Origin of the sequence: Actinopolyspora mortivallis (assembly GCF_003001495.1) — a bacterium.
GTDB lineage: Bacteria > Actinomycetota > Actinomycetes > Mycobacteriales > Pseudonocardiaceae > Actinopolyspora > Actinopolyspora mortivallis_A.
Genome location: NZ_PVSR01000009.1, coordinates 57,672 through 99,859, shown reverse-complemented (window position 1 = coordinate 99,859; position 42,188 = coordinate 57,672). Strand labels below are relative to the sequence as shown.

Below are 42,188 nucleotides of genomic sequence, written 5' to 3'. Positions count from 1 at the left end.
GCCCCAGCCTCCCCCCGCCGCCGGCCGGTGGTTGGGCGGCGGGGGGAGGCTGGGGCCCGACCGGGCCCTCCGTGGGCGCCGGACGTTCCGGGTGCTCGGCGGAGCCGCTCTGTTCACCTCGGGGCTGCCGTTTCGGAAGCGGAGGCGGCATCTGCCCCGGAGGGGGAGTGGCGACGGCGGCGTCCGCCGCCTCCTCGGGCTCCTCGGGTCCGGGCGTGGTGGAAGACGCCGTCGCTGCGTCGTCCTCGGAAGGATCGGCGGAGCGGGCCGCGTCCCCGCGGCCGGAGGAGTCCGGTTCCTCCGGGCGGGCCTCGGTCGCGGTGAACAGGAAGTTCCCTCCGCTGTCCGGGCCGGTGACCGTGTCCTCCCCCGTCCCGGGACGGAGGTCCTCCTCGGGGGGAAGCGGGTTCGGCTCGGGCGCTCCGTCCCCGGTGGACGGCGCGACGTCCTGCGCCGGCTCCTCGGACGGCTCCGTGTCCGCGGCGGCCTCCGGCTCCGTCCGTGCGGAGGGAAGTTCGGCACCCGGGGCGTCCGGGGCGGTGGTTTCCTCCGCCCCCGTCAGGAGCAGACTCCCCAGCAGGTAGGCGCAGGCCTGGTCGGGGCGGGTGAAGCTCAGGGTCTCGTCATCACCGGGAGCGGTGACGATCCAGTCGGTCCCCTCCTGGAACAGCGACCAGACCTCCTCGGAGCGGACGCCGAGGTCGTACTCGGAGGCGGGTACCCCGAGCTCGCCGAGCCTGTCGCGCAGCTGTGCGAAGATCAGTTCGGAGTCCTCCTCGGGTTCGTCCCTGCGCCCGTGGCGGGAGGCGGCTCCCACCTCACCGGAGGACCGTGGTTCGTCCTGCGGAGCGGACTGCCCGGTGACGGGCGGCTCGGACGGCGAGCTCTCCGTGCTCTCCTCGGGGAGGGCGGGATCCGCCACGGTGTCGTCCACGGTGGACTCCTCCGTGGGCGCCGGTTCGTGGATCTCCTCGGGAGGCTGGGACTCGAGCGGGGGTTCGTCGAACCGGGAGGGGGGTGGTTCCGCCGCGGCGGCCATGGTCGTCGTGACCGCTTCGGCGTGCTCGTCCTCGGGCCCACCGGCGGCCTCACGGAAGGACTCGGGGACCCCCTCGGCACGTTCGGCCGCCTCGGCCGCGCGGGCCGTCTCCGTGGCCGCCTCGATCACCTCGGGGTCCAGGTCGGCGACGGCGAATCCCGCCGCACGCACGTGCTGGACGAGCTCGGGCTGCGGCGGCATCCCGTACTGGGCCAGGTAGTAGGGCACCGCGGCGGGCCAGACCCAGGTCCCGTCGCTGTGCCAGGTGTTCGGAACGGCGTCCGGACGGTTGGGGTCCAGTTTGTCCGCGAGCCCGTTCTCGGTGCTCAGCACCACCGGCGCGCTCTCCAGGTAGCGCCGGAGGGGTTCGCTCTCCTGGGGGGACAGGGGAGGACGTCCCCGAACCAGCGGACGTCCCCCCTCGTCGACGTCGTCGAACACCCGTGCCGTGGTCAGCCTGGGGTGGACCGGGGGTTCCTCGGCGAAGACGGGCTCCGCCGGGGTGGAGTGGTCGGTGTCGCCGTCGTTCGCGGGCTGCTGCTCGTTCTCCGGTCCGGAGTCGGGACGCATCTCCCCCAGACGTGCGTTCATCCATTCCGGGATGTGGTCCGTGGAACGCGGGTAGCGGCGCAGTTCCTCGGCGTAGGCCTCGGCGGGCGGCGGCTGCTGCCACCGGGGCTCCTCGTCGAAGTTGATGTCGATGCGGTAGCTCGACGGACGCTCCACGGTGTACAGCGCGCTGAGCCAGGTGCCCACGTCGGGCCGGTACATGCCCTCCCGGAGGTGTTCGAAGATCTCGTTCAGTTCCTCCGGAGGTTCCCAGGGCCGACTGTCGCCGTCCTGCAGGGTCACTTCCGCGAGCAGATCGCGGTAGTCGCCGGTGGCGCGGTACTCCACGGCGACCTGCTGCCAGTCCTCGGGCGCCTCCTGTAGCAGCAGGACCCCGATCCTGCGTGCTATCTGTTCCTGCTCTTCCGGGCTTATCGCTGTCGGGCGCGACATGGGTGTCATCCTCCCCCTCTCAACCGGGCCCTCCGACTCCACCCCACGTCGACGTTACTCGATCGACAGCCGAGCACCTCGCCCGGCTTTGGGGTTTCCGCTGGTCGAAACGAGCGCGGCGCGTCCTTCGCGGGTGGCCGGCGGCGGGCGGGGCGCGGCCTCGTCCTCCGGTCGGACCGGGAAGAACCCCTCCGGACGACACCGCGCCGTGCGGCGGAGCCGCGAGGGTGCTGGCGGATTGCTCACATCGAGGGGGTGGCCGGGGTGGAGGAGTCGTTACGGTCGTTCCGTGAGTACCGGAGCAGTCACCCGCACCCTCGGCCGTGCCTCCGAGCTGGTGCCCCGGTCGTTCGGGATCGCGGGCTCCGCCGTGGTGGGCTTCCTGCTGGCCCTGCAGTCGCGGGTGAACGGGGCGCTGGGAACGCGACTGGGCGATCCGCTGGCCGCCTCGGTGGTCTCCTTCGGCGGCGGGCTGCTCGCGTTGCTCGTGGTGGTGGCGGCCAGCCCGCGGGCACGTCGGGGTTTCGTCCGACTCGGACGGGCCGTGCGCTCCGGAACCGGCATCCGGGCCTGGCAGTGTGTGGGCGGGGTCTGCGGCGCCTTCCTCGTGTTCAGCCAGAGTATCGCCGCGAGTCTGCTGGGGGTCGCGCTGTTCACCGTCGGCGCCGTGAGCGGGCAGGTGGCCAGCGGGCTGGTCGTGGACCGGTTGGGACTCGGTTCGGGGGTGACCCGCTCCCTGACCGTGCTGCGGGTCACCGGGGCGGTGCTGGCCCTGGTGGCGATCGTGGTCGCCGTATCCGCCCGGTTGGGTGAGTCCCGGGCGAGCCTGCTGGTGGTGCTGCCGCTGCTCGCGGGAACGGGGGTGGCCTGGCAGCAGGCCATGAACGGGCTGGTCAAGCAGACGGCGGACTCGGCGGTCTCGGCCGCCACGCTGAACTTCGCCACCGGGACGGTGGCGCTGGTGCTGGCCTTCGGCGGCGAGATCCTGCTGCGCGGTTTCCCCACCGAGTGGCCGACGGTCCCGTGGCTATACGTCGGTGGGTTGCTCGGCATCTTCGTGGTGGGCGGATCGGCGGTCCTGGTGCACTACACGGGCGTGTTGCTGCTGAGCATGGGGATCGTCTCCGGGCAGCTGATCGGGGCGCTGCTGCTGGACCTGGTGCTTCCGGTGGCGGGTTCCCACGTGAACCCGGGCACCGTGGCGGGGATCTGCCTGGCGCTGCTGGCGGTCGGCGTCGCCTCCTCGGACACAGGGGCGAAAGTTCCCGCCCGCGCGCGATCTGCGAGGATGACCAACCGTGAGCGCCACGATTCTTGACGGTAAGGCCACCAAGAACGCCATCTACGACGAGCTGCGGCCTCGGGTGGCCGCGCTCGCCGAGCAGGGTCGTACCCCGGGGTTGGCGACGGTGCTGGTGGGGGACGACCCCGCCTCGCACTCCTACGTGCGCGGCAAGCACAACGACTGCGCGCGCGTCGGGATCGAGTCGATCCGCAAGGAGCTGCCCGCCGACATCGGCCAGGCCGAGCTCGAAGGAGTGATCGACGAGCTCAACGCCGATCCGGCCTGTACCGGCTACATCGTTCAGCTGCCGATTCCCGACCACCTGGACACCGGATCCCTGTTGCAGCGGGTCGACGTGCGCAAGGACGCCGACGGACTCAACCCGGTCAGTCTCGGCAGGTTGGTGCTGGGCGAACCCGCCCCGCTGCCGTGCACGCCGCGCGGGATCGTCGAGCTGCTGCGCCGCTACGGGGTCGAACTGAACGGCGCGCACGTCGCGGTTCTCGGCAGGGGCATCACCGTGGGCAGGCCGTTGGGGCTGCTGCTCACCAGGCGCAGCGAGAACGCGACGGTCACGTTGTGCCACACCGGCACCAAGGACGTCGCGGCGGAGCTGTCCCGGGCCGACGTCGTGGTGGCCGCCGCGGGCAAGCCGAACCTGGTCACTCCCGACATGATCAAACCGGGGGCGGCCGTGCTGGACGTGGGCGTCACCCGCGGTGAGTCCGGCCCGCTCGGGGACGTGCATCCGGACGTCGCCGAGGTGGCCGGTTTCCTCTCGCCGAACCCGGGCGGGGTCGGCCCGATGACCCGCGCGATGCTGCTCACCAACGTGGTGGAGGCCGCCGAGCGTTCCGTGCGGTGAACACCGGCGTTCCCTCCCCGTCGGGTGCGGATCCGTCGGGGTCCGCACCGCGCGGGTCGCGCGCGAAGACGGCAGTCACGTTCCACGGTCTCGGAAGAGGGGCGATGTTCGGGTTCGGTGGCGGGCGTGCCCCGGTGCACCTGTGGTTCGCGCTGGTGGTGCTGGTGGCGCTGTCCGGGATGGTGTGGGTGGCCATGTCGCACTGGCGGGAGGGGGCCGCGTTGCTGGGGGGCGCCTTCCTGCTGGCCGCCGTGCTGCGCGTGGTGGTTGACCCGGAGCGGGTGGGGCTGTTGGCCATCCGGAGCCGTTGGGTGGACGTGGTGCTCTACGGCGCTCTGGGGCTGGTGATCGTGGCGGTGGCCGTGACCATCAAGGGTGGGCCGTTGAGCGCCTGAGCGGCTCGTGTTCGTCGTGTCAGTGCTTCGTCGCTGTTTTGTCAGCACGTCCTGCTGGACTGTTCCCGAACCTGTCGGGAAACAGAACAGCACGGGACGGCCTATGAGTTCGGGAACGGAATCCCTCTGGAGCGGGTCGGAACTCGACCTCGACGGGTATCTGACCCGGATCGGACACCAGCGACGTGACCCCTCGACCGCGACGCTGCGGGCACTGCACCGTGCTCACGTCACCGCGATCCCGTTCGAGAACCTCGACATCGTCGCGGGCAGACCCGTCGGGCTCGACCTCGCGAGCGTGCAGGACAAGCTGGTGCGGCGTCGCCGGGGCGGCTACTGCTACGAGCACGTCGTCCTGTTCGCGGCCGCGCTCGAACGGCTGGGATTCGGCGTCACGGGGCTGCACGGAAGGGTCACCTCGGACGCGCTGCGGCTGCTCGGCCTGCGTTCGTCGACCGCGCGGAGACGCGGCCCCGTTCGGGTCGTCGACCGCCCGGCCACGCACGCGCTGCTGCGTGTCACCACGGCCGACGACGAGACCCCCTGTCTGTGTGACGTCGGGTTCGGCGGCGGGCCGTTGTATCCGATCGAGCTGGTCGCGGGCGGGAAGTGGGACCAGCAGGGGTGGCAGTTCGCGCTCGAACGCGAGGTCGGCGAGACCGGGGTCGGGATCTGGTGGCTGCGCCAGCACGCTCCCGAGGGCTGGTTGGACCGCTACGCCTTCACCCTGAATCCGCAGTACCCCGTCGACTACGGGGTCGGGCACCACTTTCTGAGCACCCACTCCTCGTCGGTGTTCCGGCGGAGACCGTTCGCGCAGCGTTTCCACCCGGACCGCCACGAGGTGCTGCACGGCACGAGCCGCTTCACCGCACACGCCGACGGCACTTCGCACGAGACGACGCTGCGGTCGGACGAGGTGCCGGGGGTGCTGCGCGCGGAGTTCGGGATCGACGTGGATCCCGACGTCGATGTGCCGGGACTCGACTGATCACTCGGTCCCGGGGTCCCGCCTCGTGATGGGAGGGCCATGTTTCTGGAGCGGAATCCGCAGGAGGAGTTCACCGACGTCCGACGGTGGTTCGAGGAGTACCTGGAGGAGCACGACGAACGTCTCGGCCGTGCCGGGGCCGTGTGCCCGTTCGTGCGGCCCGCGCTGCGCAACGACTGCGTCCGCTTCGAGCTCGCCGAGGCGGACGGGCCCGTGGAGCTGTCCGAGCTGACCTCGCTGATGGAGGGCCAGATCGAGCGGTTCGAGAAGGTGGACTGGCCCGAGGGCAAGGTCGACATCAGCGCCCTGGTGACGGTGCTGCGTGGCGTCCCCGAGGAGCGGGCGGTGCTGCTGGACGACGCCCAGCGCGCGGTGAAGGGCACGGCCGTGCGCCACGGGCTGATGATCGGCCAGTTCCACCCGCGCTGCCCCGACTCCTCGGCCCGGAACCCGGAGATCGCGGTCTCCCGCGCGCCGGAGCCGGTGTTCGTGGTCCGCCGGATGGCCTTCCACGACATCCTGTTCCTGCACGACGCCCCCGAGTTGTTCGCCGAGTATGACCGGCGGTTCGGGCACTACTACCACGAGCGGGCGGAGAGCAGGATCGATCCGCGTTTCGCCCAGCTGCACCGACTCGCCCGCGGCGAAGGGTCCAAGAGCCCCTACATCGACTACGAGCACGTCGACACCCTGCTGTCGTTGCAGACGCCGCGAACGGGGAAACCGGCCGAGATGACGTTCTACGTGCTCGGGCAGGTCAAGGAGCTGTTGTTCAAGCTGGTCCACGAGGAGACCCGCTGGGCTCGGCTGCGTCTGGTGGAACGGCGCCTGGACGACGCGATCGTCCACCTGAACCGCATCGTCGCGGAGTTCGGGCTGCTGCGCCGTGCCTGGGACGTCCTGGACACCCTCTCGCCCGGGGATTTCGCGGAATTCCGCGACCAACTCGGGACCGCATCCGGCGTGGACTCCTACATGTTCCGGGTGATGGAGTTCGCCCTGGGCAAGAAGTCCGAGGCCATGGCCGAGCGCCACCGCGGGGTTCCCGGGGTCGAGGAACAGGTCCACCGCGCCCTGCGCGAGAGCAGCCTGTACGACGAGGCGGTGCGCGTGGTCTCCGAGCGGTTCGCCCCCTCGACCGGTGGGGGCCGGATCGAGTCGGAGGAGAGTGACGGGGACCGGAGCCTGGTCGACCTCTGGGCTGAGGTCTACCGCTCGACGGTTCGGTCGGACGAGTCGTTCCGCCTGGCCGAAGCCCTGGTCGGGGTGGCCGAGGAGTACGCCCGCTGGTGCTACACGCACCTGCTGACCGTGGAACGGCTCATCGGCACCAAACCGGGCACCGGCGGCACGGAAGGAGTCTCCTGGCTGCGCGCCTCGGCGGATTACCGCTTGTTCCCCGAGCTGTGGCAGGCGCGCACTGTCCTCTAGCGAGATCCCGGTCGGTGGGATCGGGCCAATGCCGCGGAAACACGGATTTTCGAGGGGTGTCATGACAACGGCCAACGACATCGGGACACGCGTCCTCGACGAGTACGAGAGCAGAACACGGGGTTCGCTCGCCGCGTTCCGGAAGGCGCGCGAGTATCTGCCCGGCGGGGACACCCGCACGATGACCAGTTACGACCCGCATCCGGTGTACTTCGACGAGGGACGCGGAGTTCGACTGCGCGATGTGGACGGAAACTGGTACACGGACTTCCTGGCCAACTACGGCGCGCTGGTGCACGGGCACAACCACCCCGCTCTGCTCGAAGCCGTGCACCAGCGGGTCGAACTCGGCACCGCACCGGGCGGGCCGACGCTCTCGCAGGTCGAACACGCGCGGAGACTGTGCGAGCGGGTCCCCTCCCTGGACACGGTACGTTACTGCAACTCCGGTACCGAGGCGACGATGTGGGCGCTGCGGGCGGCCCGGGCCTTCACCGGCAGGGACCTCGTCGTGAAGATCAGCGGTGGCTACCACGGTACGCACGACTGGAGCCAGGTGGACGCCTTCGTCGCCAACGGCAGGCTGTTCCCGCAGCACGACCCCGAGCTCGCGCCCGCGACCGTGAGCCACGGGGTCCCGGAACAGGTACTGGACTCGGTGTTGTCCGTGCCCTACAACGACCTCGACACCGCGCGCCGGGTGTTGTCCGAGTGGGCCGAGCGGGTGGCCGCCGTGATCGTGGAGCCGATGCTCGGCGTCGGGGGAGGGATACCGGCGGATCCCGAGTTCCTCCGCGGACTGCGGGAGGTCACCGAGCGGACGGGGACCCTGCTGGTCTTCGACGAGTGCGCCACCTTCCGGGTCGGCCCGTGGCAGGTGTGGCACGACGTCCGCCCGGACATGACGACCTTCAGCAAGATCATCGGAGGTGGCCTGCCGATCGGGGTGTTCGGAGGGCGCGCGGACGTCATGGAGATCTTCGACCCCAGCGGGCCCGATCCCGTGTTCCACGCGAGCGCGTTCGGCGCCAACAGCCTCTCGCTGGCGGCGGGGATCGCCGCGTTGGACAACTTCGGACCGGCGGACATCGAGCGTCTCAACAGGATGGGGGAACGCTTCCGCAGTGGACTCGACCGCGTGGCGGCGGACGCGGGAGTCGCCGGGGACGCCGTCGGTTGTGGTTCGATCAGCTACTTCCACTTCGGTTCCGGCGAGATCCACGACGCCGCCGACGTCGCGGCCAGGCGGGCATACCGGGCGGACCTGCGCCGTCTGTTGCACCTGGAGCTGCTCAACAGGGGGTTCGTCACGGGACGGCACGGGATCATGTGCCTGAGCGTGCCCACCGAACCATCCGATGTGGACAAGTTCACCGACGCGTTCGGCGGGGCGCTGCGCGCGCTGCGTCCCCACATCGCGCGGCACCACCCCGAACTGCTCGACCGTGCCCACGGAGGGACGCCATGAGCCGCCTTCCCGAACCGCACTCGGTGCGGGAACTGGCGAGGGAGTTCGCCCACGGCCGGTCCGCGGCGGAGTACGCCGGCAACGCCCTCGACCGGTGCCGCGCGCACCGGTCGCTGAACGCCTTCGTCTCCCTCGACACCGACCGCGTGCTGTGGAGGGCCCGCGCGGCCGACGAGACACGCCCGGACGATCCCGCCTCCGCGGGAGCCCTGCACGGGGTTCCGATCGCGGTCAAGGACAACATCGACGTGGCCGGTGAGACCACCACGGCGGGCACGCCCGCGCTGCGCGGGAACCTCGCCCACACCGACGCCGGGGTGTGCGCACGGTTGCGCCGGGCGGGGGCCGTGCTGTTCGGGAAGACGAACATGCACGAGCTCGCCTACGGCGTCACCGGCGAGAACCGGCTGTACGGGGCGGTGGGCAACCCGGTGGCGGGCGGACACCTCGCCGGTGGCAGCAGCAGCGGCACGGCGGCGGCCGTGGCGGCCTCGCTCGTGCCCGCCGGGTTGGGAACCGACACCGGAGGCTCCGTCCGCATCCCGGCCTCGTGCTGCGGAGTGACGGGGTTCCGTCCCACCACGGGGCGGTATCCGACGGCCGGGGTGCTGCGCGTCTCGCACACGCGTGACACCGTCGGCATCCTCGCCGGAAACGTCGGCGACCTGCTCGTGCTGGACCGGGTGTTGTCCGGTGAGGCCGACGGGACGGGCGAGCCCGAACGGTTGCCCACGCGACTCGTCGTGCCCTCCCGCCCCGGGCTCGGTGACGTGGACGCCGAGGTGGCCTCCGTCGTGGCCCGGGCGGTGCGGACCCTGCGCGAGCACGGCTGGACCGTGGTCGAGGCGGACTTCCCGCGCACCGTTCCGGAGCTGATCGAGCGGGCGAGCTTCCCCATCGCGCTGGGTGAGACACCGGCGTGTTTCCGGCAGTACCTGGAGACCGTGCGCGAGCCGACGACACTGGACGGTCTGGTGTCGTCGGTGGCCGACCCCGATGTTCGCGACATCCTGCTGCCACTGTGCCGGGAGGACCCCGAGCGGGACGAGAGGCGTCGACGCGCCGTGGCCGAACTGCGGCCCGCCCTCGCCGCCGCTGCCGCCGAGCACCTGCTCGCCCACGGGGCCGCGGCCTGCCTGGTCCCCACGACCGTGCTGCCCGCGCCCCGGGTCGGGACCCGCACGCGGGTGCGCCTCAACGGGCGCACCGTGTCCACGTTCCCGACCTACGTGCGCAACACGAATCTGGCCAGCATCGTGGGGTGGCCGTCGGTCAGCATCCCCCCCGGGAGGACGGAACGGGGACTTCCCGTGGGACTCCAGCTCGACGCCCCGGCGGGGACCGACCGCGCGTTGCTGGCGTTGGCCCGGGACTGCGCCCGCGTCCTGGCGGGCACCGACACCGCCTCCGACTCCCGGCCGTCGGTGGCCGGGACCGACACTGCCCGGTGAGGTGGGACCGTGCGGAATCCGTCCGAGGTTTTCGGGGACGACCGGCTGCCCGGTCTGCTGGAGGAGGCCGAACTCGTGCGCCGCTACCGCGACAGCGGCGGGGACACCGACCGGCTGATCTACCTGAGTCTGGGGGAGAACTGGTCCGGGCCCCCGGCGGGGCTCGAGGACGCGCTCCGGGAGGGGGTCCCGCGTTACGCGCACGGCTACGTCCTCTCGCCCTACGGGTTGCCCGCCCTGCGGGAGCGGCTGAGCAACCGCATCGCGGCCGAGCACGACCTCCCCCGACGGCCCGGTGCCCACACCGACTACGACGTGGCGGTCAGCCAGAACGGCACCCGGGACGCCATGTCCGACTTCGGCAGGATGCTGCGGCAGGCCACGGCGGCGGGCGCGTCCCCACCGGCCGTGCTGGTCCCGGAGCCCGGCTGGGACTACGCGGGGGTGTTCGAACCCCTCGGGTTCACGGTGCTGCGGTACCCGGTGTCCGAAAGCGAGGGCTACCGCCCGGACGTCGAGACGATCCGCCGTGTGCTGCACGGGCGGCGGCGGGCGGATCCGCGCGGCACGAGCCTGCTCGTGCTCAACCCCCAGCACAACCCGACCGCGGCGAACTGGGACGCGGACACGGTGCGGGCGATGCTGCGGGCCGTGGAGGAGACCGGCTCGGCCGTGCTGCTCGACGACGCGTACTTCGCCGTGCACGAGCCGGACACCGAGCCGACGAACGCGCTCGGGGAACTGCTCACCGAGGCGGGCCGTACCGAGCGGGGGAGCCGTTTCCCGTGGCTGGCCGTGCGCACCCTGGGCAAGCAGTTCCACTGCAACGGGTGGGGCGTCGGGGCGATGACCGCCCACCCGGAGACGCTGGCGGCCCTGGCGCGGTACCGCCACCAGCACGCCTTCGTCTCGTCCGTGCCGCTCCAGGCGGCCATGGCGGCCTGGCTGGACGATCCCGCCTCGGAGAGGTGTCTCGACCGGATCCGGGAGGAGTACGCGACCAGGCGTGCCCGCGTGGCAGAGCGCCTCGTCGGGGAACTCGGCTACGCCGGGCACCCCGGTTTCCCCGGCTCGTGCACCTCCTACGTGCGGCTGCGGGTGCCCGCCTGGCTGGCCGGAGATCCGGAACCGGCGCGCACCTACCGGCGTCGCTGTCTGGACGAGGCCGGGGTGCTGCTGGGGGAGGGGAGCATGACCTCCGGTTCCTCCGGGGCGGATGGGGTGCTCGGGCACGTCCGGATCTACCTCGGCGTCCCGGCGCGGGAGCTGGACCTGGCGCTCGACCGGATCGGTCGGGCGGGGCTGGGGTGGAACCGCCGGTGAGATCCACGTCCCGCCGGCTTCGAGCTCCCCCGCGTTCGGCGTATCCGGGGCCGGGGACCGTGCTCAGTCCCACCAGAAGGTCCACTGCCTGCGCCCCCGGATCTCCTCGGCGTAGGCCGAGATGCTTCCGGTGTCCTGCATGACCCGGTCGGGGGCGAAGGTCCAGTGCTCGGCGGCGACGGCGGCGGCGTGCTCGCCGCGGATGGGCGGTGCCGCCACGCTGAGGTCCAGCCTGTCGGGGCCCAGCCGCAGCACCCGCACCCCGAAGCGGTCCTCCCAGCTGCGCAGCATCGCCGACAGTCCCGCGCAACGGGAGACGTGGTTCGTCGCCCCGGACCAGCCGAGCACGGTGAGCACGTCGGCCCCGCGCCGTACCGGCACCAGCCCCAGGCGGGTCTGCTCGTCGAGCAGCCGCTGGGTCAGCTGGTTGGCGAGCACGGTCGCGTCGGCCAGCAGGTCCCCCGGCGGGGCCGGGCCGGGACAGGAGTAGCCGAAGGGGGCGAGGCTGTCGGGGTCGTAGGCCGGTCCGAGTTCGGAGTCCACCTGGCACAGACCGGTCCAGATCCGGTCCATGACCTGTTCGGGCCGCCACCTGTCGACGTGCTCGAGCGGTTCCGGGGTGACCACCCCGACGGTGCAGCGCTCGCCGTACGTTTCGGTGTCGTCGACCAGCAGCAGCGGCCACAACCCGGTGGACTCGCTGTCGGCGCGCAGCGTCGCCAGCAGCTGGGCCGAGGGGGGTTCCTTGCTGATCCAGCACAGCGGGCCGGGCTCGTGGTGGCCGTCGATCCTGGTGGACTGTTCGGTGAGCAGTTCACCGGCGGGCAGCTCGACACGGCCCGCGAAGCCGATCCGCAGCATGGCGAACGGGTCCGTCGCCGCCGGGCCCTTCCGGTCTTCCCACGCCACTGCACCGCCTCCTCACCAAGCGGCCACACACGCCGCGAGCGGCGGGTCGGGTCATCGCTTTGGCGATCAGTGTGCCATTCCGGGGTGGGAAAGTCCGCACGTAGGACGGGGCGTACCGGCGGTCTCGTGCCTCGCCACACGCCCGTGAGCGTGAATGTCACTCGGACGGCCGAGGCCGATCACCGCCGAACCGGCCTCGACTCCGGTGTGTTCGAGGGGTCATGCCCCTGCCGGGTGTCCTTCGACCTCGCAGTCGCCTCCCGGGAAGACGAGCCGTTCGTGCCCGTCGTCGAAACGCACCAGGTAGGGCGGCTGCCCGTTCTCCCCACGAACCTCCAGGATCACCCCCGTGCGGTCCGGCTGTTCGACCGTGCGGCTGTGTACGTGCAGGCGTTCTCCCGTCGTGGCCTTCATGAGTCGTCACCTCCAAACGGGCCGTAGCCCCCAGGATAAGTGACCGCGGCCACATCGCGCAGTCGTCGGACCGGGCGAGGACGTCTCTCCTCCGGTCCGCCGACCTCCGCCCGCGTGGTAATGAAAACGCTTCACCTCGAGATGGAGGCAGTTGGTCGTGTCTGGGATGTGAACTTCTCTTCGTGTCGACGATGTCGAGGGGGAAGCCTTGCTTCGAAGTTTTTTCGTAAAAATCATCATTTGCTCTGTTTTCGTCGACAAGCTGGTGGGGATTTCAATACAGTTCGTGTTTAACCCGTTTCGGGAGAGCTGTCGTCCTCGATCATGTGCATGACGTGTTTGACTCTGGTGAATTCGTCTATTCCGTAGAGTGAAAGATCCTTTCCGAATCCCGATTGCTTGAATCCGCCGTGAGGCATCTCGCTGGGGAGGGGCAAGTGTGTGTTGATCCAGACGCAACCGTAATCCAGGTTGGAGGAAACTCGCATAGCGGTGCTGTGGTCGTGAGTGTGCACGGAAGCGGCTAAACCGTAGTCGGCGGAGTTGACCAAGGATACGACATCCTGTTCCGACGTGAATCGTTCCACGGTAGCCACAGGACCGAACAACTCCGTGTGTACGACGGAGTCACTACTGGTGACTCCGGTGACAAGCGTCGGAGGGAAGAAGAGACCGGGGCGGTCGATCCGCTGTCCGCCGACGGCGACCTCGGCGTGTTCGGGAAGTTCTTCGAGAGTTCGGATTATTCTGCCGAGCTGGCCCTTACTGTTGAGAGGCCCATAGGAAGCTGTGTTCTCGTCCTCAGGGCCGGCGTTTACCATGCATGCCACCTGTCGACTCAGTTCCGCAACGAACTCATCGTGCACATCGGAAGCGACAAGAACCCGTGAGGCGGCGGTACAGTCCTGTCCCCCGTTGAAATAGGCGGCCTGTGCTATTCGCCTAGCGGCATGTGGCAGATCCGCATCGGGGAACACGATCGCCGGAGACTTCCCTCCCAAACCGAGATGCAGCCGTTTGACACTTGTCAACGCCGAGTTCGCGATAGCCAGTCCTGATGCCGTGGACGCGGTGGCCGAAACATGTTGGGCAGCTGTGTGACGCGTTATGTCCGCTGTCGCTTCTCTGTCACCACAGAGCACGTTGATTGTTCCCCGGGGAAGAACGTCCGAGACAAGTTCCGCGAGTAAAAGTACGCTCATCGGGGTGTTATGAGAAGGCTTCAGAACAATGGTATTGCCGGCGGCCAACGCCGGAGCAAGTTTCCATACGGCCATGAGGAGCGGGTAGTTGAACGGAACCATCTGGACACACACGCCCAGCGGCTCACGGCGTACGTAAGAAGTGTACTTCGTCATGTACTCACCAGCTGCTGGAGCCAGAGCCGTCCGGATTGTTCCGGAGAAAAAACGAAGTACGTCTACTGCGACATCGACTTCTTCCTCATGGACGAAACCTTGAGGTTTTCCCGTGTTTTCTGATTCGACGGAAGAAATGAGTTCCGCGTTTTCCTCGATTTTGTCTGCTATACTGAGAACAGCGTGTTGGCGCTGTGCCGCAGTATGACCCGACCACCTAGGAAACGCTGCTTTGGCGGCGGCGAAGGCTGCTTCGACATCCTCGGAATCAGATCGTGCGACTTTGGCTAGTTCTTTTTCGGTTCGTGGGTCTATTATTGGCGAGTATTCTCCTTTCGAGGGGGTGCGTCGTTCACCGTCGATGAAGTTCATATAGTGTTCCATTCTTCCCTCTTTCTAGATGATAATACGTCCGTTCCCGTCATGGTGCAGATTTTTCATCTTCCAAGAGTGTTCTCGGGTCGGTTCGAGGACTTGTTCTCCACGATAGAGTACGCGAATACCGTCTCCGTATCTTCCGTATTCCCCTGGAGTGTCCCAGGCTGGTTCTCCGTTATCACGATTCGCTGGAACCACGAGTTCTCCCTCTATGAGTTTGGTCAAGCAGGAAGCCTGACGTAGAATATGGTGTCCGGTGAACCCCTGGTGTGCGAGTGCCAGTATCTTGTAAGCAAGCCACAAACCACCTGCGGTGTCGCCGAGATAGTAAGGTTGATAGGGAGCGTGTTCCATTGTTGACCGAGCCTGTGCGACGGCATCGAAGGATCTTTCATCGAATTCGTCTCGCATGGAAACCCACGGGACTCCCAGACGCCTCGATTCGTTTTCCGGATCTACCTCCCATTTTTTCCATGCTCCGACTCGAAAATTGTCGATGACCATGTCGAATTCGCCCGATGGAACGTTGGTGATGTCATGGGCATGGGCTTGTACTATTTTCTTTCTATGATTGATCCAGGACCATAGTTCTTCCCCTCGGTGCAGGTTCAGAACAGGATCCTCCTTTTCGTTCGGGTTGACCCATTTGGTAACTTCGTATCCTTGTTCTGACAAAATCATTCCCGCATAGGCTGGGAGGATGTATGATCCCAGTTCGAGGACGCGATTCATGTCTTATCCTTCCTGTGTGATTGTGTGTGAAGCACGTTCGATGTCCCTGGCCAACTCTTCAGCCAAATCCGATGTCATATCCGATCGTACGACGATTCTCCCGAAGGAGCGGTTTGTTGATTTTTCGTGTTTGTACACCGGCATGTGCCAGCCTTTGTTTCTGAGCGATTCCGCCAGTTCGGAAGTAGCTTTACTGTTCGATGAACTTTCTGCGAAGGATACGACCGGTAGGTCGGTTCCGTCATTGACCGTCCGAAGTCCTGGAACATCGGAAATTTGCCGCGCCAGATGCTTGGCTATGTCACGTGAGCGCATGTGTGTGGCTCGGTATCCAGAACGCCCTAGAAGGAGAAGATGAAGATATTGCTCTACGACCTGGTTCGAAGAGCGGGAGAAAGACAAAGTCGGTTCCGGTTTTCCGTCTCCGATATAAGGGGCGCCGGATTGCAATTCGTTCATTTTGGACTCAGTGGTGTTCCACAGAAGCCAGCCGATGCTGGGGCTGGTCAGTCCGTACTTGTGACCGGAGGCATTGATCGAGGTTACGTGACTGAGGCGGAAATCCCATGCTGTGCTCGGCTGCAGAAAAGGAGCGACAAATCCGCCGGACGCCGCATCGACGTGTAGTGGGATGTACAGTCCTGTACGTGTGTTTAGATTTTCAAGTTCTCTGTTCATGTCATGAACAGGGTCGTACAGGCCAAATTCTGGAGAACCGAGGGTCGCTACCACACCGATCGTGTTCTCGTCGCATCGATCCGCAATCGATTCCGGTTTGACCACTGGTTTATTGATTCGGGAGGGAACGATACGCGACTGCACGTTCAAAAAATTGCAAAAACGTTGCCAACACAGATGTGCGGTAGGGCCAAGAACGATATTCGGTTTTCCGCTACGGCCATAACCTCCCCAACGGCGAAGCAGGCTGGTCGCGGCGATCGTGGCTGCCTCGCTCGAACCTGTTGTCGAGCATCCTGAAGTATGTTCGGATCCATTCCACAGATTTTTCAGTATAGCGATACACTGTTGTTCGAGATTCGTGGTGCCAGAGTACTCGGCGCGGTTGACCAAGTTGTGCCTTGACCAGTAGGAAGCCAGCGAATCTATTTCGTGATCGACGGTTGAGGAGACGAAAGTGCCGAGGTTTCTGTAGGTGGGTATATCTTCACTGGTGGCCTCGCTGAGGAGCTTATCCACTGATTCCCATGAGCATGGATAATCTGGTATACACATGTTTGTGCTTTCATGCATTTATATGGTTCACCTCTCTTTTTGCGCCTTTGTTCGACCATACTCAGAGCGTCGCTTAACCGGAGTATGTTCCTGTGTCGCCGGAACCTTATACCGCTCTTCTGACACATAGCTGACGTCGTGCTGACGTAGTGCTGACTCTAGGACGGTGTGCCAGCCGCTTCCTCGAAGCGGATAGTGGGGAGGACGAATCCGCTGCGGAACTGCGAGACGGTGAAGGATCGGGACAGGGCGCGGGCTCGTGCGCTCTGACAGCTTCTTCCCGGAATTCCGGTGTGCCGACAGAGTACATGCTCGTTCCTGGCCAGGATCGACTCTAGACGGATGATCGAAACGCTCGTCCTGCGGTTTTGACGGTTATCTGAGGAAGTGGTGTTCCCGGAAAACGGCAGTGTTCGTCCTCCGACGATGAGGATAGCTGAACAATTTCTGTGTCTTGCCGGAAGGAGACTACATCGCACCCTGGGGACATTTCCCGTTTCTGGCAGGAACCGACCTTTTCCGGGCGGAGCGCGCGAGGAAGTCCTGTGGATGTTGGAAACCCGTTACCGGACGGCCCGTCATCGGACGTAACCGTCGTGCACCGCCCACACGACGGCGGGCCACCTGCGTACAGCTGCCCCTCGGATCGTCCGATCCGCCACGGTAATCCGGCCAGAACCTGTTCGGCAAAGCCTTTGTTCGGAGGTGATCCGTACGTGGTTTCTCCGCGGTAACGTCGTGATCACGACACCCCGGAACCACGAGTCCGACAGAACACGGCCTAGCCGCCCGAGCAGATGTCGAGCACACGCTGCGCCTGTTCGAGCTTGCGCTGGCTCCACTCGGCGCTGTTGTCGATGGTCACCTCGCCCGAGGCCACCCGTTCGGCGGAACGCTGCATGTCCAGCAGGGCCTCGCTGAGTGCCTGGTCGCTGGTCTGCTCGGCGAGGTTGCCCAGTTCCTCCGCCTTGTTCCGCGCGGTCTCGGTCGCCTGCTGCGGGTCGGAGAAGTTCAGGGTGAAGCTGACCAGCCCGGTCGCCTTGGCGCAGCTCTGCGCGGTGTCCAGACCCTGTTGGGCCCGGTCTATGCCGTCCTGGGCGTCCTGCACGCCCTGCTGGGCCTCCTGCAGCTCGCCGCACGCCGTCGTGGCCGCGAGCAGAGGCAGAGCCAGGGCCAGCATCACGAATGTGCCACGGATCCGCATGATTCCTCCGTCGTCGGGGCGGGCGCTCGCTCGTCCCGCACGACGCAGCCTACCGGCCGTCCGGACTCCGGGGAGGTGTTCTCGTGGGATCCCGCTCGGACGGGGCAGTGCCGACGACCGGATCAGCCCGGCGTTATCCAGGCCATCACGCTCGGAGGCAGGCCGAGCTCCGTGAGCCAGGGGACGGCCCCCACCCGGTAGAGCACCACCGTGGACAGGCCGAGCGCCACCACGGTCAGACCGGGGCCGACGATCGCCATCTCCACCTTGCCGCCGGTCCTCATCCGCAGGGCCTTCGGCGGGGCCACCGGGTACCAGGTCCGACTGGCCAGCGGCAGCGGCCACAACATGGGGCAGCCCTGTTCGGTGACGGCGTCGCCCACGAAGTGGGCCAGGCACCCGATCATCACCGCCACGCCGAAGGCGGCCGCCTCGTGCGGCTGGTCGCCCGTCCAGGCCCAGCACACGATGGTCAGCACCAGCGAGACGACCGCGATCAACAGCGCGTCGCTGCGGGGCGACCAGTTGTTCATCAGGCCGCGCACCGTGAGTCCGGCGAACACGAACATCAGCACGCCCAGGGCGGTCCCGTTGCTGCTCTGCACGATGGCCGTGGTGATCAACCCGGCCAGCACGGCGAACACCAGGGTGTGGGTGAAGCCCCGGTGGGTGCCCGAGCGGTCGCTGTCGTGCGAGGTCCTGGTGAGCCGGTAGAGGAACCCGCTCAGTCCGCTCATGGCCTCCGACACGCCGCGCGACATCCCGCCGAAGGTGCGCGCCACCGTGGACTTCGGGTGGTCGATGTCCGGCAGCAGGGCGGCCCCCGTGGCCAGGGTGGCGCCCACCACCCAGGTCTTGGGGGAGAGTTGGCTGAGGGTGTGTGTGCCTGCCAGCGCGGTTACCGCGGCCCAGGCCGCGAGTCCGCTCATCGCGTGGGTGGGTCCGGTCGCCACGGGAGTCCTCCAAGATCACGGTCCGTGTCGAGCCTAGCCTCCCGGCCCCCGGAGGTGGGGACCCCGCGCCGGGAAGGGGTCCGACCGGGCGATCCCGAGCGCGGAGGTGTGGTGTTGCTCACCCCGGGTGTGGTTTTCGTGGGGGTTGTCGGCTGTTGTGCTGGGTCGCCTCTCGGGGCGGGAAGCGAGGGCCCCGACCCGTGTCGACGGGTGGGGCTCACAGCCGACCGGTTTAGCAGTACGCTTGTACCGTTTGCGTTTCTCGTGTGAGAGGAGCACCCCGCCACCATGAGCAAGATCAAGGTACAGGGAACCGTCGCCGAACTCGACGGCGACGAGATGACCCGCATCATCTGGTCCTTCATCAAGGACAAGCTGATCCACCCCTACCTGGACATCAACCTCGACTACTACGACCTGGGCATCGAGAACAGGGACGCCACCGACGACCAGGTGACCGTCGACGCGGCCCACGCGATCTCCAAGCACGGTGTCGGGGTCAAGTGCGCCACCATCACCCCGGACGAGGCCCGCGTGGACGAGTTCGGGCTGAAGAAGATGTGGCGCAGCCCCAACGGCACGATCCGCAACATCCTCGGCGGCGTGATCTTCCGCGAGCCGATCGTCATCTCCAACATCCCGCGGTACGTGCCCACCTGGACCAAACCGATCGTCATCGGCAGGCACGCCCACGCCGACCAGTACAAGGCCACCGACTTCAAGGTCCCCGGGCCGGGCACCGTCACCATCACCTACACCCCCGAGGACGGCTCCGAGCCGATGGAGCTGGAGGTCGCGAACTTCCCCGAGGGCGGCGGCGTGGCCATGGGCATGTACAACTACCGGCGCTCCATCGAGGAGTTCGCGCGGGCCTCCTTCCGCTACGGACTCGAGCGGGGCTACCCGGTGTACATGTCCACCAAGAACACGATCCTCAAGGCCTACGACGGTCTGTTCAAGGACGTGTTCCAGGAGATCTACGACAACGAGTTCAAGGCCGAGTTCGAGGCCAACGGCCTGGAGTACGAGCACCGGCTGATCGACGACATGGTCGCCACCGCCCTGAAGTGGGAGGGCGGCTACGTCTGGGCCTGCAAGAACTACGACGGCGACGTCCAGTCCGACACCGTCGCCCAGGGCTTCGGCTCCCTCGGGCTGATGACCTCGGTGCTGATGACCGAGAACGGCACCGTCGAGGCCGAGGCCGCCCACGGCACGGTCACCAGGCACTACCGCAGGCACCAGCAGGGTCAGGAGACCTCCACCAACCCGATCGCCTCGATCTTCGCCTGGACCCGCGGGTTGCAGCAGCGCGGCAGGCTGGACTCCACCCCCGAGGTCGTGGAGTTCGCCAAGGCGCTGGAGCAGGTGGTCATCGAGACCGTCGAGAGCGGCAGGATGACCAAGGACCTGGCGCTGCTGGTCGGCGGTGACCAGGGCTACCAGAACACCCAGGAGTTCCTGAACACGCTGGACGAGAACCTGCAGAAGAAGATGGCCCAGCGCTGACGGAGGACACTCCGTCCCGGCTGCCGGGGCACTCGCTCGGCCGGCGGAGTGCTCCGCGGCCGGGCTGCCGGAAGGCAGGGGGCGCCGTCCCGGTGCGGGGCGGCGCCCGCCGTGTGTCGTGGCTCCGTTTCTCGGTGGAACCGGCCGCGGGGGGCGGTCAGCCGAGTGCGCCGCTTTTGACGCCGAGCAGGAAGTCCTTCCACCGGGCGTGGCTGAAGTGGTGGGCGGGCCCGGTGCGGTCCTTGGAGTCCCGCAGCCACCAGCCGGAGCCGTCCCGCGCCACCTCCACGCAGTTCTCGGCACCACCGCTGAAACTGGAGGTGCGCCAGGTCAGCTCCTGGTGCTCGTTCGCTTCGGGCATGTCGTTCTCCTAGCTCAGTTCCCCGATGCGCCGGTCGAGGGCCTCGATCGTCCTCTGCGGACTCAGGGCGGCCGCGCGGAGGTTGTCGTAGGCGAGGTTGTAGACCCGGACGTGTTCGCGGCCGAGGTAGTCGCTTCCGGTCAGTCCTTCGGTGTAGACGATACTCGGCTTGCCCTCCAGCAGGGTGATGATCGTGAACGACGTCCCGTGGCACGCGTGCGCCCCGCCGTCGAAGGGCAGCACCTGCACGGTGCTGTTCGGGGCCTCGGCCAGGGTCCTGATCCGTTCGAGTTGGGCGCGCAGCACGGTTCTGCCGCCGATCTCGCGGTGCAGCGCCTCCTCGCCGACCACCAGCCAGAGCCGTGTCCGCTCGTTCTTCAGCAGCGAGTCCGCCCGTCTGGCGCGTTCCTCCGCCATGCGCTCGACGTCGGCCGGAGCGACTATGACGGCACTGTCCAGCATCGCCTGGGCGTAGTCGAAGGTCTGCACGGTTCCGGGGAACGAGTCCGGGAAGAAGAGCTTGATCTCGGTCGCGGCGGCGATCAGGTTGACGTACTTGGTCGCCCACTCCGGCACGCGCGCCGGTGGCAGTTTGCGTCTGGCCTCGGCGGCGAGTTTCCGGAGCACCTCCGCGCGTTCCGCGTCGATGCCGAAGACGTCGACCGCCTTGGCCAGTTCCCTGTCGGTGAGGCTCTTGTCGCCCTGTTCGACCTTCGAGAGCTTGCCCGCGTACCAGCCGAGCCTCCTGGTCGCATCGGATGTGGACAGTCCCTGGTGTTCGCGGGCCTCCCGTAGTTCGGCTCCCAGCAGGATCCGCTGAACCACCGGGCCCGGATCTTCCTCGGTCACGGCAGCAGTCTGTCGCATCGCTCGTCTTCGCTCCCACTGTCCCTCGTGCGGAGTAATTCCACGTTTCAGGACTTTTCCGCCGGAATTTCCGGTGTAACTTGTTCGGCAGTGGATTACGTGTTTGGTGTCACAGTATCCGACGGCGATGGGAGGAGATCATGACGGCAGTGCGGAGCGGGGGTTTCGAGTCCCGTGCGGAGGGAGCGGCGGGACGCTCCGGGGAAGAGGAACCGGATCGGAGGCTCGGGCATCCGTTGGAGGTGCTGGTGCCCGACCCGGCGGGACTGGAGCCCTTGGGGACGAGCCGCGTTTCGCCGAGCTGTTGTGCGAGCTCGTCAGCGAGAACGCCCCTCGGGTGTTCGCGGTGGTTCAGGAGTACGGCCTGCGGGTGGACGCCCGCATCGCCGCGTGGGGGATCGCCTTCGAGGACCGTGCCGAGGTCGTGGCCGTGGAGGAGAACCTCCGCATGAGGGTGTCGAGTCCGGAGGCGGCCGTGCGGTTCTTCCACCTCGGCACTCGGGTCCGCGCCCGTCTGGTGTGGCCGGAAACCGTGGGGAACCGAACCGTTCCCGACCGCGGCGAGGGCACTGTCCCCGCGTGAGCAGCGCCCCGGCCCTTCTCACCCGAAGGTGGGAGGAGACTCACAAACCTTTCCGGTCGTTTTCCCGACCGAACCGGTCGGTAACTTCGGTAGCGTCGGTGGCGTGACACGACCCTTCCGGGAACAGGTGGACGAGCAGATCCTCGACCGCGCCGCCGAGTTGTTCGCCCAGCACGGATTCGCCCAGACCTCGCTGAAGGCGCTGGCCGAGGCGGTCGGCCTGTCCAAGGCGGGGCTGCTGCACCACTACCCGAGCAAGGAGGCCATCCACGGGGCCGCGCTGGAGATGGGCAGCGTCCACGCCCGGCGCGTGCGCGACGACGTCGCCGCGATGCCACCCGGTCCGAGCCGGGACCTGCGGGTGCTGGAACTGCTGACCGACGTGGCCCTGGACCGGCCCGGGCTGGTGGCGTTGGCGTTCCGCCCGATCACGGCGCCCAGTGAGCACCCGGCGATGCTCGACGACGAGGAGATGCTCCTCCACGAGATGTTCGTGCTCGACCCGGACGACCACGACTCGGAACGTCTCGTGCGGATCATCGGAGCACTGAGCGCGTTGGCCGTGCTCACCCTGACCGCCAACCGCGAAGGCGACAAGACCACGTGGCGCCCCAGGATCATCGCCACCTGTTTCGACGCACTCGGCCACTCCCGCGCCGACGTGCCCCCGTCCGGTTCCCGACAGCTGGAGGACTGACTGCTACATGGCACGCCTGTTATACCGACTGGGCCTCGGTGCCCAGCGGCACCGGTTGCTCGTCGTGGTGATCTGGTTGCTGGCGCTCGCGGGCGGTGGCGTGGGCGCGGCCACACTGTCCGGCCCCACCTCGGACAGCTTCTCCATCCCCGGGCAGGAGTCCACCATCGCCCAGGACAAACTCCAGGAGGAGTTCGACACCGGAGGTGGAGCGACGGCCCGGGTGGTGATGCGCGCCCCGGACGGGCAGCAGCTGACCGCCCCCGCCAACGCCGCCGAGGTGAAGAGCCTCGTCGCCGACCTCTCCGAACAGCCCGGGGTGGTCTCGGCCAGCGACCCGCTGGACCCGAACGCCCCGACGGTCAGCCCCGACCGGACCACCGCCTACAGCACGGTCACCTACGAGGGCGGCATCGGTGAGGTCACCGAGGAACAGCGCGAAGCGATACTGAACACCGTCGAACAGGCCGACGAGGGCCCGTTCACCGTCGAGGTCAGCGGTCAGGCCGTCACCGCGACCCCCTCCGTCGGAGGCCCGGGCGAGGCGATCGGCGTCATCGCCGCGCTGGTGGTGCTGAGCCTGACCTACGGCTCGCTGGTCGCCGCCGGGATGAACCTGGTCACCGCCGGTGTCGGTGTTGGCATCGGCACGCTGGGCATCAGCATCGCCACCGGTTTCCTGGAGCTGCAGTCCACCACCTCGATCCTGGCCACGATGCTGGGGCTGGCGGTCGGTATCGACTACGCCCTGTTCATCATCAACCGGCACCGCCAGCAACTGCGCCAGGGCACCGACGTCGAGACCTCCGTGGCCACCGCCGTGGGCACGGCAGGCTCGGCGGTGGTGACGGCCGGGATCACCGTGTTCATCGCTCTGGTCGGGCTGTCGGTGGTCGGCATCCCCTTCCTCACGCAGATGGGTCTCGCGGCGGCGGCGACCATCGTGGTGGCCGTGCTCGTGGCCATCACCCTGGTTCCCGCCGTGCTCAGCTACCTGGGACGGCTGGTGCTGCCCCGCAGGCAGCGCACCGCGCCCGCCGAAACCGGCACCTCCTCCGAACGGGGCGTCTACGCGGGCTGGGTCGGCGCGGTCACCCGCGGTCGGATCCCGGCGCTGCTGATCTCGCTGGTCGCGCTCGGCGTGGTGGCCGTGCCGGCCGCGTCCATGAACACCACCCTGGTGCAGACCCCCTCCGAGGGCACCACGCAGGCGCGGGCGCAGCAGATGCTGGCCGACAGCTTCGGCGAGGGCGTCAACGGCCCACTGGTGGCCTACTTCGAGGGTGACGGCGCCCCGCAGACCGCGCAGCGGGCCAGCGCGGAGATCGCCCAGCTCGACGACGTCGCCACCGTCACCCCGCCCACGCCCAACGCCACGGGCGACGCGGCGATGGTCACCGTCATGCCGGAGTCCGGTCCGGCCAGCACGGAGACCGAGCAGCTGGTCGGCGACCTGCGCGACCGGCTGGCCGACATCGACGGGGCCGAGAGCTACGTGACCGGCACCACCGCGGTCAGCGTCGACGTCGCCCACTCGCTGGACCAGGCCCTGCCGATCTACCTCGTGCTGGTCGTGGGGCTGGCGCTGATCCTGCTGGTGCTGGTGTTCCGTTCGATCCTGGTGCCGCTGGTCGGCGTGCTCGGCTTCCTGCTGACGCTGGGGGCCGCGCTCGGCGCGACCGTGGCGGTGTTCCAGTGGGGCTGGCTGAGCGAGTTGGTCAACCTCGACGACACCGGTCCGCTGATCAGCCTCACCCCGATCCTGATGATCGGCATCCTGTTCGGCCTGGCGATGGACTACCAGATCTTCCTGGTGTCGCGGATGCACGAGGCCTACCACAGGGGGGACGCGCCCCGCGCGGCGATCGTGACCGGATTCCGGCAGGCGGCACCGGTCGTGGTCGCGGCGGCGCTGATCATGTTCTCGGTGTTCGCCGGGTTCGTTCCGGCGGGCAACGCCACCATCAAGTCCATCGCCTTCGCGCTGGCGGTCGGCATCCTGGTGGACGCCTTCGTGGTCCGCATGGTCCTCATGCCGGCGGCGCTGGCGCTGCTCGGCAGGGCCGCCTGGTGGCTGCCCGGCTGGCTGCGGTGGTTGCCCGCCCTCGACGTGGAGGGCACCGCGATCGCCGAGGGCGAGGCGGACGACGGCGAGAGCGGCTCCGGCCAGCGGCAGCACGCCGGGGTCGGCTCGTGAGCCGATGAGCGGTCCGTGAACGGGGTGGCCCGGTGCCGGAGGAGACTTCGGCACCGGGCCACCGTGTGTCCGGAGGGGACGGAGGCGAACCTCGCCGCACCCGCTCCAGCGCCCGCGTGGCCGATTTTGCCCATAACCGGCACGGGGCATGATGAGTATTTCCGCTCTGTCCGGTTCGCTCCGTGCTCTGGTCCTGTGGCGGGCATGAGCGATGACGATGTGACCGACGAGTCCGAGAGACCCGGACACGCCCCACCGGGGCCGGTGGTCACCACCGCGTTGCTGGGGGCCGATCTCGTGATGCTCGTCCGCGCGCTGCACCTGCTCTGGCAGCGGGACACGCTGTCCGAGACGTTGGCGATGTCGCAGCCCGGCTTCGGCGAGCTGCTCGTGCGCGGACTCCTCTACTGTTTCCTCGCCGTGGTGGCGGTGGGGCACGTGTGGTTCACGGCCCGGGTGCTGGAGCGGTGCGGGTTCGCCCGGCCGATGCCGGGTGCGTTGGTGAGTCTCTGCGCGTCCACGGCGCTCGTGTTCTCGGGCAGGGCGCTGCTGCGGTTCCTGGCGGATTCGACCGCGGGCTGGTTGACGCAGCTGCTGCTGTTTCCCCTGCTGGCCGCGTTCGGGCACGCCCTGGTGGCGCGTCTCGTGCTCCGCCGCCACGGTTCCGCGGACACGTCCCGACCGAGTCCCAGGACGGCGGTCTTCGGTGCCGAGGTGCTGGCGAGCAACGTCGTGCTGGTCACCTGGTCGGTGTGGATGTACTACTGGCTCACCCGGCTCGGAATCGGCATGTCCCCCGCCCAGGAACCCGCGAGTCTCATCGTGGCCGTGCACTGCGTACTCGCAGCCCTGCTGGTGGTGCAGGTGTGGTTCCTGGCCCGCATGGTGCGAGTGTTCAGTCCCACCGGCACCGGGGCTGTGCTGTTGGCGGGATTCGCCGTCGTGCTCGTGCTGGTCACGCTCTTCGGCACGGTGAGCCCGTGGGGACCGTGGCGGATCCCTCTCGGCTACGAGGCCCTGATCCCGCTGCTCGCGCTGCTGGCTGCGGCGAGTTCCGGGGCGGTGGTCCGGTTGGCCCACTCGGGGGGAACGGCGGCGGAAACGCCCACCTGACATGGGGTTGGTGCCGCCTTCGCTCCTCCCCACGGCGACGGGCGGGAGCCCGGTGGGGTCCGGTTCCCGCTCACGGCGCGAACACGCAGAACCGGTTGCCCTCGGGATCGGCGAGGACGTCCCACTCGATCTCGGAGTCGGCCGCGCGGACCAGGGTGGCGCCGAGGTCGAGCAGTTCCGCGCGGTCTCCGATCACGTCGAGGTGCATCCCGCTCGTGGTGCCACCGGCGCGATCGGGGACGGGATTGACCCAGATCGCTGGTCCGGAGCCCTCCGGGTCCACGATCGGAACCGGCCAGTGTTCCGGGCGGTCGGTCACCCCGTGCAGATCGTCCTTGCGCCGGTAGCCGAGAACGGTGCACCACCAGTCGGCGAGTCCCTGGTGGTCCACCGCGTCCAGTGCGATCGCCTTGAACTTCGCTGCCATGCGCGACATTCGACCATCCGACACCGACACCGACTCCGCGACGCCGCGAGGGACCCCGTGTGAGGCTCAGCCGAGGCGCCCCCACGGAGGTGGTGCGGGGAACCCCTCCACAGTTCCCCGGTGAAGTGGTGGACGAGGCCGTCCGGGGCCCGATAACCGGGCGGCTTCCGCTCCTTCCCCGTTCAACAGCCGTACACGCGAAGATCACGTTCCTGATCGTGCAAGGACACGAAAGCCCCGCATCCTGGCACGTCGAACCCACGACCCCAGGAGGAGTTCTCGCGTGAGTGAGCATCGAGTCTCTCGGATGACCTCGGCCGTGCTGGCCACGGCCCTCGGCGCTTTCTGCGCCGCCGTGCCCGCCCAGGCGGACGAGGATCCGCGTGCCGCGTTACCCGCCGTGACCCCCGAGGCGGAGACCCCCGCCGTCTTCGACGACGAGGAGGGCGGCAACGCCGACGCGGACGACCCCGCCATCTGGCGCGACCCGGCCGACCCCGAGCGGAGCCTGGTCGTGGCCACGGCGAAGGAGGGCGGGCTGCGGGTCTACGACCTCGAAGCACGTCAGGTCCAGTCGATTCCCGCGCCCCCACCGCCGGGACCGGGCGACGCCCCGGGGCGTTTCAACAACGTCGACATCGTCGAGGACGTGCGGCTCGGGGAGGAGGTGGCGGACCTCGCCGTGGTCAGCGACCGCGGCCGCGACCGGCTCCGGGTCTACCGCATCGACCCCCGCGCTCCGGAGGGCCCGCTCGTCGACGTCACGGCCACCGGCGTGCCCGCGATCTTCACGGACAGCCAGCAGGAGATCAACGAGGAGATGACCGCCTACGGGCTGACCACCTGGACCGACCGGCGAACCGACCGGTCCTACGCCCTGGTCAGCCGCAGCGGGCGCACACGGATCACGTTGCTCGAACTGACGAGCACCCCCGAGGGCACGGTCGACTACCGCGAGGTCCGCAGTCTGCGGCTGCCGTCGACCTTCCGCCTGCCGGACGGGTCCTTCTGGAGCCCGTGTGCCGACCCGGGGGAGTTGCCGCAGGTCGAGGGCATGGTCGTCGACCCGGCGAACGGGATGCTGTACGCGGCCCAGGAGACCGTCGGGGTGTGGCGCGTGCGCGCCGACCTCACCAGCGGGCCGAAGCTGGTCGACAGGGTGCGCGAGTTCGGGGTCCCGGCCACCTACGACGCGGAGACCGACGAGTGCGTGCCGGGGGAGGACCCCGGGTTCGGTGGACGGCACCTCGCCGCCGACGTCGAGGGGCTGACGCTGCTGACCGAGTCCGACGGCGACGGCTACGTGCTGGCCTCCAGCCAGGGGGACAGCACCTTCGTGCTCTACGACCGCGAACTGGAGGACCGCAACGAGCACGAGGGAGGGTTCCGGGTCACCGCGGCCTCCCCCACCCTGGACGGCACGCAGGAGACCGACGGGGTGGCGGTGCTCAACGCCGCGCTCGGTGACTCCTACCCGGACGGCCTGCTGGTGGTCCACGACGGCGACGAGACGCCGTCCGAGCCCGCGCGGGAGGCCACCAACCTCAAGTTCGTGGACCTCGGCGAGCTCATGGACGAGCTCGACGACTGAACCTCGCGGGTGGGGTCGTGCTCGGCCACGGCCCCGCCGTTTCGTCCGAGGTGGTCGGAGCGGCTACAGTTCCCCCACCGCCGCGCGGATCTCCTTGGGAACCGGGACCGTGGTCCGGCTGAGGCGGTCCACGTAGACGTGCACGAACCTGCCCAGCGAGGCGGGGTGTTCGCCGCCGTTGCCGAACACGGCCAGGCCGTAGGTGACACTGGAGTTGCCCAGCCTGCGCAGTCCGATCCCGACCTCGACCCTGTCGGGAAAGCTGAGCTCGGCCAGGTAGCGGCAGCCGGTCTCGGCCACCACACCGATCGCGGGCAGCTCGCGGATGTCGGTACCGGTGGCCCGCATCAGCCACCCGTTCACGGCGGTGTCGAACCACGAGTAGTGCACCACGTTGTTCACGTGGCCGTAGGCGTCGTTGTCGGACCACCGCGTGGTGATCGGCCACAGCACGGTGAACTCGGAACGCTGCGGCGGCGGGTCGGGAAACTCGGACACGGCGGGCAGCCTAAGGGATCCGCGGCCCGCGCGGAACGGCTCTCACGTGGCGGTACCCGACTCCGCCCGGGCGGCCCCCGTGTCACGGGTCGCTCGCGCGGTCGGTAGGATGGTGCACGTCCGGTCGGGCCGGATCGGCGCGATTAGCTCAGCGGGAGAGCGCTACCTTGACACGGTAGAGGTCGCTGGTTCGATCCCAGCATCGCGCACCGAATCACTCGCCAGGATGGACGTCTGGCTGAGCACGTCCGGAAACAGCGCCGGAGGAACCCCGTGCGGCCGGGGAGCTTCCGCCCCCCGGCCGCCGGTCTCGACGACGTGGTGTCGAGACCTTTCCCCCAGGGGCAGGTCCGCACGCAGCCCCACGACCCTGTGGATCTCTCCGCCCCGGTGCGGTTCGACTGTTCCGCGAGGCGGCTCGTCGCGGGAGGCCGGAGATCCCCGCGGTGTCGTGTTCGGCTGTCACGTCGGATTCTGGGTGTCGACGGCCCCGGCGGGCAACTGTGACCACCGGGGATATCCCCACCGGGGGTATCCCTGTCAGGAACACCGCCCACGGTGGGTGTTCGTTCCGGCGGGTGGACGCGGATCCGGATTTCGCGGAGCTCGGAGGGCGTGCTGCGGGTCCGACAGCGCGGTGTTCGGCCTCCACCGAGGACACTGCCGGTAGTCAACCTGCCACCGTGCACGGGGTGTTTCGACATAGAATCGTGACGTGCTCATCGAACCGCCGAGTTTCGGCAGCTACTTACGCCACCTGCGGTCCGGTGCTCCGCCGGCCGCGTTCGCACCCGACCCGGCCTATCGGACACCGCGTCCGGCGATGAACCGGGCGGAGCTGGCGACGGCGGCGCGCACCAGCGTGGGCTATGTCCAGAAACTGGAACAGGGGCACGCGGACAACCCCTCACCCGCCGTGGTGGACCGGCTGGCCGACGCGCTCGGAAGCACCTCGGTGGAGCGGCAGCACCTCCACGACCTGGCCAGCCCCCAGCGGAACGAGCACGGGGAGCAGGTCTCCCGCCAGGAGGTGACCCCGGTGCAGCGGGAGGCCGCCGACGGGCTGCACCCGAGTCTGGCCGCCTACGTCGACGAAGCCTGGAACGTGCTGTACTCCAACGCCGAGTACCGGCGGATGTTTCGGCGTATCACCGAGGTCGGCAACGTGCTGACCTGGTTCTTCTACGTTCCGGAGTCCAAGGCCGTCATGGTCGAGTGGGAGTACGAGGCGCGGCTGACGGTGGCCTGGCTGCGTGCTCTCATGGCGCGTCGGCCCGGCAACCCCCTGTTCGTCGAGATCCTGGAGACGCTCTCGCGCTCGGCGGAGTTCGTGCGGATGTGGGAGTTGCAGGAGGTGATCCTGGGGCGTCACAAGCCGCACTTCCTGGTTCACGACCTCGACCGCGGCCGGGAGGTCGAGTTGCTGGCCCAGGTCTACCCGACCCCGGACCCGAGCCAGCACATGCAGCTCTACCTGGGAATCCCGGCCCGATAGGGCCTCACCGGTGCTCCAGTGAGTCCAAGAAGGACGCCAGGGGAGCGGTGGTCTCCTCCGGGTGCGTCAGTGTCGGCGCGTGGGCGGCGCCCTCCACCTCGTGCAGCGGGCTCGTGTGCGGAATGGTCGTGTGCAGGAACTCCATGCGGTCCCGGGGGACGGACACGTCCTTCGAACCGCGCAGCAGCAGGGTGGGGCAGGTGATCTCGCCGAGGCGGTGGGTGATGTCGTCGCGTTCGAGCAGGCACCGTGCGGGAAGCCCGAGGGGCAGCGGCCGGGTTTTCCAGAGCCGTCTCCACTGCTCGGCCTGCGGGTGCTCTCCGATGATCTGGTGGGAGAGCGGAACGAGAAGTTCGTCCACGGGGCCCCGCTCGGTCAGTTCGTCGAGCATGGTGGTGTAGTTCCGGCGGTCCTCCTCGGAGAGCGCGTGCGCCTCGGTGGCCAGCAACAGGAGACCGGTGACCCGCTGTGGGGCGAGCAGCGCCGTGCGCAGCGCGGTGAACCCGCCCTGCGACAGCCCTCCGACGACCGCGTTCCGGATACCCAGCCGGTCCATCAGGCCGAGCACGTCGCGCGCGGTGTCCCAGTAGGTGAACGGTGCGTCACCGGTGGTGCTGTCGCCGTGCCCGCGGGCGTCCCAGGTCACCACCCGGTATCCACGGGAGGAGAGGGCCTCGGCCTGGGCGGCGAACATGGTGTGGTCCAGGAAGAAGCCGTGTCCCAGCAGCACGGCGGGACGGTGCTCGCCGCCGGTGTCGGCGAAGTACATCTCGTGCCCGTTGACAGTGGACAGTGGCATTCGTGTTCCTTCCCCGCGGTGCCTCCGCTCCGGTCAGCGTCCCGGAACGACCCGGTTTTTGCGATACTACTCAGTTTCACCGGTGGCTCGGCAGACCCCCGGATCCCGGCGGTGAGCACGCGCAATCGGATCGTGACCAGAGGCCCCACGACGGGTGGGGTGGCTTATCGTCGTGGTCGTGACGACACACAAGCAGCCTGTCTCCGACCTGTTCGACCCGGACGTGTGGCAGTCCGTGGCGGGTTTCGACTTCACCGACATCACCTACCACCGTTGCGTCGAGGACGGACCCGGGCGGGGGACCGTACGCATCGCGTTCAACCGCCCCGAGTCACGCAACGCCTTCCGCCCGCACACCGTCGACGAGCTCTACCGCGCGCTGGACCACGCCCGCATGACCAGTGACGTCGGCTGTGTGCTGCTCACCGGCAACGGCCCGTCCCCCAAGGACGGGGGGTGGGCCTTCTGCTCCGGGGGCGACCAGCGGATCCGAGGCCGTTCCGGCTACCAGTACGCCGAGGGCGAGACCGCCGAGACCGTCGATCCCGCCCGGGCGGGCCGACTGCACATCCTCGAAGTGCAGCGCATGATCCGGTTCATGCCCAAGGTCGTCATCGCGGTGGTCCCCGGCTGGGCCGCCGGAGGGGGACACAGCCTGCACGTGGTCTGCGACCTCACGCTCGCCAGCGCGGAGCACGCGCGGTTCAAGCAGACCGACGCCGACGTCGGCAGCTTCGACGCTGGGTACGGTTCGGCCTACCTGGCCAGGCAGATCGGGCAGAAGTTCGCCCGCGAGATCTTCTTCCTCGGCCGCCCCTACGGCGCCGAGGACGCCCACCGGATGGGCATGGTCAACGAGGTGGTGCCCCACGGCGAGCTGGAGAGCACGGCGTTGCAGTGGTCGCGGGAGATCAACGGCAAGTCCCCGACCGCCCAGCGCATGCTCAAGTACGCCTTCAACGCCGTCGACGACGGGCTGGTCGGCCAGCAGCTCTTCGCGGGGGAGACGACCCGCCTGGCGTACATGACCGACGAGGCGGTCGAGGGCCGCGACGCGTTCCTGCAGAAGCGGACCCCGGACTGGTCGGCCTTCCCCTGGTACTACTGAAGCCGAACCGCTCCGGAGTACCAGAGGAGTAAGGACGGCGGCGCCGGGGCGCGCACCCGCGCCGCCCCGGTCTCGCGTCGGAGAGGCAGTCCGCGCGGCAGCCGTTCCAGCTCCGTTCGGACGCAGGTCTCGGTCATCACGGGGTGACGGAGCGGGATGGCATGGCCACGTATGTGACGAGTGCTGCAGCCAGCGCAACGGCTCCGCACACCAGCCAGAACGCTGAACCCACGGCGCTCCACAGCGCCACTCCCAGCGCTGGCCCTGCTGCCGCTCCCAGCCCGAACATCCCCTGTGCGGCCCCGAGATATCGACTGCGCAGCTCCTCCGGGGCTGCCTGTGCCGGATAAGCGGTCATCGTGGGGGAACCGAGAATTTCGCCGAGGGACCACACGGCGGTCACCAGAATCACGGAGGTGACGGTCAGCGGCAGGGCATACGCTGTCATTCCCAGTCCGACCAGTACGATCCCGGCCACGGCCGCTGTCCGGGCCGCCCATCGCTGCACCCATCGGGTCACCAGCAGCTCGCATCCGATCACGATCGCACCGTTGAGCGAGACGCAGACGCCGTAGACGGCCGTCGAAAGACCCAGATCGTGAATCGTGAGGGGAAGTGTGGACAGGTACTGGTTGTACACTGCGGAGAACCCGAGGATGCCGGCCAGGAACAGCAGAAACCGACGATCGCGGAGCAGAGCGACGTACCCCGTGGAGCGTGCTGCCGTTCCGCCCTCCGAAGTCGTCTCCCGGTGGGGTGAACCTCCCGCTTCCGATTTCGGCAAGTCCTCGGGAACGAGGAGCCATCCCATGATTACGACGATCAGCGCCGCAGCTCCTTCCACCCAGAACAACGCGGTGTAGGAGTGGGCCACGAGAGCGGTGCCGATCAGCGGTGCGGCGGTGGTGCCGATGTTGGTCGCCAACCGATACATGGCGAACACCAGCACCCGACGGTCGGGAGCCGTGAAGCGGCTGACCACTTCGGCCGAAGCCGGGCGGTAGAGTTGACTCGCCGTCCCCACCGCGGTCGCGACCACCACAAGGCTGAGGTAGGTGGGTGTGTAGAGGATCGCCACGGTGCACACCGCCGTCGCGGCCATGGACAGGATGATCGAGGCGCGGGTGCCGATTCTGGCGGTCAGCCATCCGCCGCCAATCGTGCCGATCACCGCTCCGACGCCGAGGAATCCGAGAGCGATTCCCGCCTGTGTCTCTGTGAATCCGCGCTGCACGGCGTAGAGCACCAAGTAGATCTGGAGGAAGCCGCTGAGCCGGTTCACCATGATTCCGCCGATGACGGCTTTCACCGGCGCCGGTGCCTCCCACCAGCACTCCTTGATCCCCGGTGCTTGCCGGGTGTCGGACTGCGGTTTGGCGTTCGCGTTCATCTCCGCACCTGTTCGGCTGGTTCGAGTAGCACGGCCTCCTCCGCAGCGTCCAGAGCGCTGCGGCACTCGGCTGCGCTCCCGCCGACCGCGACAAGCATGGCGTAGCGGCCGGTGTGTGATGCTGGTGGCAGTTCGAGCACGTGGCCGGGTTGGGCGAGCACTCGGGCCACCTTGATGGCGGGCGGTAAACGGTCGTGGTCGATGGTGATCCGTCCGACGACGGTCTCCACCTCCGGATACAGAAAACGCACCGCTGCGGCCTCGTGGTTCGCGGTCCCCGGAACAGGGCGGTGCCCCAGAGCCAGTTCCGCTGCGGCCAGCCCCGCGTCGATTCCGGTGGTAAGCAGCCCGAGATAGGAGATGAAATCTCCTCCGCTGCGCGCGTTGATCTCCACGAGTCGTGGGCCCCGGGAGGTGAGACGCCACTCCGAGTGGGTCCAGGCACGGGTCAGTCCCACGGCTTTGTGCACCAGGGCCAACGCTTCACGTAACTCCGTGTCCTCGAGGATCGGATCAGCGCGGTCCACACTGTGTCCGATTTCCTCGAAGTTCGGAGGTGGGCTGAGTTCCTTGCGGGCCACGTAGAGTGGATCGATCTCGTCGTCCCAGACGAGCGTGTCCACGCTGATCTCCGGCCCGTCCAGGTACTCCTCGACCAGGACCGGATCCGTGAAACGTTCCCGGACTTCCTCCATGGTCAGGCTCTGGGTGGTCGGGAAGAGCGTGTCGAGCTCACTCCGTGACCGCGCCAGTCCCACTCCGGTGCTGCCGACCATGGCCCGTGGTTTGACCACCACGGGATAACCGGTCCGTTCGGCCGCCGCGCGCGCTTCGGCCAATGTGGACACAGCGGTGGAGGTCGGCTGTGGTCCACCGGCCGCGTCGACAGCCTCGCGTGTCAGATGTTTGTCACGGCATGTCCGGATCACGTCCGGGTCGATACCGGCAAGTCCCAGCGCTCGGGCGACGTGCGCAACCGGCAGAACCCGTGTTTCGTCCCAGCAGACCACGGCGTCGGGACGCAGGGGGCGCGCCGCAGTGATCATCATGTGGGGATCCAGCGTGTCGACGACCGTGTGACCGAGGACGTACGGCCGTTCCCATTCCGGAGGCTGGTCCGTGAAGAGCCAGACTCGGTGGTTTCTCGCCACGGACTCCAACAGATGTCCGCGAGTCTGTTGGTCCATGGCGTTGACCAGCAGCAGCAATGGCCGCTCCGTGTGGCTGGCGCCCGACTCGAACACAGGAGACATGGTGGTTGTTCACCGCTTTCCGCCCACTCAGGACACTTAGGAGTTCGGTTTCGGAGTGCTGGGCACCTCGTCGCAGACGGTCACTTCGGTGTTCGGCGGCAGTACCCGTCGGACAGTGTCGATCGCGGCGACGAAGCGTTCATCGCTCAGCCTCGGTGGGGCGAACACCGAGAAAACCGGGGCAGTGGTGTTCCCACCGACCTGGGTGCGTTTGTCCGGGCCCTGGAACAGGGAGGCGATGACACCGGTGCCATCGCGCAGCACCGGCTCGTGCGCGGTACACGTGATCGGCGAACTCATCCCCTCGAACCGTTCGTGCGCGTCAGCGGTGTCCAGTACGATCTCGCCGTCGATCCTGGCAGCGTCATGCACGCCCATCAGCACTCCCGTCGTCATCTCCGCGTAGAGCAGGGCTCGGACGAGTGATGGTGCCGGAGGCAGTCCCTTCCTGCGGGTTGTGGAGAGTTGGTTCCTCAGGGGGCAGCTGTGCTCCGCCTCTCCGAAGAAATCCTCGAAGGAAGCGATCGTGGTGTCGATCTCCTCCAGGTGTTCCTCCAGCACCGTGTGGACACCCTCGGCCAGTGACTTGATTCGGCGTGAGAACTCCTCGTCGAGGTTCTCGCAGGAAACAGCGGCCAGTCGTATGCCTGGATACCGACTACGGGCCTGCTCGCTGAGTTCGGCTCGTACGAACACTGCTACGATCTCCATCTCGTTGTGGACCGGAAATTCACATGACTGCCCGGACGAGTCGTCAAACGGTCAGTCCGAATCGACACTCTCCGGTGGGCGTATGCGGACTCGTGGCGGCTTCTGGGCAGCCAGGTAAGGATATCCGGAGGTTCCTCCTGATCCGAACGCTCCGGGTGGGAGATAGGAGGGATCGGTCTTGCCCGCGAGCTGTTTTTCGTGGTATTTCCGCCATGCCAGCAGGAGCCGGTCGAGCGTGTAAATCCGATCGCGCAGCTCATGCTCTTCGGAGGTGCCACCGAGCTCAGCGGCCACGGAAACCAGGGGAAGGAAGTCGGGGTTGTCCAGGCGTAGTACCGGACGTACTTCGGGCGTATCGGCGAGTACCTGCCTCTTCTCCGGAAGCACGCCGTACATGTGGGCGTCGAGCTCCTGCCAACTCCGACACTGAACCGCACTCGCATCACCGGTGGCGTCACGGAATCCGAGGAAGTGGTCTGGTGGCATCGCGCGGACGGCGTGAAAGAGTTTGACGAGGGGTGAGGCGAAGGCGGTAGCGTCGGCTATGTGGTCTCCGGACTCCTGCAATGCCTCCGCGTGATACATGGCCAGCGCCTGGCGTACGCAGATCAACGCCCCCCAGAACAAGCACTCACTCATCTGGATGATGCGCAGAAAGGCGACTTCATCGTGGCAGTTCGTCTGCGGAATCGTGAGCAGATGGACGATCGCGCTGACACCGCTCCGATCTTCAGCGATGTCCGACAACCGTCCTGATTCGACCGCTGGAACCTGCGGTGCGTTCCGCACATGTTCCGGGACCAGGGAACTCACGTCCGCCAGGATGTGACTGCGTTTCCGACACACCTCCGGTGACACGTCTTTTTTGTGAATGATTTCCGCCTCTTCCGAGGCGGCGTTGTCGGATGCGATCTGGTCCTCCAGGAGGCGGCGGAAGACGCTCCACACACGGGTCTGGTCGACGGATGTTCCCGTGGAGTCATCCACTCCGATCAGGCGTCGTACCAACGGCACCGCCGCGTATTGTTCGTAGCGCGGTTTCTCGTGTGTCAGGCAGTAGAGCTGTGCCTCGAGGAAGGCTCCGGCGATTTCCACGGCGTCATCGGTGGACTCGGTAGGTAGTGGGATGTCACGTTCCCGGATCGCTCGGGCAGCGGTGGCAGCCCGTTGGACATGGCGGACCAGGCCGCTGTCGTTGGCCACCACCATGCGGCCGTGCCTGTGGGTACGTTCGCTGTAGGCGGCGGCGTTGAACGACGTCAACTCGTCCCAGAGCTCGGACAAGGTAAGTCGCTGCTCCCTTCGTCTCCATGCCTTCCGCACGGGGACTCGCGGCGACTCGTGCGCTGCGAGAGGAACCCACAGCTGCGGTGGTCCTCGTACATCCCCCAGTGCTCGGTCGCTCAGTTTCCGGCGGAAGTGGGCGGTTGAGCGAGCTGTCCGGACAAATCTGGACAGCCACCAGCAGGGCCGCTTCTGCGGCGCGCGGGACGGAGGCAGTCCGTTTGAGCTGGCCTAACATGGATCACGACAGGGTGCGATCAACTCGGATCAGGACGGCCGTGAAAGGTGGTTATGTCCACATTGCGAGATGCTGGTACTTCAGGTCCTCTGCCTGAGCCGGGGCGGCCGCAATCGATGGACGAGTTCGTCGACGCCCTTCGAGACCTGCGGCAGTGGGCAGGAGGGGCTTCTTATCGCGAGCTGGCCCGACGGATGTCGGAGACACCGGACGGCGGCTTCGTGTCGCACAACACTGTCGCGGATCTGTTCAGGTCTGGACGTCGGTGGCTCGACCTCGACCTTGTCGACAGGCTTCTTCGGGCGTTCGGTCTCGAAGCTGAGCAGGTAACCCGTTGGCGGGAAGCCTGCATCGCCGCTCATATTTCGACCAGACAGTTCGAATCCACCGAGGTGTTACGACAGCTGCCGGACGAGTTCTCGGCGTTCGTCGGGCGTGAGCACCAGTTGAGCGAGGTGCTTTCCTGGGCGGAAGCTGACCGGGAGGTCTCCGCGGGCCCGACCGTGGTCTCCGTGGAGGGCATGGGGGGAATCGGGAAGACCCAGTTCGCTGTCCGCGCCGCACACCATCTGATTGAGAACGGACTGTTCGGGGACGCGCAGCTGTACGTCAACCTACGTGGATTCGACCGGGACCGAACTCCACTGAATCCCGCAGAGGTCTTGGACTCTTTCCTGCACCGATTAGGTGTTCCGGGGTCTCGTATTCCGAATGACCTCGACGGCAAGGTGGCGATGTACCGGAGCCGACTCGTTGACCGGGAAACACTGATATTGCTGGACAACGTGGCCAGCGAGGACCAGGTGCGGGAGTTGATTCCTCCTCATCGAAAATGTATGGTGCTGCTTACGAGTCGGCGCAGTCTGGCCGGTCTGGACAACGTGCGCCATGTTCAACAGTCCGTGTTCACCTCCGACGAGGCCGTTGCACTGCTGCGAAAAATTGCTGGCAGTGCTCGTGTTGACTCTGATGTCGAGGCTTCGGAAGAGGTCGTCCGATTATGTGGATACCTCCCCCTCGCGGTTGCGTTGGCCGCTCAGCGATTACGTGCGCGCACAGCGTGGGACGTGTCCGATCTTTCTGACTACCTGGCAGTGCAAGGACTGGAGGGACTCACCGCAGGAGGCAGTGGACTCCAGCCGATTTTCGACCTCTCCTATCATGAGCTCAGCTCGCGGCAACAGCGCTGTTACCGGCTTCTGGCGCTGCATCCCGGGAACACGATCACTCCGGGAGCAGCAGCGGCTCTGACCGGAACGGATGCGGTGTCCGCGCAGAAGACGCTCGAACACCTGCTTGACCAGAACCTGTTGCAGCAGAACTCGCCGGGTGTTTATGAATTCCATGATCTGCTGCGTGCGTACGTCGGAAGCAGGTCGGAGGAGTCCGATCGTGAAGAAGACAGGGAAGCAGCTCTGGAGAGGCTGTTCACACATTACGTCCAGACGTCTTCCCACGCCGTGGGGACTATCTACGAAACTCGCTCCGTCAACGGCGACCTGCGGTTCGACAAGAAATCCTCGTTCTTTCCGTGCGAAAAGGCCGGACAATGGCTCGCTGTTGAACGTGCCAACCTCGTGGCCACGGCTGGAGCGGCGGCGGAGCATGGTTATTCGGAGCACGCTGTCGAACTCGCGCGGATCCTCGCGAACCATATGCAGTCAGGTGGCTATTTCAGGGAAGACGAGATACTTCAGGAAACGGCCATAGCTGCGGCTGAACGCGATGATGACCTGAGAGGAAGGTGTGAGGCATTGTTGAATCTCGGTTCCACGTTCGCGTGGACCGGAAGGTACAAAAATGCTGTGGACTGCCTGAGTCAAGCTGAAACCGGTTTTCTGGAGCTGGCGGAGCACCGGAGATACGCCGAGACGCTGAACACCATCGGGCGGACGTACGACATGTCGAGCCGTCCGCTCTGCGGGATCAAGTATTATCAGCGTTCTTTGCGGGCCTTTACTGATGCGGGGGACACCACGGGAAAAGGACGTGCCATGGTCAACCTGGGATTCGCCTACGAACGCCTCGGTAAGTACCGAGAGGCCCTGAGGTGGGGTGAACGGGGGTTGGACCTCCTGCGTACTGCCAATGCCGAAGGGAGTGTGGGGCGCGCCCTGACGAATGTCGGTCGGGTGCACGCGTGGCTGGGAAACTTCACGTACTCCTTCAGAACTCTGCACGACGCGATAGCAAAATGTCGTGACAACGTAGATGTCCTCGGTGAGGGTGCTGCTTTCAATGCCCTGGCCTTCGCGAACAGGAGAGCAAACCGTCCGGAAGAGGCTTTGGAGCTTCTCGACAGGTCTTATTCGCTTTTTGCGAACACCGGAAACCTGGTGCACGAATGCAGAACCATGGTGGAGTTGGGCACCTGTCTGTTGGCCGTCAAGAAAGCTGATCAATCTCTTGATGTTCTCCAAAAGGCGTTCGAAATCAGTCGGGAGCTGGATGACTGGTTCCTTCGTGGTGATATACTCAACACGTTCGGTGATGTGTATTTATCGGAGAACGAGGCTCAGATATCCCTGGGCTTTCACGGTCAGGCTCTGGAGTTGGCAAAAGCGGGCTCGGATTCCTACAATCAGGCTCGTGCGACGTGCGGTATTGGTGAGGCCTACCTGAGTCTTCGTTCGGGAAGGACTGCCAGACGGTACTTGGAAGAGGCGCGTTCCCGGTTCGTCGATATGGGTGTTGTCGAGAGCTCGCGGGTGGCGGAGTTGCTGAAGAATATTGATCGGGAGGAAGAAATCTATGTGGAGTGAGGGATCCGCGCGATGCGTTTCCCTTTTCGGGGACGGAGAAGACTTCTCGCTCTGAGTTCCGAAGAATTTTACGATTTTCTCGTTCTCAGCGTTCAGTGATGATCTCTTCCGAGAAGTTCGTTTTTGGGGCGGAGCGTCGCAAATCGTGACGGCCCGTGCCGTGGACGACGGTGTGGTTGACCAGCGTTTGTTCGTGGACTCCCCCAGGACCTGCCGTTTTCGCCGCCCGGCCGTGCTGACTTCGACACGCTAGCCTGCCGAACGGGACGCAGGAGTCGTCGTGGGGAGCGGTGATGCGGCTGGTCACGGTCGGGCACGGCACGAGCACCCGGGCCGGGTTCGTCGCGCTGCTGGGCGAGGCCGGGGTCTCCCTGGTGGTGGACGTGCGCAGCGCCCCGGGTAGCAGGCACAATCCCGACTTCACGCGTTCGGAGCTCCGGAACTGGCTTCCCCAGTCCGGCGTGGACTACCGCTGGGACAAGCGACTCGGGGGGTTCCGCACGTCACCGGCGGACTCGCCCGACACGGCCTGCCGCCACGAGGGGTTCCGCGCCTACGCCGCGCACATGCGCACCGCGGAGTTCCGCGCGGCCGTCGACGAACTGCTGACCCCGGCCGCCGAGCACGGGGTGGCGGTGATGTGTGCCGAGAGCGTGTGGTGGCGGTGCCACCGTCGGATGATCGCCGACTACGCGAGTCTGGTGCGCGGCGTGGAGGTCGTGCACCTGATGCACGACGGCGCGCTGCGGGCCCATGCGCCGATGGAGGGCGTTCGGCTGCGGGAGGACGGTCTGCTGGTCTACGACGGCCGCACCCCCGCACCGTGACCGTGCCGGGAACGGAGTCCGCTCCCGGCACGGCAGAGGTGGTGACCGGCTCAGACCCGCCAGGCGTAGCGGGTCTCGAAGGCGTGGAAGGCCACCTCCTGCCGCCACTGCACCCTGGCCTTGGGGCTGGAACGCAGCAGCTTCGCGCAGGACAGCACCGGCACGCCCCGGCCGGGTGCGGTCACGTCGCACTCCGGTTTCATCCGGTGGGAGTCCGTGTCGGCCCACAGGCTCTCACCGGGCAGGAACGCGTGCTCCAGCGAGGCACGCGCGCTGTCCTTGAGCTGCGAGTAGCTCAGCCCGAAGTCGGCGGCGGCCCGCCGGTACTCGGCGGTGATGCTGCTGCGCGACACCCCGGGGTCGTCGGTGGCCAGAGCCACCGGCACGTCGTGCTCCAGGTAGGTCGGCAGCGGGTGCTCCTCGGGGCCGCAGACCCGCAGGATCTGGCAGTTGCTGGTCAGCGGAGCCTCGACCGGGATGTCGTTCTCGGCCATGTGGTCGGCCAGCTTCCGCCACTCGTCCTCGTGACGCAGGTCGATGCCGTGGCCGATCCGGTCGGCTCCGGCGATCCGCACGGCCTGGTCGATGTGGTAGGTCAGCTCCTCGGGCTTGACCAGTCCCGGCACCAGCTCACCGGCGTGCAGCGTGACCGACACCCCGGGGTACTGCTCGCTCAGGTACTCGATCATCCGCATGTGCAGCGTGTAGTCCCGCAGCGAGATCTCGTGGTCCTCGGGCTGGACCATGTTGACACCCACGAAACGGGGGTCGCTCTGCGCGAGTTCGAAGCCGAGCAGCAGCTGGGTGAAAACGCTCGCGGGGGTGTTGGCCCGCGCGACCTGGTAGTTCAGCCGGATCTCCACGTCGCATCCCGGGCGGGCCCGCGGGGTTCCGCAGTGCAGCAGCTCCCGGTAGCGGGCGAAGTCCCGGTCGGTCTCCGCGCGGGCGGCTCGTTCGATCTCGTCCAGCCCCTCGCGGAGCAGTACCTTCCGCAGCCGCCGGAAGTCCCGTTCGGAGTGCGGGTCGAAGCCGACGCGCTCGACCAGCTCCCCACGGGCCTCGGACTGCCTGGACAGCAGTGTTTCCAGGTAGAACTGGTTCTGCTCGGCGAGATCACCGGCGACCTCGGCGAGCATGTCGCCGTCCCGGCCCTCGTTGGCGGCCCAGAACTTGCCGAAGGTGGCGAAGAAGTGGTCGTGGCCCGACTCCTCACCTCCGGGTTCGAATCCCTCCATCGACCAGGCCTCGATCACCTGCCGACGGAACTCCGGGTCGCTCACCGCGTCCGAGGCCGGACGCTGTCCCTCGGTGCAGGGGGCGAGGGAGGACTGCATGGTTTCGGCGTCGATGCAGCGCCCGTCCTCGGCGGCGTAGCGGATCAGCGACTCGGTGGAGACCGCACCGGACAGGTGGTTGTGCAGGTCCCCGCCCTTGGGCATGGCCCGGGCGAACTCGGTGAGCTTCTCCGGTTGGGAACGGATCTCGTCCAGGTACTGGTTCACCAGGCACTCCCGGTCCCAGGGGGCGCACTCGGCGGCCCGGGCCGGGGTGGTGGACAGGGCGGGGAACGAGACCGCGGTCAGCAGGGCCGCCGCGGCCAGTCCCGTGACGCGCGGGATCCGGCCTCGACGACCGGGACGCCGCGTCCGGTTCCTCGTGTGTGTGGACAGCATGTGGCTCCAGCAACGGTTTTCCTCTTCCGAGTCGATCACTCTCGTCGATCACGCCTGCCGGCGCCACAGGGGGGTGATCATGTCACCCGATGAGAGGGTGCTCCGCCTCCACAGCGGTCGGGAACGCCCGCCGGGGCCACCTGCGGAAGGACTGTGCGGCCGCGTCGTTATCCTCGGGCGCGTGCTGACTGTCTCGACGGTGAACGTGAACGGCCTGCGTGCGGCCGCGAAGAAGGGGTTCGTCGAGTGGCTGGCCGCCACCGACGCCGACGTGGTGTGCATGCAGGAGACCCGGGCCGAGTACGAGCAGCTTCCGGAGGCGGTGCGTGCTCCCGAGGGGTGGTACACGCTGCTGGCTCCCAGCGCGGACAAGG

General features: G+C 67.3%; 37 protein-coding genes and 1 tRNA gene (1 of these 38 only partly in view). 20 read left to right on the top strand and 18 right to left on the bottom strand.

Annotation, left to right across the window (positions count from 1 at the left end; translation table 11 throughout):
- Positions 1-2,041 (bottom strand): hypothetical protein (locus tag CEP50_RS08670; RefSeq protein ID WP_106113419.1); only part of this gene is annotated, 2,041 nt, incomplete at its 3' end.
- 289 nt (positions 2,042-2,330) lie between these two features.
- Here CEP50_RS08670 and CEP50_RS08665 point away from each other — a divergent pair.
- From CEP50_RS08665 to CEP50_RS08630, 8 genes are all read left to right on the top strand, one after another.
- A complete protein-coding gene (locus CEP50_RS08665; protein WP_181188284.1) occupies positions 2,331-3,359 on the top strand; it encodes a DMT family transporter in 1,029 nt (342 codons plus the stop codon).
- On the top strand, positions 3,340-4,191 hold the full coding sequence (locus tag CEP50_RS08660; protein ID WP_106113418.1) for a bifunctional methylenetetrahydrofolate dehydrogenase/methenyltetrahydrofolate cyclohydrolase: 852 nt from the start codon (positions 3,340-3,342) through the stop codon (positions 4,189-4,191). Before CEP50_RS08665 ends, CEP50_RS08660 begins: the two co-directional genes overlap by 20 nt.
- A gap of 104 nt (positions 4,192-4,295) precedes the next feature.
- Positions 4,296-4,586 (top strand): DUF3017 domain-containing protein, encoded by a 291-nt coding sequence (locus CEP50_RS08655; protein WP_106113417.1) that lies wholly within the window; start codon positions 4,296-4,298, stop codon positions 4,584-4,586.
- 103 nt (positions 4,587-4,689) lie between these two features.
- Positions 4,690-5,577 (top strand): arylamine N-acetyltransferase family protein, encoded by an 888-nt coding sequence (locus tag CEP50_RS08650; RefSeq protein WP_106113416.1) that lies wholly within the window; start codon positions 4,690-4,692, stop codon positions 5,575-5,577.
- 39 nt (positions 5,578-5,616) lie between these two features.
- Entirely contained in the window at positions 5,617-7,008 is a 1,392-nt protein-coding gene (locus CEP50_RS08645; RefSeq protein WP_106113415.1) for a tryptophan 2,3-dioxygenase, read from the top strand.
- A gap of 61 nt (positions 7,009-7,069) precedes the next feature.
- The gene (locus CEP50_RS08640; RefSeq protein WP_106113414.1) at positions 7,070-8,476 is read left to right on the top strand and encodes an aspartate aminotransferase family protein; all 1,407 of its coding nucleotides are present in this window, start codon (positions 7,070-7,072) and stop codon (positions 8,474-8,476) included.
- Complete coding sequence (locus CEP50_RS08635; RefSeq protein ID WP_106113413.1) at positions 8,473-9,927, top strand: amidase family protein; 1,455 nt, start codon at positions 8,473-8,475, stop codon at positions 9,925-9,927. Before CEP50_RS08640 ends, CEP50_RS08635 begins: the two co-directional genes overlap by 4 nt.
- Positions 9,928-9,936: 9 nt before the next feature.
- Complete coding sequence (locus CEP50_RS08630; RefSeq protein ID WP_106113412.1) at positions 9,937-11,250, top strand: pyridoxal phosphate-dependent aminotransferase; 1,314 nt, start codon at positions 9,937-9,939, stop codon at positions 11,248-11,250.
- 63 nt (positions 11,251-11,313) lie between these two features.
- On the opposite strand, the gene CEP50_RS08625 is transcribed toward CEP50_RS08630, so the two are convergent.
- From CEP50_RS08625 to CEP50_RS08600, 7 genes are all read right to left on the bottom strand, one after another.
- Positions 11,314-12,159 (bottom strand): DUF4253 domain-containing protein, encoded by an 846-nt coding sequence (locus CEP50_RS08625; RefSeq protein ID WP_106113411.1) that lies wholly within the window; start codon positions 12,157-12,159, stop codon positions 11,314-11,316.
- A gap of 219 nt (positions 12,160-12,378) precedes the next feature.
- Positions 12,379-12,573, bottom strand: a complete 195-nt coding sequence (locus CEP50_RS08620) for a DUF1918 domain-containing protein (RefSeq protein WP_106113410.1) — start codon at positions 12,571-12,573, stop codon at positions 12,379-12,381.
- A gap of 290 nt (positions 12,574-12,863) precedes the next feature.
- Entirely contained in the window at positions 12,864-14,303 is a 1,440-nt protein-coding gene (locus CEP50_RS08615; protein ID WP_258175060.1) for an aldehyde dehydrogenase family protein, read from the bottom strand.
- Between the two features lie 24 nt (positions 14,304-14,327).
- Positions 14,328-15,041 carry a hypothetical protein gene (locus tag CEP50_RS19830; protein WP_146134766.1) on the bottom strand — a complete coding sequence of 238 codons (714 nt, stop codon included), beginning with the start codon at positions 15,039-15,041 and terminating at the stop codon, positions 14,328-14,330.
- Between the two features lie 3 nt (positions 15,042-15,044).
- A complete protein-coding gene (locus CEP50_RS08610; protein ID WP_181188283.1) occupies positions 15,045-16,238 on the bottom strand; it encodes a pyridoxal-dependent decarboxylase in 1,194 nt (397 codons plus the stop codon).
- 817 nt (positions 16,239-17,055) lie between these two features.
- Positions 17,056-17,478 carry a hypothetical protein gene (locus CEP50_RS08605; RefSeq protein ID WP_106113407.1) on the bottom strand — a complete coding sequence of 141 codons (423 nt, stop codon included), beginning with the start codon at positions 17,476-17,478 and terminating at the stop codon, positions 17,056-17,058.
- Between the two features lie 122 nt (positions 17,479-17,600).
- The gene (locus tag CEP50_RS08600; RefSeq protein WP_106113406.1) at positions 17,601-18,431 is read right to left on the bottom strand and encodes a metal-dependent hydrolase; all 831 of its coding nucleotides are present in this window, start codon (positions 18,429-18,431) and stop codon (positions 17,601-17,603) included.
- A gap of 288 nt (positions 18,432-18,719) precedes the next feature.
- Between CEP50_RS08600 and CEP50_RS08595 the strand changes: the two genes are divergently transcribed.
- Positions 18,720-19,940 (top strand): NADP-dependent isocitrate dehydrogenase, encoded by a 1,221-nt coding sequence (locus tag CEP50_RS08595; protein WP_106113405.1) that lies wholly within the window; start codon positions 18,720-18,722, stop codon positions 19,938-19,940.
- A 157-nt stretch (positions 19,941-20,097) separates the two neighbouring features.
- Here CEP50_RS08595 and CEP50_RS08590 read toward each other — a convergent pair whose 3' ends face one another.
- Both CEP50_RS08590 and CEP50_RS08585 read right to left on the bottom strand, forming a co-directional pair.
- Complete coding sequence (locus CEP50_RS08590; protein ID WP_106113404.1) at positions 20,098-20,301, bottom strand: DUF397 domain-containing protein; 204 nt, start codon at positions 20,299-20,301, stop codon at positions 20,098-20,100.
- Between the two features lie 9 nt (positions 20,302-20,310).
- Positions 20,311-21,150, bottom strand: a complete 840-nt coding sequence (locus tag CEP50_RS08585) for a helix-turn-helix domain-containing protein (protein WP_181188282.1) — start codon at positions 21,148-21,150, stop codon at positions 20,311-20,313.
- 322 nt (positions 21,151-21,472) lie between these two features.
- Between CEP50_RS08585 and CEP50_RS20545 the strand changes: the two genes are divergently transcribed.
- From CEP50_RS20545 to CEP50_RS08565, 4 genes are all read left to right on the top strand, one after another.
- Positions 21,473-21,751 (top strand): hypothetical protein, encoded by a 279-nt coding sequence (locus tag CEP50_RS20545; protein WP_258175058.1) that lies wholly within the window; start codon positions 21,473-21,475, stop codon positions 21,749-21,751.
- A gap of 103 nt (positions 21,752-21,854) precedes the next feature.
- Positions 21,855-22,448 (top strand): TetR/AcrR family transcriptional regulator, encoded by a 594-nt coding sequence (locus tag CEP50_RS08575; protein ID WP_258175056.1) that lies wholly within the window; start codon positions 21,855-21,857, stop codon positions 22,446-22,448.
- A gap of 7 nt (positions 22,449-22,455) precedes the next feature.
- Complete coding sequence (locus CEP50_RS08570) at positions 22,456-24,645, top strand: MMPL family transporter (RefSeq protein WP_106113401.1); 2,190 nt, start codon at positions 22,456-22,458, stop codon at positions 24,643-24,645.
- Between the two features lie 204 nt (positions 24,646-24,849).
- Complete coding sequence (locus CEP50_RS08565; RefSeq protein ID WP_146134765.1) at positions 24,850-25,758, top strand: hypothetical protein; 909 nt, start codon at positions 24,850-24,852, stop codon at positions 25,756-25,758.
- Positions 25,759-25,828: 70 nt separating this feature from the next.
- Here CEP50_RS08565 and CEP50_RS08560 read toward each other — a convergent pair whose 3' ends face one another.
- Complete coding sequence (locus CEP50_RS08560) at positions 25,829-26,185, bottom strand: VOC family protein (RefSeq protein ID WP_106113426.1); 357 nt, start codon at positions 26,183-26,185, stop codon at positions 25,829-25,831.
- 307 nt (positions 26,186-26,492) lie between these two features.
- On the opposite strand from CEP50_RS08560, the gene CEP50_RS08555 reads away from it, so the two are divergent.
- On the top strand, positions 26,493-27,776 hold the full coding sequence (locus tag CEP50_RS08555) for a phytase (RefSeq protein WP_106113399.1): 1,284 nt from the start codon (positions 26,493-26,495) through the stop codon (positions 27,774-27,776).
- Positions 27,777-27,839: 63 nt separating this feature from the next.
- On the opposite strand, the gene CEP50_RS08550 is transcribed toward CEP50_RS08555, so the two are convergent.
- The gene (locus CEP50_RS08550; protein WP_106113398.1) at positions 27,840-28,274 is read right to left on the bottom strand and encodes an acyl-CoA thioesterase; all 435 of its coding nucleotides are present in this window, start codon (positions 28,272-28,274) and stop codon (positions 27,840-27,842) included.
- Between the two features lie 137 nt (positions 28,275-28,411).
- On the opposite strand from CEP50_RS08550, the gene CEP50_RS08545 reads away from it, so the two are divergent.
- Positions 28,412-28,483, top strand: a tRNA-Val gene (locus CEP50_RS08545).
- A 506-nt stretch (positions 28,484-28,989) separates the two neighbouring features.
- On the top strand, positions 28,990-29,769 hold the full coding sequence (locus CEP50_RS08540; RefSeq protein ID WP_106113397.1) for a helix-turn-helix transcriptional regulator: 780 nt from the start codon (positions 28,990-28,992) through the stop codon (positions 29,767-29,769).
- A 4-nt stretch (positions 29,770-29,773) separates the two neighbouring features.
- Here CEP50_RS08540 and CEP50_RS08535 read toward each other — a convergent pair whose 3' ends face one another.
- Positions 29,774-30,568 carry an alpha/beta fold hydrolase gene (locus CEP50_RS08535; RefSeq protein WP_106113396.1) on the bottom strand — a complete coding sequence of 265 codons (795 nt, stop codon included), beginning with the start codon at positions 30,566-30,568 and terminating at the stop codon, positions 29,774-29,776.
- A gap of 172 nt (positions 30,569-30,740) precedes the next feature.
- On the opposite strand from CEP50_RS08535, the gene CEP50_RS08530 reads away from it, so the two are divergent.
- Positions 30,741-31,676, top strand: a complete 936-nt coding sequence (locus CEP50_RS08530; protein WP_181188281.1) for a 1,4-dihydroxy-2-naphthoyl-CoA synthase — start codon at positions 30,741-30,743, stop codon at positions 31,674-31,676.
- 136 nt (positions 31,677-31,812) lie between these two features.
- Here the strand turns inward: CEP50_RS08530 and CEP50_RS08525 are convergent, their stop codons facing one another.
- The 4 genes from CEP50_RS08525 to CEP50_RS08510 all read right to left on the bottom strand — a co-directional run bounded on the left by CEP50_RS08525 (position 31,813) and on the right by CEP50_RS08510 (position 36,314).
- Positions 31,813-33,066: an MFS transporter gene (locus CEP50_RS08525; protein ID WP_106113395.1), complete on the bottom strand. Its 1,254-nt coding sequence runs from the start codon at positions 33,064-33,066 to the stop codon at positions 31,813-31,815.
- Positions 33,063-34,310 (bottom strand): ATP-grasp domain-containing protein, encoded by a 1,248-nt coding sequence (locus CEP50_RS08520; protein ID WP_181188280.1) that lies wholly within the window; start codon positions 34,308-34,310, stop codon positions 33,063-33,065. Before CEP50_RS08520 ends, CEP50_RS08525 begins: the two co-directional genes overlap by 4 nt.
- Before the next feature lie 45 nt (positions 34,311-34,355).
- The gene (locus CEP50_RS08515; protein WP_106113393.1) at positions 34,356-35,015 is read right to left on the bottom strand and encodes a hypothetical protein; all 660 of its coding nucleotides are present in this window, start codon (positions 35,013-35,015) and stop codon (positions 34,356-34,358) included.
- A 66-nt stretch (positions 35,016-35,081) separates the two neighbouring features.
- A complete protein-coding gene (locus CEP50_RS08510; RefSeq protein ID WP_106113392.1) occupies positions 35,082-36,314 on the bottom strand; it encodes a hypothetical protein in 1,233 nt (410 codons plus the stop codon).
- A gap of 354 nt (positions 36,315-36,668) precedes the next feature.
- Here CEP50_RS08510 and CEP50_RS08505 point away from each other — a divergent pair, with 354 nt between their 5' ends.
- Positions 36,669-39,314: an ATP-binding protein gene (locus CEP50_RS08505; protein ID WP_181188279.1), complete on the top strand. Its 2,646-nt coding sequence runs from the start codon at positions 36,669-36,671 to the stop codon at positions 39,312-39,314.
- A gap of 293 nt (positions 39,315-39,607) precedes the next feature.
- The gene (locus CEP50_RS08500) at positions 39,608-40,141 is read left to right on the top strand and encodes a DUF488 domain-containing protein (protein WP_106113390.1); all 534 of its coding nucleotides are present in this window, start codon (positions 39,608-39,610) and stop codon (positions 40,139-40,141) included.
- 50 nt (positions 40,142-40,191) lie between these two features.
- Here CEP50_RS08500 and CEP50_RS08495 read toward each other — a convergent pair whose 3' ends face one another.
- Positions 40,192-41,814, bottom strand: coding sequence for an adenosine deaminase family protein (locus tag CEP50_RS08495; RefSeq protein ID WP_106113389.1), 1,623 nt, complete (start codon positions 41,812-41,814; stop codon positions 40,192-40,194).
- Positions 41,815-41,995: 181 nt separating this feature from the next.
- Here CEP50_RS08495 and CEP50_RS08490 point away from each other — a divergent pair, with 181 nt between their 5' ends.
- Positions 41,996-42,188, top strand: the beginning of a protein-coding gene (locus CEP50_RS08490; protein WP_106113388.1) for an exodeoxyribonuclease III. Its footprint extends 602 nt past the window's final position; 193 of the gene's 795 nt are visible here — the first part of the coding sequence; it begins with the start codon at positions 41,996-41,998; its stop codon lies beyond the right edge, outside the window.

Bases quoted from the DNA above. Each gene is read 5' to 3' on its own strand.
- CEP50_RS08655 (WP_106113417.1), top strand. From the start codon at position 4,296: ATGTTCGGGTTCGGTGGCGGGCGTGCCCCGGTGCACCTGTGGTTCGCG.
- CEP50_RS08650 (WP_106113416.1), top strand. From the start codon at position 4,690: ATGAGTTCGGGAACGGAATCCCTCTGGAGCGGGTCGGAACTCGACCTC.
- CEP50_RS08645 (WP_106113415.1), top strand. From the start codon at position 5,617: ATGTTTCTGGAGCGGAATCCGCAGGAGGAGTTCACCGACGTCCGACGG.
- CEP50_RS08640 (WP_106113414.1), top strand. From the start codon at position 7,070: ATGACAACGGCCAACGACATCGGGACACGCGTCCTCGACGAGTACGAG.
- CEP50_RS08635 (WP_106113413.1), top strand. From the start codon at position 8,473: ATGAGCCGCCTTCCCGAACCGCACTCGGTGCGGGAACTGGCGAGGGAG.
- CEP50_RS08620 (WP_106113410.1), bottom strand. From the start codon at position 12,573: ATGAAGGCCACGACGGGAGAACGCCTGCACGTACACAGCCGCACGGTC.
- CEP50_RS08615 (WP_258175060.1), bottom strand. From the start codon at position 14,303: ATGAACTTCATCGACGGTGAACGACGCACCCCCTCGAAAGGAGAATAC.
- CEP50_RS19830 (WP_146134766.1), bottom strand. From the start codon at position 15,041: ATGAATCGCGTCCTCGAACTGGGATCATACATCCTCCCAGCCTATGCG.
- CEP50_RS08605 (WP_106113407.1), bottom strand. From the start codon at position 17,478: ATGCGGATCCGTGGCACATTCGTGATGCTGGCCCTGGCTCTGCCTCTG.
- CEP50_RS08595 (WP_106113405.1), top strand. From the start codon at position 18,720: ATGAGCAAGATCAAGGTACAGGGAACCGTCGCCGAACTCGACGGCGAC.
- CEP50_RS08590 (WP_106113404.1), bottom strand. From the start codon at position 20,301: ATGCCCGAAGCGAACGAGCACCAGGAGCTGACCTGGCGCACCTCCAGT.
- CEP50_RS08570 (WP_106113401.1), top strand. From the start codon at position 22,456: ATGGCACGCCTGTTATACCGACTGGGCCTCGGTGCCCAGCGGCACCGG.
- CEP50_RS08565 (WP_146134765.1), top strand. From the start codon at position 24,850: ATGAGCGATGACGATGTGACCGACGAGTCCGAGAGACCCGGACACGCC.
- CEP50_RS08560 (WP_106113426.1), bottom strand. From the start codon at position 26,185: ATGGCAGCGAAGTTCAAGGCGATCGCACTGGACGCGGTGGACCACCAG.
- CEP50_RS08555 (WP_106113399.1), top strand. From the start codon at position 26,493: ATGACCTCGGCCGTGCTGGCCACGGCCCTCGGCGCTTTCTGCGCCGCC.
- CEP50_RS08535 (WP_106113396.1), bottom strand. From the start codon at position 30,568: ATGCCACTGTCCACTGTCAACGGGCACGAGATGTACTTCGCCGACACC.
- CEP50_RS08525 (WP_106113395.1), bottom strand. From the start codon at position 33,066: ATGAACGCGAACGCCAAACCGCAGTCCGACACCCGGCAAGCACCGGGG.
- CEP50_RS08505 (WP_181188279.1), top strand. From the start codon at position 36,669: ATGGACGAGTTCGTCGACGCCCTTCGAGACCTGCGGCAGTGGGCAGGA.
- CEP50_RS08500 (WP_106113390.1), top strand. From the start codon at position 39,608: ATGCGGCTGGTCACGGTCGGGCACGGCACGAGCACCCGGGCCGGGTTC.
- CEP50_RS08495 (WP_106113389.1), bottom strand. From the start codon at position 41,814: ATGCTGTCCACACACACGAGGAACCGGACGCGGCGTCCCGGTCGTCGA.